Origin of the sequence: Sphingopyxis sp. (assembly GCF_035998965.1) — a bacterium.
GTDB lineage: Bacteria > Pseudomonadota > Alphaproteobacteria > Sphingomonadales > Sphingomonadaceae > Sphingopyxis.
In genome coordinates this window covers 55,477-106,659 of record NZ_DASYHE010000015.1, presented here as the reverse complement: position 1 = coordinate 106,659, position 51,183 = coordinate 55,477, and the positions used below count along the sequence as shown (strand labels likewise).

The following is a 51,183-nucleotide window of genomic DNA, read 5'->3' as shown; positions in this document are numbered from 1 at the left end:
CGCGTTCGAGCTGGAAAAGACGATGTCCGAACGCGGCAAGGATCTGTCGGTGCTGGAACCGACGCGGCTTGGTCCCGGCAATTGCGCCTATGTCCGCCAGCAGGAGCCGCTCGGGCTCGGCCACGCAATCTGGTGCGCGCGTTCGATCGTCGGCGACGAGCCTTTTGCGATCTTCCTGCCCGACGAGTTCATGCATGGGTCGCCCGGCTGCATGAAGCAGATGGTCGATGCCTACCACCAGGTCGGCGGCAATCTGATCTCGGTGCTCGAAGTGCCGCGCGACCAGGTCTCCTCCTATGGCGTTATCGCCCCCGGCGCGCGCGACGGATCCCTGACCGAAGTCACCGGGCTGGTCGAAAAGCCGTCGGTGGCCGAGGCGCCGTCGAACCTGATCATCTCGGGCCGCTATATCCTCCAGCCCGAAGTGATGCGCGTGCTGGAGGGGCAGGAAAAGGGCGCGGGCGGCGAGATCCAGCTGACCGACGCCATGGCGAGCATGATCGGCACCCAGCCGTTCCACGCCGTGACCTTTGATGGCGCGCGGTACGACTGCGGGTCGAAGGCGGGCTATATCCAGGCCAATCTGGCCGTCGCGCTGCAACGCCCCGACATCGCCGCCGAAGTCCGTGCGTTTGCGATCGATTTGTTGAGATAGGACCGGCTCGCCGCCGGGACCGCTCGCGGCGCGCTAGCGAACGAGCGTGAGGCGGTCGCCGTCGATATGAACGGCATCAAACTGTGCGAGCGCATTTTGGCCGAGCAGCGAGAGGCCGACGTCGCGCCGCGGGATGGCGGCTTTAAGATTTTTGATCGAATGGTCGCCGAACGCAACGTCCTTGATCACGATCCAGTCGACCGCCACCGGGCCGCCGGCGGTCATCACCGTGCGTGTGTCGCCGACCGCCGTATAGGAGTCGATTTTGCGGGCATCGGCGTGGCTCAGGATAACGTGGCTCGCGCCGGTGTCGACAAGAAAGCGGATCGTTTTCGACCCGACCTTGCCGCCGATGTAGAATAGTCCATTGTCGTCGCGGCGCGTTTCCGCACTTCTTTGCGCTTCGTCACTGGCTGCTGGTGCGGCACTGACCGAAAAAGCGGTTGCGGCCAACCGCTGATCCTCGGGCGCGAGGAGGGATGCTGCGACAACCGCAGTTACTACGCCTGCACAGAAGGTGAGACATTGCCGCATGGGGCCGCATTAGCGGCAACGATTTCAGCTTCCGTTTCACGGCATGATTAACGGGCCGTTAGGGATTCGAGCCGCGCCGCGCGGATACGGCTGATGCGAACCTGCGGTATCAAGCAACCAAGGCGGTGCGTTCTTCTTCGAGCTTTTTGATGCGCCGGGTCTGCATCCGCCCGAAAATGATCAGAAACGCGGCCAGGATCGTCCATTGGATTGCCTGCAGCCAATAACGGATTTTGAGCGAATACTCGTCGCGGTACAGCGTGTAGTAGGGATCGTTGATCCCAACCCCAAGCGAATTGAACAGAACGCGCGCAGTGCCCGGCAAGCCGCCCTGGACGAGTATTCCAGACCATGCGGGCCGCTGTGTGATGGTTGCGAGCTGCGTTCTATTCTTGGCTTCGAGCTGCACGAAAACGCGCGCGAGGCGGCCATCTCCGGCGGCGCGGTAGGGCGCAAATGCCATCCGATCGTCACCGATAAACCAGTCTTGTCCAAAAAAGACAATCGTCCCGATCTCTCCGCCGACCAAGCGGGCCGGGCCTTCCTTGACCGCAATCGTCCCGAGATCGCTGGCTGCAATCGTCTGCGCATTGCCCTGCGGGCTTGGCAACAGGAACAGCACAAAGACGACAAAACCAACGACCACCACAGCCGTCGCAGCGGCAAAACTGTACAATATGGTCCGCAGCCTCTTGCCGCGCTTGATCTGCAGGATCAGTGCCTCGTCGAGGCTCTGCTCTTCCTGTTCGCGGCGACGAAGGAACCGCAGGACAAGCCATGCCGGGAGGGCGGCGAGGCCAAAAAGGAACAAGAAGGTCAGCAGCGGCGCGTAGGCGCCGAAATAATGAATCTGGAGCTCGGCAAGTCTGCCGAAAAATCCACGATAGTTCATCGCTTCCCACAGGAAGTATATCCCTGCGAGACCAAGCCAAGCCTGTGCGGCCAGCTTCAAAAACGGAGACCGCTTCGACGATTTCATCGCTTGGACGTTCAACGCAGTGCGCGAGCCGTCACGGGTTGCAGCGCCCGTCGCCCGTTTCGGCGGCGCAGAACGGCGCCAATACCGAAAAACCCGAGGATCAGCGAAAGCCAGGTCGCGGGCTCTGGAATCGCACTAACCGGATCGGTTCCAGGCTGTCCGCCCGGGTCGCCACCCGTGTTGCCGCCGCCGGTGCCACCACCGGTGCTGCCGCCATTGGCGGGCGGAGGGAGGCTGGCAGAAAACACCGGCGTTGCCATTGGACCGAGCGCGGGGCCGAGCGAAGCAAAGGTTGCCGGTGTACCGGCAGCCGGTGCAAATGCATCGGTAACAGCCGCGACTGTGGCTGCGTCGGCCGGGGCACCGCCAATCGCTGCGGCGGGCGCTGCCACCGCCGGATCGACGCCGCGCGCGGCGACGGTGTTGAAATCCCGCTCGCGCAGGGCGCGGCGAATCCGGTTCCGCGGAACGCGGGTGGCGTTGCCAACGCGGACAACGCCATCGGGATCTTCAGCGTAAGAACCATCGTCGGTCTCGCCCGACGGCGGAATCGCCATGGCCGCCATGGCGCTCGGCGCGGCGCCAGGCATTTGGATAATGGCGCGGTCCTCAAGGCGGCTGAAGCCGATAAGAGCGATACCAAGCAGCAGGAGGACGCGTGTCTTCCTGTAGCTCGCTGGCGCTTTTGGCGCGGCCCCTTCGATCGTCACGGCAACCCTCTCTTTCGACTCGCGACGCTTATGCGCGGTAGTTGACGGTATATCAACCAATTAGCTGTCTCAGCGTGGCACATCTTTTTACATTGGTTCGTGTTGGTTCGGCACTGTAGCACCGCGACCAGCACTATCTTGCCCGGCTATTTTGCGGCGGTCTTTTTGGGCAGCGGCGCCAACCCGTCCTGATAGGTGATATTGGCCTTGGCCTTGGCCTCGTCGAGCCGGGTGCGCAGAACCTTGCCGATGCTCTCTGCGCGCATGGTCTGCGCTGCCATCGGGCTGGCCTGCTGCTCGGTGGTCGGCACCGGCTGACGGCCGGTGATGACGCTGACGACGACCTTGCCCTGCATCGGGATGATGAACGGCTCGCCCGCTGGCAGCGCAAGGATCTGGTTGAGTACCGGCGTCGGGATATTTCCCGAATCCATGCTGTTGGCGCCCTTCGCATAGTCGACCTTGAAGCTTTTCAGCGTTTCTTCGACATCGGCCAGCGATTTGTCGGCTTCGAGCGCTTTCAGGATTTTCGGATCGCTGGGGAAGTCGAAGCTGATCTGATCGACGAGATAGGCGGTGCGCTGGCTGAATTTGCCGGGATTGTCGGCGAGATATTTCTTCACCGAAGCGGCGTCGGGAACGCGCACCGTATCGGCGGTTTTCACCCCGTACATCTGGACCAGCAGTTCCTCCTTGAGGCGCCGCTCGCGGATCACATACATCGGATCGCGATCAAGGCCGTCCTCCTTGGCGACCTGCGCCATCAGGCGGCGATCGATGATCTGCTGCAGGATCTGACGGCGGATCGCCTCCTTGTCGCCGACCGGCGGCGCGGGAAGCTCGGCGATCTCGGCGTTGAGTTCCTGCTGGGTAATTTCTTCGCCGTTGACGACCGCGACAACCTGGCCGGTCGGTTCGCTGCTGCAGGCCTGAAGAGCGATGAACGCCGCGCCGGCCAATGCCAGTCTTGCAGTTATGGTATAATTCACTTACGCCCCCTAAGGATCGCAGATCGCAAATTGCGAAATTCTGCCCTGAAATTAAACGGGTGCCATAGCGACACTTAAGACTACTTTACAACGAGGATTCCGAATTGGAAACTGTCTACGATTGGGTCACCGTCGCCGTCTTCGTGGCATTGGCCGTGCTGTTCTTGCAGCGGTCGTCCGAAGAGGAGCCGCGTGATAAAATCTATCATTATCTGCCGCCCGCCGTGGGCTGCGCCGTTTCCAACTATCTGGGGAATGAGGGCTATATGATTCCGGCCGTGCTCGTTATCGTCGCGGTCATGGCCTATATCTATCATTTCCTGAAGCCGTTCGCGGCAGCGGATGAAAAGATCGGTTAAGTTTTTAAACTTTTTGTCTGCGCCGCTGCTTCCAGCCTAGGCTTTTCTGCACCGCCAGATCGAGCAGGTAGATTGTTGCCAGCGAGATGGCGAAGGTCGTCATCCCCGCAAAATTGTGCAGGAACCCCTGCGCCGCTGCTTCGCCGCCGTGATAGGTGATCAGGATCAGCAACAGCACCCGCATCATGTTCGAAAAGATCGCGATCGGCACCGCGGCGGCGATCAGCAGCGCCATGTAACGCCAGTTGGCGCGGTGGCTGAGATAGACATAGAATAAGGTGAGCGCGGTCAGCGTGATCAGCGAGTTGAGCCCGGCGCACGCCGCCGCGACGAGCAGCTGGTACTGGCCGATCTGGATCATCACCCCCGCACTGGCGATCGGGTAGCCGACAAAGTGGAGCAGCGACACCGCACTTTCGCTGATCCACATCTTCAACGGATTGGTGAGCGCCGCAACCAGGCTGTCGGGCAGCGGCACCGCGAACAGCAGATAAAAGAGCGGGAACCACAGGATTTGCAGCGCGCGTGCGCCGATGTAGCTGTACAAGACCGCGACGAACAGCGCGTAGAGGGCATAGACCTCCAGCTCGATCACCGCCGCGGTACGGAACAGGATGAGGGCGGCGGCCATGGCGATGATGGCGCCATAGGCGCGCCACGCGGGCGGTGCCCGCCGCACCGCCGCGGTTTCGGGCAGCATCTTGACCAGCAGCCAGAGCCCCGAGGCGAGCACCAGCGGGCCGTGCGATCCCTGTTCGGTCGACCAGCTTTCGGTGGTGATGAAGCGCCAGGTGGGAAAGGTGATCGCGGCCAGCCCCAGCAGCGCCGGCCAGCAACGCTGCAACCAGGCCCACGATACGCGCTTGACCGTTTTGGTGCCCGAAGGGTGCAAGTTCGACTTTCGCTTTTGCATCGGGCAAGAATGTCGTCCCGCCACCGCGGCGGATTTGACGCTCTCCCAAGGCTTTGCGTCTAGCAAATGTTCTGCCGAGGACGCAAGCTGCGTGAACTTAGCTGTCCCGCTGCCATCGCCGACGGTCCCGAATCCAGACAGCATGTCTTGCCGCACAGCGTTTCTCTGCCCGCGCGGGGCATTGTTTTTGCTCGACAAGCGAAAGCCGGGTGGTACCGCACTGCGCGACCGCGTCGGCATCAGCAACAATCGGATCGGGTCTGAATTCCGTGCAAGTGAAGCAGCGATTGGCATTTCTGAAATCGCTGGTGCTGGGCCAGGATGCGACATCGTCGCTGCGCAGCCGCGCGGTTCACTCGGGCGCGTGGATCGGCGTCGGGTTCGGCATCCAAAAGCTGTTGCAGCTCGGCTCGAACCTGATCCTGACTCGCCTGTTGTTTCCCGAAGCATTCGGGTTGATGGCGCTGGCCACCGTGTTCCTCGTCGGTTTGCAGATGTTTTCCGACATCGGCCTGAAACCCGCGGTCATTCGCGACCCGCGGGGCGACGACCCCGACTTTCTCAACACCGCCTGGACGATTCAGGTTGTGCGCGGCTTGCTTCTTTGCGTCATCGGCGCCGCAATCGCCTATCCGCTGGCGCTGATATATGAACAGCCGATTCTGTTCCCGCTGCTGGCGGTGCTCAGCACCACGGCGGCGATAAATGGGTTCATGTCCATCGGCATGGCAACCGCCGAACGCCGACTGGATTTCCGGACGATTACGATCGTTCAACTGGTCGGACAGCTTGTATCGATCATTCTGCTCGTCACCTTGGCCTATTTTTGGCGATCGGTCTGGGCATTGGCGGTAGCGAATGTGATCAGCAGTGCCGCGACGGTAGCGATAGCCTATGCGGTGCTGCCCCGGCATCGGCATCGGTTTATGCTGGATGGAGAATCTACGAAGTCGTTGATCCATTTTGGGCGTTGGATGCTGTTTTCGACCTTGGCGACCTATTTGGGGGGAGAGGGTCTGAAGGCTGTTCAGGGAGGCCTTCTCACACCAGCCGAGTTTGGAATTTTGGCGATCGCATACACGATTGCGGGCATCCCCAACGATTTGGCGCTCAAATTATCAGGATCGATCGGTCTTCCCGTTCTGGCCGAGACATATTTGAACGCTCCGCAGAATGCGCGCGCAATACTGCACGCGCTTCGCTTGCGCACACTTGCCGTTTCACTCTTTCTATACGCCAGCGTTATGATCTTGGCCGAGCCGCTTATCCGAATTTTATATGATTCGCGATACCATGAGGCTGGTGTCTATCTGATCGTGTTGTCGCTCGCGAACGCCATTGCGTCTGTCGGACAAGGCTATACAGCAGCAATTTTAGCAATTGGAAGGGCGCCGCAATATTTTTTTCTAATGACTGCATCAGCGTTGCTTAGAATAGTAGGAATGTTGTTAGGATTCTACGCAAATGACATCATCGGAATGCTTTATGGCATTAGTATAGCTAATATCATATTGTTAATTTTTGTTTGGATTTCTGCCTATAAGTTTGAATTTTTGGACGTAAAACTCGATTTTCAGTTTCTTTGTATAATATTTTTAATATGGATTTCATCTGTTTATTTGCTTCAAGAAATTTATTGAGGCCCATAGAAGAACCGAAATTTCTTGTCATACTGATATTATAGAAGGCGATCTTTATGAATATATGGAGCGCTTGGCTTCAAGGTAGGAAAAATGCACCCAAGCATGTTCAGAGTATTTTTGATCTGTGGGAGACCCTAAATCCATCTTCAACATTCACGGTGCTCGAAAATGAAGAAGTAGATGCCATCTTGCGCGAGATGGGGGTGATCACTTGGCGAATGACTCCGCAGGTCAAGACCGATATCGCAAGAACTTATCTGCTGGCAAAGCACGGCGGGGCTTGGGTAGACTCTACGCTGCTTCCGACCCAACCGCTCGAGCGCTGGCTAGTACCACAGCTGCGCCGCCAAGGTTTTTTTGCTTTCCGATCGACCGGACGACCCGAACTCATTTTGCAAAACTGGTTCTTATACGCGGACAAAGATAACCCCCTAGTGACGTCTTGGTTGGAATTTTATTGTGATTACTGGCACGTAAAACGCTTCGCTCCAAACTCCAAAAGAATTTTACTCAGCCGACACGCTCTCGACTTTTTTAAATTTGTTTATGCAGAGAAAGAAAGGGATTCCCTATATTTTGTCGATCCCAAAAGGGGCCGCTCGTGCCGAATGTATTCCTATGCTATCCATAATTTCACATTGGCCTATCTGTTAAAGACGGACGACAAATTGGCCGAGCAATGGTCTGGTGTCCCCACTCTGTTCCATGTCCAGCCTAGCCTGATCGGTCATTGCGCCGGTGACCCCGAAACCCCCGACGACACTTTGCTCCGCTTGTCTCTGAGCCTTCTGCCACGCTCGCCGGTACACAAACTCAACCATCACGATGCACGATTTGCCACCCTGATCGATCACGCCAAATCCGAAGGCCTGATCGAAACCGGGGATGGTTGCTTGCTCAGCTAGACGGAACTCCGCTCTTGATGAATGAATTCTCTGATATCGTACAGATCCCAGACAGCGCGGGCAGCGACGTTCGCAAGCATCTTGGCCTCTCGATGTCCGACGCCCTGCGTGTGGCGTTCATTCCGGGGCCGGGCGATGTCGCGGGCACATTTCAACATTGGCGCGCGCAGCAGCATGAACCCCGCGTTCCGATCATTGCCTATTCACTCATGTTTTATGAACTGATGGATCGCCTTGATGCCCAATCCCTTATCATATCGCTGGAGTCCGTAGCTGCCGCGCGGGAGTCGATGTCCGACCGGTTTCATTTTCAGCAAATCGTGTCGCGGCCGGCAACAGGCCGCTGGAGCTATTTTTGGAGCCAGTATCAGTTTGCGAAATCGATCAATGCGATCGTCGGAGACTATGATCCACACGTCGTGGTGACCTCGACGCATAATCCTGCTCTTTCCTGGCCAAGGTTGGCGAAAAACAGGAAGCTCGTGCTCACCGCCCACAATAGTTTCTGGCCACAAGGCAGCGAACCCACAGGACTCAAGGGGCGGTTGCGCAAAGCACTTCTAAGCTCGCACGCGCAGTCGCTTGACGCAGCCATTTGCACATCACACGAATGTGCCAGACAGGTCGCCTTGCTGACCGACGGTCGAATACAAGCTGATGTTGAGTGTCCGCAGATCGTGTCGCGTTATCCGATCGAAGAGCGAACCGACGTTCGCAACCTGTTGTTTCTGGGACGCGTGGAGCGGCCAAAGGGCGTGTTTCTTTTGCTTGATGTATTCGAGCAGATCACGCAGCGGTATCCGGAATTAAGACTTGCCATCGCTGGCGATGGCGATGCCGCTCCCGAGTTAGAGGTCAGGTTGCTCGCATCATCCCTCTCCCAGAAAGTTACATTTCTCGGCCGTGTTGATTCCAACGGAGTTCATGCCGCGATCGCAGCGTCTGATCTTGTGGTTTGCCCCACCATGACAAGCTTTAACGAAGGCCTGGCAGTGGTCGGCTTTGAGGCGGCGGCGCATGGAATTCCGACTATCCTGAGTTCCGTTGTGCCGGCCAGCCATCTGCTGGGCGACAGTTGCACGATGTATCAAGCGGATGATTCAGTTGCACTCCGACAGGCGCTCTGCGGGCTTATTGATAATCCGGACGTGTATCGTGAAAAATGCGCTGCCACAGCAGGGGTTCGAGACATGATTTACGACAGAAAATTGTCTTGGGGCTCTGGATTGTTTAGAGCTATAATGAATTCCTGAACGAAATTTTCATTTTTATCATCATCAAAGGTTTCATTTTAAATAAATTCATATTTTTATATTGGTTTCCGCGTAATATCAATTAAAGTTTCTTCCATTTTATTAATTGAAATCTCATTTGAGAAGCCCGATGATATTTTCACAGACTCATTAGAAAGATTTTTCCATTCATTATTATTCAATCTCAAGATCAAAGCAATTTGGCTTGCTATTTTTTCTGGTTCAAAACTCTCCGACAAGATCCCACCACCGCCTGCCAGAATATCAGGTGCCGCGCCTGCGGAAGTAGCGACCACCGGCGTGCCGCATGCAAGCGCTTCCAATATAGGGAGTCCGAAACCTTCCTCTCGACTGGTGAACAGCCAAACAGAGCATTGTCCATATATATATGGAATTTCATCTTGTGGTGGTAACAAGCGATATTCGACAAAGTCGGGCAAGGGCAGATTGCTTCCCGGCTTTTCGTGCCCAAATGCAATGCACCGCAAATTTGGAATATGCTCTTTCGCCTTTATCAAAGCAGCGACAGCAATGTCGCTGCCTTTTCGGAAATTGCTTGTATAAACAAAACCTAACATCGGTGGGCTGGGCATTCGACGCTCAGGCTGAGAAAATCTATTCGTGTCGACGCCATTTAATACAATGGCTGGTTTTGGGGTTCCTACGTGTTCAACAAGGATATGTTCAAGCCAACTTGAGATAGTAATTTTTTCGATGGGCAATTTCAGGCAGGCATCGACGCGCTCTTTGTCGCCATTCCAAATTTCATAATCCTGCACAAAATGGAGCTTTTTTCCTCGATCGTCAGGAAAAGAAGCAATCCATTCCGCAGTCTCCCACCAAGTCGCGATAATGATGTCGGCGGGTGGGACATCCGATACTTTGACTGGCCTGTAACGTTCTATAAATTTGACAGACACTTTGGTGTCATCAAAATGACTGGCAACCGCGACTTCGCTTGGAGGGAAATAGGTGTTGCGAAATTTGGCAATTCGCCCCGTAGGGTAGGGCGGCGGCGACACCACGAGAACTTCGTGACCCTTACGTCGCAATCCTTCCGCATGTTGGGCGATTACCCGGATTCCCCCGCCAAAATCGACCGCAGCGACAACAAAGGTAATACGCATGGTTCTCACTTTGCGGAAACAGCTGATTTGTGATGATTATCGCCCGTTTGATCCTTCGCTCGTCTAATTCTTGGCGAGCCAAGGACGAAAATGGCGCCAGCAAGAAGCCACGTAATTGGCCTAATCGAAGCGTTTGGAATGCTGTCAAAGAGATTTATCGCAAGCAGCCCGCAAAGTGACAAGGATGCGAGAGAGATCGAACTGAGAAGCTTGCGGCGCCACAAAAGCCGCGCACCCCCAAGGCACAAGAGCCCGAACATCGCAACATAGCCGGCCCATCCCCACATCCCCAAGGTGATGATCCACGCGCCGTCGGTGATGCTCAAATCTTTTCCATCTTCGGCCGAATAAAGGCGATTGCGGCCCCAGCTGCCCCAACCAAAGATCGGCTTCTCGGCCGCGCGTTGCAGCAACTGATCTTCGTTGATCAAGCGGACTCCCAGTGACCCCTGCCGGTCGGCGCTGAACGAACCGGTCAGTTCCGATATCGTTGTGGTGGGGACCAGTCCGGCGCTGCGAATGGCGGGGTACAGCAACATCATGATGCACGCGGTGGCGGCGATCATCGCAACGCGCTTGGCGCGCAGAAAGGCGACAATCGGGACGAAAACCGCCGCCAAGATCATGGCGCCGACCGATTTGCACAGCACGAGCAAGACCCCAAAATAGAGCGCGATAAGGCCCGCGCGCGTTCGTTGCCGTCCCTTTGCGGCGCGCCAGCGCGCGATCGCTGCGGTCGCCGCCATCGCGCAAAAGATCGCGACCAGCAGTCCGTGGCCCAGGAACACGACGGGGCGAAATCCGCCCGCGCGCATCTGCTGCCCAAAACTATGCGGGAAAAAACCATACACCATGCGGTGCAGCTGCGGGCTCAACCGCACCTCGATCAGCATCAGCACCGAATAGGCCAGCGCCGCAGTGACTAGGATGATGATCACCTGCCACCGCCGCTCGTCGTTGTTGATCAGGCCATAGGCCGCGACAAAGGGGATCAGGGTGATGCTATTGACCGCGGCCTGCGCCAGCGCGTCGTACATCGTCATGCCCGGAATAAAGCGCTCCGCATAGATTAGCGGCTCGGGATTGAAAAAGGCGGTGAAGAAGGGCGACAGGATGAAGGTCGCGGCCAACGCGACAATCGCCGGGTCTTTCAGTGCGCCCAGCCATTTCTCCCGGACGAACAGGAAACAGCAGAGCAGGATCGACAGGTTGGAAATCACCGTCTTGTCCAGTGACGGCACCACCGGAATTTCGAACGACGTGCCGACCGGCAGGATCAGATAGGCGCCCAGCACCGACCAGATCAGCGCGCGATGCGCGGGCAACAGGATGAACAATATCATCGTCACCACCGGCCAGAACGCCAGCATCGCATAGGCGAATATATTCGGAATCGCGGTGCCCTCCCCGTCAGCGCATCATGATTCAGGCGCGCGCGACATTGCAATCGAGCAATGCCCGCATTTTGGGGCTGTCGGCGTCGGGCGTATCGTAACTGGCCTTTGCACCCCAACTTCCCCACCGAGTGCCTTGTGGCCCGATACTGCCGAAATGCGCGAACAGGCTGCACCCAATGTCCCGGTTGAGCCGCAACAATTCGACATACAGATCATACATGCGCGGATGCGTCTGTGCCGCTGCCAGCGCGGGGCTGTACGGCAAATCGGCCTGGTCCTTGGACTGGATATGCTGGCCGGCTTCATAGGCGACATAGGCAAGCCCATGCTGCTTGGCGAAGGCGACCGTCTGCGAAAAGCTGTCGCCCGCGCGCATCGCTGCCAGCACGCCTTCCATGTCGTCAATTACCATGTCCGGGGTCAGCGCGGCGCCAACCCGCTCCCATTTTTCATAAATCGCCTTGTCCGGACCGACATAGGCGGCGGGCGACACCGCATCCAATCCGCCATTCTCCAGACACCACTGAATCGTCCGTTTCGACGCATCGAACCAGGCCGCCTGCACCGCGCCCACCCGGATCAGGCGTTTGCGCGCCTCACCCGACCATTCGCGCTCCCAGATCGCAAAATTGCGGCGGAACAGCGCCCCGATCCGTTCCGGATGACCTTCACCCTGCGTCTTTGCGCTGTCTTTCCACGCTTTTTCGCCCTTGGCTTCGACCAGCGCGCCAGCGAGCGGGGAGCGCAGCATCCACCCGGCCTGATGAAACATCCAGTTCCAGATCTCGTTCGAATACTCGACATAGACTTTCAGGCTGGGGTCGAGCTTTTCGCGGACGAGCCGCGCAAATTGCGCGATATAATCGTCGGTCGCGCGGTGCGGGATACAGAACCACGGATCGATCTTGAGCATGTTGCTCAACTGAATCATCAGCTCGATCGCCACCCCGCCGGAAAATTTGAGCTTGAACGGTGTCGGTGCTGGACCCCAAATGGCTTCGGGATCGCCGGATACCGCGACCATCGTGTAAAAGCTGGGGCGCTTGCGATCGTTCCAATGCTCCTCGGTCGAATTGTTCGTCGCGGCCCAATCCATGAACCGCAGCGCGTGGAACGGACGGCAAAAATCCAGGAACTCGGGCAAGAACGGATCGTCGGCCAGATTGCTGGCCTCATGCTCCGCGGCGACCAGCCGGATGTTGCGAACATGGTTCCCGAGCTTCGACCGCTTGATCACTACGGCTTCGTAAAGCTTGCCGTCGTGGGTCATTTGCAGCATCAGCCGGCCGGGCTTGCGCGAAATCACCTTGGTGGCAGCCAGCCCGTCGATCTCGCCTTCGCCGTCGTAGAGCAGGACATAGCGACCGGGCTTCCGGACATTGGGGACATAGGTAAAGACGGTCTGCGGCTCTGCGGCGCCCGGCGCCGCGACCGGCACCTGCAGCGGATAGCCGTCCTCGTCATATTGGAAAGCGGCCTGCATCTCCGTATCGTGCGCCCCGCTCCCGCTTAGGTTGCGGGTCAGCCATGGCCGCGCACCGAGGAACAGATTCTTGAACGGAAACCCGGGCTCCCAATCGGCGATGCCAGCCAGGTTCATGCCGATCGGCAGTTTGGGAAAGCTCTCACCACGTGGCAGCGGTTCGACAGCGCTGCTCGCGAAATTTCCGGCCCACAGTCCGGTCAGGCCGAGCGCGACGATCCCTGCTCCCGAGGCCGACCCGATGAGTATAGAGCGTCGGTTTAGTCCCATCTTTTTGACCTTCGAATGTGGCACTGGATCGGGCCAATCGGGCGATCCACCCGATTTGTCAGAACAGCACAGTCTCGCGGAATGACGGGCTGGAGGTCGCGATGAAGGCCTTGATGAACATCCTGAGCGCGCTTGCCGCTCGTTCAGGATCTTCCTCGATCGTCGAAACCCGGAACAGCACACCGTCGGGGGTCACGCCGCGCGCATTCGATAGCGCCATGGTCAGGCGCTGATCGGCCCACCCGATCGGAAACTCCTCGCCGACCCGCACCCAGTAGATGATCCGTTCATTGAGACCGCCGCGGTCGGCCAAGAGCTCGCGTCCCAATAGCTTGCGGCTGCCGGCATCGATGGTTGCCGGTTTCGTCCAAACGATCGGAAAGCCGGCTGCCGGATAACACACCTCCGGACGATGCACCTGCACATCGTTTCGTTGCACGCTGCTGTAGGCGATCAGAAACATGATCGGCGGCAGACCAGGGCCTTCGTAGATGCGTGTTTCCAGATTCTCGTAAAGTTTGTCCTGACCTTCATCCTCGGCCGGCAAGACGAGCTCGGCGCTTTTGCGCGAGGTCCAGCCGCCGACCTTGGATGGTATCAGGCGCTGAAAGCGCGCCTCAGCGATGGGGGACGCCAGAGCGCGCGGGGTGTTGAAATAGGAAACGGCTGCGCCTGCGGCGAGGCCAAGACCGACGACGACGCTGCGCCTATCAATCGCTGCTTTGACCTGCGCGTTGGCCGGCACAGAATGTTCGCTAGTTGTCATTTTCAATACCTGGTTGGCTTCCACGCTTAGGCGGCGCACGGCAACTTCGCCAACGAAAAAGATCGTTAACAAAATCAAGCTATTCTTGCAAAGGCGGTCGAACGCCTTAGTCGCACTTTGGAAAACTTACATAAAGGCTGAACGGTGCGCGTTGCCTATTTGATAAATCGCTATCCGGCCGCCAGCCATAGCTTCATACGGCGTGAAATCGAAGCCGTTGAGGCCGAAGGCACCGAAGTCTACCGCTTTTCCGTGCGACCTGCGCAGCTCGCAGAGTTGCCCGATGAACGGGATCGGGCCGAAGTTGCGAAGACCGTCGTGCTGCTCCGGCTTGGCGTATTTCGCCTGTTATTCGATGTTTTGCGGGCAATGTTCCTGTACCCGGCACGGTTCTTTGCAGCGACACAAACCGCCTTGTCGGGCGTCGAGTGGCGGCCCGGCCCAGTGGTTCGGCGGGCCGCTTACCTTGCCGAGGCCGCTGCACTGGCGCGCCGGTTGCGCGCGCAACGCGTCGATCATCTGCACGCGCATTTCGGCACCAACCCCGCCATGGTGGCGCGGATCGCCGGGAAATTATCCGGCATTCCCTACAGCTTCACGGTTCATGGCCCCGACGAATTCGATGCGCCAGCCGCGCTCGACCTGCGTGGAAAAATCGCCGATTCGGCATTCTGCGTGGCGATCAGCAGCTACGGACGCAGTCAGTTGATGCGCTGGAGCGCTTTTGCCGACTGGTCCAAGATCGAGGTGGTCCGATGCGGCGTCGATGAAAGTTTTTTGGCTGAGCGCGATCACTCCCGCCTGCCCGACGTTCCACATCTGTGCGCGGTAGCACGCCTTAGCGGACAAAAAGGGATACCCCTGCTGATCGAGGCGGCCGCCAAGCTCGTTGCTGCCGGCAAAGATTTCCGTTTGACGCTGGTCGGCGATGGCGAGCTGCGGCCCGAGATTGAGGCGATGATCCATCGGCTCGATTTGCAAGATGTGGTAACGATCACGGGATGGGCCAGTTCCGAAAAGGTCATCGACCATCTGCTCGGGTCGCGCGCGATGGTTTTGCCCAGCTTTGCCGAAGGGCTACCGGTCGTGATCATGGAAGCACTGGCGCTGGAGCGTCCCGTTGTCGTCACAGCGATCGCCGGAACACCTGAACTGGTGGACGAACAATGCGGCTGGCTGATGCCCGCCGGATCAATTGACGCGCTGGTTGATGCGCTCGGCGCGGTGATCGACGCGCCGGTCGAGCGGCTGGCCGCAATGGGGCGGGTGGGGCGCGAGCGCGTGCTCGCGCGGCATGATTCTCGCACAAATGGTCGGCAACTCAACGCGCTCTTTCACCATTATCGTCGCGGACCTGGGTGATGCTCATCCTGTTGTGTTGGATTATCGCGATCCCTCCCCTCGTTGCGCTCACGATTTTCAGCCTGGAGACGCTTCTCGGCGTGACACCGCTCAAGGCGATGCCCTCTCGCGGCGCAATGCCGACGACGCGGATATTGATCCCGGCGCATAATGAGGCAGGGACGATCGAGGTGACGCTTGATCGGCTGGCCGCGATCGTCGGCGACGATGTGCGCTTGCTGGTCGTGGCGGACAATTGCTCGGACGAAACGGCGAACATTGTGCGGCAGGCGGGGCATGCGGTCATTGAGCGCTTCGATGCCGATCATCGCGGCAAAGGATTTGCGCTGGCTTTTGGCATAGACCATCTGCGTCCCGATCCGCCCGCGTGCGTGATCATATTCGATGCCGATTGCGAGACCGATGCCGCATCGATTGCCGCATTGGCGAAGGCCAGCGTGGCCCGAAACATCGTGGTGCAGGCCAGCTATATTTTGCAGCCCGATCTCACCGCCTCTCCCAAGGTACAGATTTCGAACTTCGCGTTCTGGATGAAGAATGTTGTGCGGCAGCGCGGCGGGCATCGCCTGGGGTCGGCGGCAGTACTGGTCGGAACGGGGATGGCGTTTCCGTGGGATGTCATTGCCAATGCACCGCTCGCAACATCGGAAATCGTCGAGGATCTGGCGCTGGGTGTGCATCTGACCCGCGCGGGGCAGCCCCCGACCTACCTTGAGAACGCCCTCGTCAAAAGTGTGGCCGCGACCGAGCAGGCCACGCTGGACCAACGCACGCGCTGGGAAACGGGCTTTGTGGCGATCGCCCGATCCTTTGGGTTTCGGGCTCTGTGGGACGGGATTGCGACGGGCAATCGCAAGCTCTTTCAGCTTGGCCTGCACCTGCTCGTCCCGCCGCTCGCCTTGCTGCTGATGCTTTCGCTGACGATCACGCTCGCGGTGGGGGTTGGAGCGTGGATAACCGGTCAGTGGGGCGCGTTCATTGCCCTCGGCCTCGCGCTCGCCGTCGCGTCGGCTGCGGTGCTGATCAACTGGCTGATCGCGGGGCGGAACTGGCTCGGTTTGCAGGCCATGCTGCGTTTGCCGCTCTACCTGCTCTGGAAAATCCCGGTTTATCTTCGCATTGTGAAGCGCGAGGAGGTGGTCTGGAAACGCACCGAACGGTCAGCCATCCTGTCGGAAGACAAGGCCGACTGATGCGCATCGCGGCGGCCATCGTGAATTATCGCACCCCGACGATGGTGCTTGCCTGCCTCGATAGCCTGCGCCGCGAGCGAGAGGCGCTGCCATCGCTGCAAGCGATCGTCGTCGACAATGCGTCGGGCGACGATTCGGTCGCCATCTTGTCGGCCAAGCTCAACGAAATGCCATTTTCTGACTGGGTCCAGTTCCGTTCCTTGCCGCTCAACGGTGGGTTCGGTTGGGGGAATAATGAAGCTATCCTCACCCTGATGGCGAGCGAGACGCCCCCCGACGCCATATTGCTGATCAACCCCGACGCGATGATCGAGCCGGGTGCGCTGGTTGCACTGGTCGAGGATATGGCGCGCCGCCCCGATGCGGGGGCCATTGGGAGTCAGCTGGTCAATCCGGACGGCACCCTGTCCGGGTCTGCCTTTCGCTTTCCATCGATTGCGCGCGAGTTTATGCGCGGGCTTGGCATCGGGGGCGTTGGCCGTTTGCTCGGGATCAAGCCCGTGCTTGTTCCGATCGGCGAACGCGGGCCAGTCGATTGGGCGACCGGCGCAAGCGTGTTGATCCGCACGCAGGCCCTGCGCGATGCCGGCCTGTTCGACACCGGCTTCTTCCTCTATTTCGAAGAGGTGGAGCTTATGCATCGCTTTGCCGCGCATGGCTGGAAATCCTATCATTGCCCCGAAAGCCGCGTCATGCACGTCGCAGGTGCCGCAACGGGTGTGGTGAATGGCCAGCTGGAAGGCAAGCGCCCCCCCCCCGACTATATCTTTCAATCGCGTCACCGCTATTTCGCCCTCACCGCTGGCCGGTTCAGCGCTTGGCTGGCCGATGTCGCCTGGCTGATCGGCGATAGTTGCGCGCGGTTGATCGGATGGCTGGCTCCCACCCGGCCGTCGCCCGACACGCAGGCCGAACGAAACGCGTTGTTCCGGATCGGGCTGGGCGCCTGCGCGCGTGATACGGCGCGCGCCATCGCACGAACGAGCGACGCGCCCGGTCAGCCCCCGGCTTGGATGGACGGCTGATGGTCAGCAAATCCGTTGCTGTTGTCGTCATCGGCCGGAACGAGGGCGCGCGCTTGCAGCGCTGCCTTCGCTCGATTCCCGCAGAGGTACCCGCGGTTTATGTCGATTCGGGATCGACAGACGACAGCGTTGCCTTCGCCCGCTCGATCGGGGTCGCTGTCCTCTCATTGGATATGAGCATTGGCTTTACCGCGGCGCGCGCGCGCAATGTCGGGTGGCGTCATATCGTCGATGACCCAGCCTTGGATGCCGAATTCGTCCAGTTCGTTGACGGCGATTGCGAACTGGATGCCGATTGGATCGACAAGGCGCTGGCAGCCATGCAGGCAGAACCCGGGGTTGCCGCCGTCTTTGGTCGTCGGCGCGAACGCTTCCCAGGCCGCAGCATCTATAACCGGATGTGCGACGATGAATGGAATGTGCCGGTCGGCATTGTCGCGGCTTGCGGCGGCGATGCACTGTTTCGTGTCGCGGCGCTCAAGGCGGCGAATGGGTATAGTGACGATCTGATCGCGGGCGAAGAGCCCGACCTTTGCCTGCGACTTGCCCGGCTCGACTGGTTCGTGCGGCGGATCGATGGCGAGATGACGCTGCACGATGCCAATATCCTCCGCTTTGGCAGCTGGTGGCAACGCGCGAAACGCGGGGGTTTCGCTTATGCGGCGCATGTGCTTCGCCACGGTGAGCGATCCGACCCCCAATGGCGCCGACAGCTCAAAAGCATCCTCTTCTGGGGGTTCGTCTGGCCCGTCGCGGGCATCGGCCTGGCCTGTCTTGGCGCGCTTTGGCAGCCGCTCGCGGGCGCGCTGCTGTTGGCGGCGCTCGGCGCCAGCTATGCCGTACAGATTGTGCGCATCGCGGCGCGCAAGCATCGCGCCGGGTTCGAGCGGGGATTCAGCCTGCGATATGGCGCGTTGATCGTCATCGGCAAATTTGCGGAATTCAGCGGGGCGCTGAAATGCTGGACCAACCATGTGCTGCATCGCCAGCACCGTCTGATCGAGTATAAGCAGCCGGTATGACGAGCGGATTTTCGAACCTCTGCGCCCAGATCGCCGAAGACTATGCCGCGCATGGCCGTGAATGGACGAAGCCGGGGTTCCGCAGCGTTGCGATCCATCGTTTCGGCGTCTGGCGCATGACGGTCAAAAGCAGGCTCCTGCGCGCGCCGCTCAGCATGCTCTACCGCTGGGGTTATCGGCATTGCCGAAACGTATACGGCATCGAGCTGCCCTATACCGTCACGCTGGGGCGTCGCGTCGTCGTTGAACATCAGGGCGGCATCGTCATTCATGGCCGCAGCCGCATTGGTGACGATTGCATCATCCGCCAGAATTGCACCCTGGGCATCCGCCGATTAACCGATCTTGACGATGCGCCGACGCTGGAGGCGGGCGTATCCGTTGGGGCAGGAGCCGTGATACTGGGCGCGGTCACACTGGGACGAGGTTGCGCGGTGGGCGCCAATGCGGTTGTGTTATCGGATGTGCCGCCGGGGGCGCTGGCGATTGGCGTGCCTGCCCGGTTCGACTGAACCGACTATTCGATATCGAGCAGCGTTCCCGCGGCCACAACAAAGACGCCGTGCGCCGGCACATCTTCCCGCACCACGGCGTTGGCGCCGATCCGGGCATGATCGCCGATATGGACGGGACCAATGATCTTGGCGCCGGCCCCGATATCGACATGCCCGCCGATGGTGGGGATGCCTTTCGATGTCGCTCCGATCGTCACCTGCTGAAAGATCAGGCAATTGCAGCCGATTTTGGCGTGGGGATGGATCACGATACCATTGGGGTGCGGAATGAGCAGGCCGCCGCCGATCGCGGCGTTGATCGGGATGTCGGCGCCGGTGACGATCGACCACAGACGGTGTCGGAGCACGGCCATTTTGCGGCGCATATTGGCAAGTGGGCCTTGTGCGCTCTGGTAATCTCGAATGCTTCGCAGCAAGGCGCGGGACGGGTTCCAGGAGCGGCTCGTCGCTTGTTCGCGCGTCCAGTCCGGTACACTTGCCGAGATGTTGGGGGGGGGGGGGCTCATACGCGGCTCAATCTTTGGCTTGGATAATGTGCGCCGGTAGCCCGAGGAAACCAAAATCGGGTGTGTCGGAACGCGATGTCAGCAGCCAATGATAGACTGCCGATATCTGCCCGGCTTTCGCTTGCCAGCTATACAGGTTTGCGATCCGCTCTTTCGCGGCAGTCGACATGACTTCCAGGTTAAATTCTTTGTTTGCAATAGCTGCGACAGTCGTTTCGATTTGTCGCGTGATCGTCGTTCTTGGCCCGATTGGAATCGCGAAGCCACATTCGGGCGTCACCAATTCGCCGGGTCCGCCATAGGCAATGACGATCGGCACGACGCCGCACGCCATCGCTTCCAGCACCACGCCGCCACCAAATTCGCGGACGCTGGGGAATACCATGACATCAGCCGTCCGCAAAAGACCGGCGACGTTTTCATGCGATTGCCAGCCGTGAAGCGTCACCGCGTGTTCGATGCCCAGTTTGGCCACCAACGACTGCAACGCGGCCATGTCCGGGCCATCGCCAATGATGTCGAAATGCGCTTTGCCAGCCCGTAAAAGCTCGCAGCAAGCCTCCAATGCGATGTCTGCACCTTTGTAGGGGACAAGTCGCCCGACAAACACGAGGCGCAACTTGTCGTGGCGTTTTCCCATTTCGGCAGCCGACCCGAAACGGGCGGTATCGATGCCGTTTTCCGGGATATAGATCATCGGCCGCCGGTGGTTAGCGAGTTCGCCCGAGGTATGGCAGGAACCGGCAATGATCGCTGCAGCGTTGCGATAGGTCGAGCGTATGGTCGGAAGGAAGGAATAGGCCTTGCGTATATAAGACAACCACTCGCGCTCCTTGATCCGCTCCCGGCTATATTCGGGGTGCCACGGCAGCCCGCCGTTCAGCGGGCCGAGCAGAAACGGAACACCGGCGCGTCGGCAACGGCGCGCCAGGCTGCTCGGCGCGGTTGGGCTGAGCGGCGTGACTCGGTGGACGACGTCATATTGTCCCGCCTTGATGGCGCCGCCAAAGCGTTTCCAGACAAGATGTTCGAAATAGGGATAGGCAAGCGACTGCAGGGCGGTGATGGTCGTCCATCCCTTGCCGTCGCCACCCCGCAGGCGCTCGGCAAGTTTATAAAACGGGGCGGCGAAGGCTTCAGAATCGATCGCCGTAAAGTCGCGACCTTCGATCAGGCCACGGCTGAGAAATGCGGTCCGATTACGGATCTGTGTGACAATATGCACATCGGCAACGCTGCGAAGGGCGGTCGCGATGTTCCAGCCAACCAGAGGAACGCTGACCCAGTCCGGATTCGCTGCCTCGGCAATCACCAGAACGCGGGGCATCGGCCCGTTCATTGGCGAATGCAATGCATTAGTTTGGCGGCGGACACCGACGTCAGGAAATTGTCATACGCGTAGTTTTGTCCAGCTTCACCGACGCGCTTTCTCATTTCAGGATCATCCGCCAAGCGCGCCAGAATGTCGACCAAAGCTGCCTCGTCGCCTTGAGTAAAAAGGAAGCCCGTTCGCTCATGCTCGATCATTTCGGGCGTTCCACCGATAATGGAGCAAATAACCGGTATGCCGACTCCCATGGCTTCCATAACCGCGACCGGTGCGGCCTCGCCAAGGCCGACGCTGGGCAGAACAAAAGCATCATAGCGGGACAGTCGTTCGGCGATCTGGTCATTGGGTAACGGGCCTACCAATTTGACCTCGGACTGCAGGCCGGCGTTCTCTATCTGCTCTGCGATTTCCGAATGGTAATCGCCCTCACCGATTATATCATAGTGAATTCGCAGACCTCTTTGCTTGAGCGTCGCGACCGCAGCTATGGCGTGCCGGTGCCCTTTCATCTGGTTCAGGCGAGCAACTGTGACAATCTTCAACGCCTGCGGGACACTCCAGTCGGACCTTTTTTGGTTCGCCACGTTGCGCTCGATTCCCATTCGAATCAGCACGGGTTCCTTGAGGAGGTGAGGTAAGGTGGCCTTCACTTGCTCGCACAGTGCATCGGTGACGCAAGCGACAAACTTTGCCTGTTGGAATTTGAAGTCGTGCCCGCGCCCATAAACAGCAAGGTCTCCGTGCAGGGAGAGGCTAAATGGCGGGCCACCGGAAAGTTTGCTGAACGCCAGTACATAGCCTGCATCGGCGCAACTATGGCCGTGAACATGCCGGATATTGTTATAACGGCAGATTGATCCCAGCCGTGCCCCGACGACGGCGAGGCCAATCAACTTGAACCAGCTCTCCCCTTGGTTTCGGAGATCGCGCACATCCTTTCGCGCCAACAAAGCCAGCGCCGCGAGAACCGCGCTCAACCATGCCAACAGATCACGAAAGCGGACATCGGTCAGATAAAGCGTTCGGTCGGTAGCAAGCCTGGAGAAGTCATGCGTCGTACGATCATGTGGTCGGCGGGTCGAAAAAATCGCTACAGCGTCGCCCCCTGCTTCGATATGCAGAATCTCACGCCAGAAGAAGCCGTGTGTTTGGCCGGGGAATTCCGGGACCAGATATCCGATTGTCATGAGCGAAGTTCCAACTGGCGAGTCGAGCGGCGGGCTATTTGGGCGGGGCGGCGATGCGCAAGCGCAAAATGAAACGACATCCCGAACCCATTGCATCAGCGGAGGTTGGCGCGGCTCTTAATTCCTTCATGTCTGGCGCTGTCGATAAGCAAGTAGGAAAATACGCGGCCCTGTTACCAAATATCGTCGCCAGAGGCGTCGGGGCTCGCTGAGCAAGCGAAAGGCCCATTCAAGGCTCAGGTTTTGCATCCACCTTGGTGCCCGCGATTTGCGATCGAGCAAGAATTCGATCGATGCGCCGATACACAGACCGACCCCCGCAGACTTCCCCGCGAGCAGGCAGCGGTGCGCAATGATTTCGCTCTGGGGCGCGCCGATGGCCAGCATCACATAGTGGGCGCGCTCCTGCTCGATAAAGCGGATGATTTCCGCGCTCGCGCGATCGTCGCCCAGCACGCCCATCGGCGGCCGATGCTGGACGATCTCGATGGCCGGGAATCGCTCGCGAAGCTCGGGGACCATGGCGACGTCGCCGCCGATGATCGCGACCTTTTGTCCGTCGAGCCGCCTGTTGTGGAAAAGATACGCCGTCAAATCACTTCCGGTGACGACTTCCAGCGTGACCCCATGCCAGCGCGCAAGTCGTTGCAGGATGCGGCTGTCGCACAGGCGCAGCGCGGCAGCGTCATAGGCCTGTTGAAAGGCGAGGGATGCATTCGTCGGTGATTTCGGATGCAGCATCAGCACATGGTCGACATTTGGCGTCACGACGTAGGTGAAGGTGTCACGCCGGGCGAGGCGATCGAGATCGTCGCCGACCTCGCCATAGCTCAGAGCATCGAAGTCGATGCCGAGAAAACGGGGCCGTGTCCGCGCGATATCAGTAGGCATTTTTGTCCCAGATCAGCTTCAGCACCGTTTCGATCATGATCCGGATATCGAGCAATGGCGACCAGTTCTCGATATAATAGACGTCATATTCCACCCGCTTGCGGGCGCGCTCGGTCGTCGCGATCTCGCCGCGCAGGCCGCGCACCTGCGCCAGTCCGGTGATGCCGGGCTTGACGCGGTGCCGCGCCGTATAGCCCTTCACCGCATCGAAATAATATTTGTCGCCGACCCGCATCATCGTCGCGTGCGGTCGTGGCCCAACCAGCGACATGTCGCCTTTCAGGACGTTGAACAGCTGGGGCAGCTCGTCGATGCTCGTCCGGCGGATGAAACGCCCGACCCGGGTGACGCGCGGATCATTCTTCTGCGTGCGTTCGGCGCCGCTGCTGTCTTGCCGATCGACGTACATCGACCGGAATTTCAGCACCGAAATCTCGTTGTTGTTGAACCCGAAGCGCTTTTGCCGGAACAGGATCGGCCCCTTGCTCTCCAGCCGGATCGCGAGGCAGGTGAGCAGCAGGATCGGGGAGAGCAGGACAACCGCGACGGCAGCGAGCCCGCGGTCGAGAACTTCTTTTACGATCCCATCCACATCGCGAATGGGCTGTTGCCAGATCGCAAAGACCGGCAGGGAGCCAAGGAAATTGACGCGGTACCCGGTCTTGAGCTCCAGGGTCTCGCGGGGCAGGACGCAAAGGTCGATCGAAGCCGCGCTCAGCGTGTCGGCAATATATTCGAGGCGGTCCTGGCGGATCTGGGGCAAGGCCAGGATCACTTGGTCGAGCTGCCCCGTTCGCGCCAGTTGCAGCAAGGCGTCGAAACCGCCCAGATAGGAGAGTTCGCGTTCCTCGGGCTTTATTTGCCTGCGATCGTCGGCATAGCCGATGATTCTGAGATGGGGCAGGCGCTCGATTTCGAGCAATTTGGCCACTTTGTCGGCGCCTTTCGCGCTGTCGGCATAGATCGCCACGCGCTGGCCGACCACGCCCCTGTCCATCAGTTTTGAGATCAGTTTGCGGAACAGAATGCGGCTCAGGAAGAGGGCAATCATGCTGAAACCGATGAAATAGAGCGCAAAGCCGCGCGAGTAATCGCTCATCATCTCAAGCTGGAGGATGACTAAGGTGGTCAACCCCGAGGCAAGCAGGAAGTCGGCGAGCGAGCTGAAGCCGACATCCTCGCCTTGCCCCTTCACCACCGCATAGCCATCGCGCGAGACGCGGATGAGGAAATAATTGATGCACAGGATGATCGCCCCTGTCCGGTGCAGGCGCGCGTCGTAATAATAGCCGATCGTTAGGTCATAGGCGATCATCGCCAGCACATAGGCGCAGACGAAGCAGGCGATATCATTGACGATACCGAGCGACCGCAACACATTCGATGTGAAGCGGATGTGGCCGTTCGTTCGCCTGGGGGGTGGGCTCAGCTTCCCGTGCATATCCCCCCCGTGGTGGCGCAAATCTGTTCCGGAGTGATGCGCGCGAACAACCCCCGCCGATGCGGGGTGCCGGGTCTGTCATCGACCGCAAAGCTCGATTTCGCGCGGGCCAACCCGCTGCTTACCTTGGCGGCGCACAGGGCGTCACCAAATTCGGCACACATGCGCGAGAACACGGCCCATGCCGGGACCGAGGACGGTTTTGCCATTGCCAGATCCTGATAGAGCGAAACCACTCTCGCCGTATCCCCTTCCGCCAGCAGGAAATCTCGATATGCGTCGGCGAGCATCCGGCTCTGCGGCAGGGCGTCCATCCCGCGTTCGAATGTCTGGCGCGCCCGAATGCTGCTTCCTTTGGCTCGATAGGCGTCCGCTAACGCGACATAACCCAGATATTCTTCGGGCGAATCCGAAACGACGACATTGGCGTCTTCTATCGCGCGATCGGTTCGTCCGCTGGCAAGATGCCGGGCACTTCTGACCAACAGACCGTCCTCGTTTCGCGGATCGAGCTGCAGCAAGCGCGCCGCCAGTGCCTCGGCGCGCTTGGCATCGCCGCGCGCAAGCCATGTCCGTGCCATCAAGCCCTGCGCTTCGGCGACCCCGCTGCTATAGGGGCGCATCAGCAGACGCTGCGCGGTGTCATGCGCGCCAATGCCGAGATAGAAACGGGCGAGCGAAATCTGCGATGTGCGTGTCCCGCTTTCGCCAAGATGTTGCAGCTGCGCCGTTGAAAGGGGCCGCCGGTCATATTCCATCCACAGGTCGCCTAGCGAGCGCAGCAGGCTTGTGTCGTTCGGCTTGGCTTCGATCGCCTTTACCGCCTCGGCGCGCGCTGCGGCAACGTCGCCGCTCTTGTACAGCAGGTTGATGAAGTCGATCTGGTAGCTCGAATCATCGGTCATGCTCTTCAGGATAAGCGGAAAGAGGCGCCGCATTCCCTGGGCGTCACCTTTGACCCGATAGATTTCAAGCAGCGTCACATTGAGCGCATCGGTCTCGCCGATCACCGAAACCGCGCGGTCGATCTCTGCGTTGGCTTTCGCGATATCGCCTTGAAGGGCGTGAATACGCGCCGAGAGAATAACGCCCCCCTCGTCATTGCCGTTCGACGCGAGGATTTCGGTCGCCATGCGGCGCGCCTCGTCCAGCTGGCCATTATCGATCGCAATAAAGCCCTTCACCAGCATTGCGCGCGTTGAACCGGGCGCGAGCAGCAACATTCGGTCCGCGGCCTCCCCCGCTTCCCGAATGCGTCCGGTTTGCAAGCCGAGTTCTGCTATATTTTGGAGCACCTCGGCATTGTCCGCTTGGAGATCGAGCGCCATCGAATAGGCGTTGAAGGCACTGGCGGGACGCTGCGCGCGTAGCTCGATGCGTCCAAGAAGAACATAATAGCCCGCGACGTCGTCGCGCGCTGCAATCGCCCGGCGGATGCTTTCGCGTGCTTCGTTGAGGTTACCGGCGGCCAATCGGGCCTCCGCGACCGACGCATCATCGGCAGCCGTCTGCAAGGCGTCATCGCAGCCTGCCAGCGCAAGCAGCAGGGCGGCGCCAACCAAGACGCCCTTCAAGGGCCGGGAAGCGGAGAGGAGGTTCAAAGCGTCTGCCTGGTTAAATATCTTAATTGATATGATGTTTTCGCTTAGCCTTTAACATATAAATTGATAGAGAGACTTAGGTTAATCGGGTTGACTTTCCGTGTTGAGTCCGTCCAATCGCCTCATTTGCTGGGGGCAGCGTTTCCGTTAGAGGTGATAAGTGAAGATTGCGTCAGCATTGTTTTGTCTTGGCGCGGCGCTGTGCGCGGCCCCGGCAAGCGCTCACGGTTTCGTGTCGGCCGCGGCGCAGGCCGCTCCGGCTGCGGCGAGTGCGCCGCGCGCCGGAACCAATCTGCCCGTCTATCGCATCAATCCCGGCGACGAGCTTGAAATCAATGTCTGGCGCGAGGATCAGCTGCAGCGGACGGTCAGGGTCCTGCCGGACGGCACGATAAGCTTTCCCCTCGTCGGCTCCATTCAGGGCGCCGGCCGCACGACCAAGGAAATCGAGCAGTTCATTTCGGCCGGGTTGGCGGGCAAATATGTCGATGGCAATGTCCCCGATGTAACCGTCGCGGTGCGCAGTCCGGCCGGCCTGCAATTTTCGGTGATCGGCAAAGTGAAATCGGCGGGTACCTTTACCCCCGGCCGCTATGTGACATTGCTCGAGGCGCTGAGCCTCGCAGGCGGCGCCGACGAATTCGCCAGTCTCGATAGCATCGTCATCATTCGCAAGACCGATGGCGGCCTGGTCACGATCCCCGCGCGCCTCTCTGGCATCCTACGGAGCAAATCGATCAGCGCTGATGCGGTGCGGGCGATTCCGATGATCGAAAGCGGCGATACCGTCATCGTGCCATGAGGATCTTCATTGTGTCTGGCGAGGCGAGTCTTGGGGTCAAGATCCGCTGTCTTTTTGCAGCGAGCGCCGTGGCGTTGCTGTCTGCCTCTCCTGCTGGAGCACAGACGGGGAGCGATGTGTCCGTCACGGCATCGACGGCTTATGACAGCAACCCGTTTCTCGCCTTCGGTGACGACACCGAAGCCGCCTCCTTCCGGCTCGAACTGGCGCCCAGCATCTATCGGTCGGACGGCATCAGCAGCCTCAAAATATCGGGGCGGGTCGAGCATGTGGAATATATGCGCCGTTACGATTCGGCGCAGAACCTGTCGGCGAATGTGGCCGCCAGCCACCGCATCAACGAACGCCTGGATGCAACTGCCAACTTCTCGATTTCGAGCAGCGTATCGACCACAGACTTCGTCGGGCCGATCGGCACCGGCGACGAGCTGGGCCCAGACGATCTTCCCCTGCCGATCGACAATGACATCACGTTGCTCGGCGACCGGCAGCGCCGTAACCAGGCCGCAGCAGATGTGTCTTTGCGTTACACGCCCACCGAATTCGACGAAATTCGCTGGTCGAGCTCGGCACGCGCCAATCGCTACGGCGCGGCGCGACTGCAAGATTCCGATTATGCGTCGCAGCGCCTCGCTTATTCGCGCCGCATCAACGACGGTTTCACGATCGGCGGCGTTGTCGATGCCAGCGTCAGCAACTTCAAGGATACGCGCATTGGCGATGCCAAGACGCTGTCGCCCCAATTGTCGGTGAGTGCGATGCTGGGATCGCGGCTTCAGGCGTCGGGAAGTTTCGGGCTGTCGTTTACCCGGACGAACCTTGCCGTCGGTCGCGATACGTCGACGACTTTTGCCGGCAACGCAACGCTCTGCTACAAGGGATCGTTGAGCAATTTCTGCGTCAATGGCTCGCGCCAGGTGCTGCCCTCCGCTATCGGCGGCGTGCGAAAGCAGACGTCGGCGGGCGCCACCTATTCCTTGCGGTTGTCGGAGCGCGAAACCCTCCAGCTCGGCGGCAGCTACTCGGTGGCTTCGGCACCGCTGGCCGGAGTTGGTGGAGATTTCGAGAGCATCCGGGGTTATGCGCGTTACGAACGCCTGCTCAATGAGCGAACCCGCCTGTTTGCGAGTGCGGGTTATTCAGATACGTCGGACGATATCGGCGCACGGCGCTCGAACATTCAGGGGGCCGTGGGAATCACGTTCCAATTCGGAAATACGCGATGAGCAGCGATCGGTACGAACGGGACGAGGAAGAAGGCGGCAATCTGCTTGCACATCTTCCGACCATTATCCGCGAGCGTTACCGCTGGCTGCTCTTTCCGACGATCCTTTGTTTTATCGCGGGGGTTGTGGCGGCTTTCACCCTGCCTGCGGTATATCGCTCGACGGCCACGCTGCTCGTCGAATCGCCGCAGCTTCCCGAGGACGTAGTCGGGGAGCAAGAAGGCGACATTGTGGACCAGCGCATTGCCAAGATCCGACAGCAGGTTCTCAGTCGGCCCCGCTTGATCGAGCTGATCCAGAAACACCGCCTCTACACCGACGAACGGTCGAGCAAATCCTTGTCCGAGATCATCGAGAAGATGCGCAACTCGACAACGATCGAAACGGTGTCGGCCGAGTTGCAGCGGGCCTCGGCGGGGCGGTCCTCGACGATCGCTTTTGCCTTGAGCTTTGACTATAAGGACCCGGCCCCGGCCCAGGCCGTCGCACAGGACATGACCGAGCAGATCCTGCTCATCGATGCCACCAGAAGTTCCGAACAAGCCACCAACACGGTTCAGTTTTTGACCGATCAGGCGACCGCGCTGCAAAGCCAGATGGCGGAACTCGAATCGTCGATCGAAACGATCAAGGCGCAAAACGGCTTCGCGCTGTCGAATCCCGGCATGATGGTGATGGGCGGAACGAGCGGCAGCTATGACGCGCAGATTATTGCCTTGCAGCGCGATAATGCGCTTCTTGCGGCGCAGCGCGAAGCCCGTAAATCGGCGGCGGAGCGCGATCCGCTCGTGGCAGGTGCCGAAGCCGAACTCGCCGCCGCGCAGGCGCGTTACTCCGATGGCCATCCCGATATCGGCATCGCCAAGCGGCGGCTGGCCGAGGCGCGCCGCCTCGCTGACAGCAATCAGGCGAAGCGACCCGCCGACACCATCGATCAGCAGATCGCTTCGAATAACGCCCAGATTGCCGCCCTTCAGTCAGTGAAGGCGCAGGAAATCGGTCGCATGTCGGCCGCGCAAAGCGCCCAGGCGCGCGCCCCGCTCGTTCAGGAACAGATCGCCCAGCAGCAACAGAAGCTGGAGGGGCTGAACACACAATATGAGAGCGTCTCGACCCGGTTGCTGGCGGCGCAGGCGAGCGCCAAAGCCGAAAGCGAGCAAAAGGGCGAGCGGCTGTCGGTGATCGATCCGCCCGTCGTGCCTGAAGATCCAAGTTCGCCAAATCGGCCCTTGCTGATCGCGGGTGGGCTTGCTTTCGGGTTGGGGTTCGGGCTGTTCCTTATTCTTCTGGTCGAGCTCTATTATCGGCCGATCCGGGACATGCTCGACATTCGGTCGGTGACGGGCGAAATGCCGCTGGTATCCATTCCGACGATCGACCCCGCCGCATCGACGCCGAAGACACGGCTTCAGCGATTACTCGCTTTTCTGCCCGGTCGAGGTCGCCTATTGCAGCGCGCGAACAGCTAGAACGGATCGATGAACAGCTTGACCAATCTCCCCGACCCGCTGCGCGGGCATCCTGCCGTTCTGCCGCTACCGGGCATTGGCGAAGTTGCCGACGTTGAACAGCCAGAAATCGGTCCCAAGCTGGTTGGCTTTGAATCGAAGGACGCCCGTTCGCGCCCCTTCAATCTGCTGCGCGCCCAACTCATCAAGAAGCTGGCAGAAACCGGCGGCCGCTTGATCGGCATCACCTCGCCCGCTCCCAACGCTGGCAAGTCATTTGTCGCGTCCAATCTTGCCGCTTCGATGAGCCAGCTGTCGAACCGCCGGACGGTTTTGATCGATCTCGATCTTCGCCGCGCGACGATTGCGGATATCTTCGGCCTTGAGGGTCCTGAGGGCGTGACCGAATATCTGCTCGGTGACGAGCTGACGCTTGCCCAGATCGGGCGGCGCATCGGCACCAGCAACCTCGTGGTGTATCCGACCTTTCCGGCCCAGGTAAATTCCGCCGAACTCATGGTTGGCGACCGGCTTCTGGATCTGGTGGCGCGCGCGCGCGCGCTTGGGGACGATGCGATCGTGATTTTCGACCTGCCGCCCGTTTTTGCCAATGACGATGCGATGCTGGTGGCCGAGCAGCTCGACGGCATTTTGCTCGTCGTTGAGCAGGGCGTCACGACAAAGAAACAGCTGCAAAGCTCGATGCAGTTGCTGCATCCGACCCCGCTTCTGGGCACGATTTTCAACCGCTTTACGGGCGGCTCCGGCGATCCGTACGGCTATGGTGGCAAGTACGACGGCTATTACAGCGAATAGCAAGCACCGCACGTAGCGGACCCGCGCATTGGGGTGACATGCCTCATCGCAAATGGGTACTGCGCGCCGATTACCGGCCTCGCAAACCCTTCCGACATGATCGCGACTCCGACGTCATCGCGACTCGGTGGCCGCCTGCATCCCGTATGGTCGACACGCTTAACTGCATTCGCCGGTCCGCTTAAGACCGACGCCGAGCGCGCTTATCGCTCAGCCCCTGCGGAAGTTAAGAAAATTATCGATTAATTTGAGATGCTTAAACTTCATGGAATGGGTGAGGCCGCGGCTTACTTATGGGAAGAAGCCCGCTTAAGGTGGCTTTAACACGTCTTCAGCCATCAATGTCCCACATTGAAACAAGAATCTGAGCCAGCGACGAGGTTGTACCGTCCGCAGATTCAAAAGCTGACCTAACATACTGATATCAATCAATTAAATCTATCCGCGGCATCTGGGCCCGAAAAAACACCGGAACTGAATCCCGACGCAGATGTTAGCGCTTTAACAGCACGTTGACATTTCTTAACGAATCATCAATAGCTGCCACTCGCAAGTGGGCAACAGACCCACTGCGGGTTTCGCGCACATCGGGTCGTCTTTTGCATCGAGATTCCAGCTCAATGGGATTCCCGAGGCGAAGGGGTTCGTGTCGCGATGCCCTCCCGCTCGAATGGGACTGGGTCTGTCTGCGAGGTGACTCCACTCCACTGGACTGTCCAGCGGGGAGCGGAGCTACTGAATTAAGGGGAATAGGATGAATAAATCTCCGACAATTGCTGCTCGCGCAGCCTGATTTACTATTTCCCGGACAGCTTGGGCCAGAAAGCTCGTCAGTTCGCTCCGCCGCTCTAAAGGCCTTTGTGCCAGCTTTATTTAGTTTCAGTTTAAGATGGGGATGTTCAACATGAAAACTACACTCGCTCTTGCATTTTCGCTGGTGGCGCTCGCGCTTCCCGCTACTGCGGCAACCGCCGCGACTCCCGTTACCGTCAACACGGGCACCGGCACGCTCGGTGGATCTGACGCGAATTGGGTTGTCGGCGGGCCCGCGAGCGAATCGCTCGCTTATATTCCGTCGGTGATCAACAATGCGTGGTTCTCCGGCGGCTCGCCCGCTGGCCAGAACGGCAATGCCGACGGCGCCCGCTGGATCACGGCAGTTAACGGCAGCAACGGCAACGAAAGCGCGCCGGTTGGCATCGTGAATTATTCGACGACGTTCACGCTCAGCGAGATCGCCACGGTCGCGACACTGACGGGCAATTTCTGGTCGGATAACCGCGTATTGTCGATCATTCTGAATGGCGTCACGACCATTTATGCTAACAATACCGGTCTGGCTTCACAGTTCAATGGTTCCGGCGTGGCCCTCAATCAATTGGTCAATCTCAAGGCCGGTTCCAACACTCTGGAATTCAATGTTCAGAATGATTCCGGTGGTAGCGGCAACCCCGCTGGCCTGCGCTTTACCGGCGTCTTCTCGGCCGTTCCCGAGCCGGGCACCTGGATGCTCATGATGCTGGGCCTTGGCGCCGTCGGGTTCTCGATGCGTCGTCGTCAAAAGACCCAGGTCCGCTTTCAGTTCGCCTGAACCCGACTGCGGCCTACTTCGTAACTAGCAGAAGGGTCGGCCTATATGGTCGGCCCTTTTGTATTTCTTGGGTGCCATCCGGTAATGCACGGCGTCATGTCTCGACTCAGCAAATCATGGGGTGCGTTTGCCTTGCTGGCAGTCTGCGGCCTTGCCATGCTTGCCGCGGTCGCGGCCATCTACACATCGACTTCGCCGTCTATGACTATTTGGAACGCACCGAGCACTTCGCGCGAGTTTGCAAAGCGTTTGCCGGTCGAGCCGGAAGCCTTCAAGTTTCGCGAGGGCATCGCGCCCTTGCAAGCCGCTGAAATCAATGCCGCGGTTCCCGAATCTGACGAGCCGATCCTGCCGGCCAAACCCTTTGCTATCTTGTCCCCCGCGACCGCTGGCGCCGCCCAGCTCTCTGCGGTCGATTGCCTGACGGCAGCGATTTATTATGAGGCGGCGTCCGAGTCCGCGACAGGTCAGCGGGCGGTGGCGCAGGTGATCCTCAACCGTATGCGCCACCCCGCCTATCCCAACTCGGTCTGCGGTGTCGTTTTCCAGGGATCGCAACGGACCACCGGCTGCCAGTTCACCTTCACCTGCGACGGATCGCTGCGCCGTCGACCCTCGGCGAGCGGCTGGTTGCGTGCCCGATCGGTCGCGACCGCCGCCCTGTCGGGTTATGTCGAACCGTCGGTGGGCTATGCGACCCATTACCACACGACCTATGTCGTACCCTATTGGAGCAGCAGCCTCACCAAGCTGCGGACGGTCGGTTCGCACATTTTCTATCGCTGGAGCGGCAATAACGGCACCCCGCGCGCATTCGTCAATCGCTATGCCAATGCGGAGATCATTCCCGCCGCCGCTGCGGCCAATCTTTCCGGCTATCTGCTGGGTTCGTCAGCCCTTCCGGAAACCCTGGATCTGGCGGGCATCCCGCTTGCTAGCGACCCGCTCGTTTCCGCGGCTCCCCCGCCGTCGTCCGGGCTGAAGGCGCCCTTACGCGGTGAGCTCAGCTCGGCGCCAAGCGGCGTGATCGCGCCGAGCGGCGGCGGCATCGCCATCCCCAGCCACAAGCTCAAAGGTGACGTCGCAGCACCCCGGCTGGTTGATGATCGTCCTCGCTTGATCGACTGAGCAGGACGTAACGGCGATGACATGGTGTGTGGTGCCGGCCTGGGTTCCGGCTAGTCTGCCGCTCAGCGCAAGAATCGTCGCTCGACACAATTTCTGTCACCGGGAGCTAACAAGTGCCGACGATCCATCACCCCACGAGGCCCTTTGCCGATCAGAAGCCGGGTACCTCCGGTTTGCGCCAGAAGGTGCGGGTGTTCGAACAGCCCGGATATGCCGAAAATTTCCTGCAATCGATCTTCGACGTGGTCGCACGTCCGGACGGCGCCACATTGGTGATCGGCGGCGACGGCCGCTACCATAACCGGACGGTCATTCAACAGGCGATCCGTATCGCAGCGGCCAACGGCTATGCCCGCGCCATCATTGGCCGCGGCGGCATCCTCTCAACGCCGGCGGTCAGTCACCTGATCCGCAAATATGGGGCAAGCGGCGGCCTCATTCTGTCCGCCAGTCACAATCCGGCGGGCCGCGACGGCGATTTCGGGATTAAATATAATATCGCGAACGGCGGCCCGGCGCCTGAAGCGATCACCGATATGGTCTATGCCCGGACGTTGACGATCGATCGCTGGTTGGCCGAGGATTCGTCCGACATCGGCCTCGATCGGGTGGGCCAACATCGTGTCGGCTCGATGGACGTCGAGATCATCGATCCGGTGCAAGATTATGCCGACCTCATGGAAGAGCTGTTCGACTTTACCGCGATTCGCGGTGCGGTGGCTGGGGGCTTGACCATGGCGTTCGATGCCATGCATGCGGTGACCGGACCCTATGCGGTCGAGCTGCTCGAAAAGCGCTTGGGCTTTGCTCCGGGAACGGTGCGTAATGCCGTGCCGCTCGAAGATTTTGGCGGCGGCCACCCGGACCCGAACCTGGTGCACGCGCACGATCTGTATGCGCTGATGATGAGCGACGCGGCGCCCGACTTTGGCGCGGCGTCGGATGGCGATGGCGATCGCAATCTGATCATCGGGCGCGGCCGTTACATCACCCCTTCGGATTCGCTCGCCATGCTCGCGGCCAACGCTCATCTTGCGCCCGGCTACGCGCGCGGACTTCGGGGCATCGCTCGTTCGATGCCGACGAGCGCCGCGGCGGATCGGGTCGCCGCCGACCTTGGCATTCCCTGCTTCGAGACGCCCACGGGCTGGAAATATTTCGGCAATCTGCTCGACGCCGAGATGGCGACAATCTGTGGCGAGGAAAGCGCTGGCACCGGATCCGACCATATCCGCGAAAAGGACGGACTTTGGGCAGTGCTGCTGTGGCTGAACATCCTGGCGGTTTGGAAGACATCGGTCGATGCGCTGGCGCGCGCGCATTGGGCGCGCTTCGGGCGCCACTATTATGAACGCCACGATTATGAAAATTTGCCAGTCGCGGATGCCGAAAATCTGATGAACGCGCTAAAGGCAGGACTTTCCAGCCTGTCCGGCACCACCTTTGGCAACCTTGCGGTGACCCTGGCGGACAGCTTCACCTACAATGATCCCGTCGATGGCTCTTCGAGCACCAACCAGGGCGTGCGTATCTTCTTTGCCGACGGATCACGGGCAGTTTTTCGGCTTTCGGGAACCGGGACCGAGGGGGCAACGCTGCGCATATACCTCGAACGTTATGAACCCCCCGACGGCGTTATCGACGCCACGGCGCCCGAAATGCTTGCAGGTCTTGCATCGGTCGTTGAACTGATCGCCGGGGTTCACAGACATACCGGTCGGGCCGGACCCGACATTGTGGCCTGAAGAACGGCCGATTTGCCACTGACGCTCGGCGCGTGAGAGAGGCAGACCCCGAATTTCGGGCCGTCGCCATTGGCACCCGACAACGCCCAATATCGCCGCGGTCGGACTGTCGCCGCAGGCACCCGCTGCATTTGCGGACCAACATTTTGGCCGAAACATCCTGGTTTCCATTCGGGCGCTAAGACGGCTTTAACACCGTGTGGCCGATAACAGGACCATGGCTATTTCTGCATATTTTGAATCAGGCGCAAAGTCTTCAGCGGCAACCCGGGCAAGGCGCCGCAAACTGATGCTCGAGGTCCGCGGCGCTCATGCCTCGGGCGCCGATGTCCCCGTGACGATCCATAACATCTCGGAAACAGGATTGCTGATCGAATGCGAAGCGGCGCTCTCGATCCGCGACCGCATCGACATCGATCTTCCGCATGCGGGCGTGGTTCCGGCAACGCTGGTTTGGGTGAGCGGTCGGATGTTCGGTTGCCAGTTCGACGCGCCGATCTCGCCGGCGGCGCTGAGCGCGGCGCAGTTGAGAAGTGCTATTGCTATCGAAGAGGCATCGCCGCCGTCATCCGTCCCCGAACAAGACTCCGTTTCGGTCGGGCCGCATAGTTCCAGCTTTGCCGCGAATTTGAAGCGCCTGCGTATGGCGAAAGGCCTGAGTCAGGCCAATATGGCCGAACGTCTCGGCGTCAGCGGCCCGTCGATTTCGGGCTGGGAAAAGGGTCGTGCCCGTCCGAAGGAGGACCGTTTGGCCGACCTTGCCCATTTGCTCGGCGTCCCGGTGTCCCAGCTGCTCGTCGATCCCCAGCCCGACATGATCCACGATCTGATCGATGCGAGTCGGGAGCAGATCGCGCGCGCCACGGGCGTGGCTCCCGAGAAGGTTCGAATCATCGTCGAGTTTTGAGCGAGCGGGGATTGCTGAGGACGACGGCGAGGATCGACGAGAGCCGGCAGGAGGTGCGCGGAGCCTTCATTGTGTCAGCGCAGCCGACTTTGGCGCCAACGCCCACCAAGGTGCCCGAAGATATAGAGATTGCGCGTCGGCGGATCTGCTAGCGATCGATAGTTCTGGAAGCGCGGAATGGCCCGCGATAGCCCGATTTTTGATTTTCGAGCGCATAAATCGTTTCATAATGAGACAGATGACGCAATTGCTGGATCATTTGCTTGCCTACAGGACACTTAACAACTGGTTAAAAATTCCATTTTGTGCGATGCACCAGAACGAATCGTTGACTTGAAATTGATCGTACGGGTCGAGCAAGGCGACAGGTCCATTTTGAAGGGGTAAAGAAATATGCGCAGCATTTTCGCCGCAGTCGCCGCAGTCGCGTTGGTTCCGGCCAGCGCCAGCGCCGGGACGTTTGTCAACGGCAGCTTCGACGACGGCACCCTGACAAATTCCAGTTTCACGACCGTTGCCGGTGGCAATTCGACTGCGATCAACGGCTGGGTCGTGACGGGCAACAGCGTCGACTATATCGGTAGCTATTGGACGGCGCAGCAAGGTTCGCGTAGCATTGATCTGAATGGCAATGGCCCCGGCGGCATTCAGCAGACGTTCGATACAGTTGTCGGCCAGCTTTATAATGTGAGCTTCTGGCTGGCTGGCAACACCGCCGGACAGCCGACTGTCAAGTTGGTAGAGGTCGGCGCCACGGGGGCTGAAAGCTCGATTTTCACTTTCGACACCACCGGGCTTAGCTTGCCTAATAACATGGGGTGGAAGAACTATAACTACCAATTTACCGCTGGGCCTGGCGGATCGACCACCCTGTTTTTTGCATCGTCCAATCCGGGATCGTTTGGCGCTGCGCTGGACAATGTTTCGGTGTCAGCTGTGCCGGAACCCGCGACATGGGCCATGATGATGCTTGGCATTGGCTTGATTGGCGGTGCAATGCGCCGCCGGTCTGCCGCTCAGTCCGCAACTCGCCTGATTAAGGCCTGACCTAAATCCCGCGCGACCCTGCCGTCGGCAAAGTACGACGGCAGGTTCATTGGTAATGGCTCGGGTTGGGTCGATCCGCCCTGTCTATTTTCTTTGTAAGAATCTTGGGCCGTACCAACCTTCGCGTTCGGGCGTTCATGTCGGTTCGCCATGGTCGGGGCCTGCACATTCGAGCTGGGAATCTGAACGACCGCCAAAGTCAGGGTGCTGAAGGCCTGGCAGTTCGGGCGGGAAAAGCTGATCGCCCTGTTGGCGGAACGACATCGCGCCGTTGTCCAAGCGTGGCGAAACGGACGCGCTTCTGATCAGGCCGACGCAGGTAATGAGTGGAATTGTCCTATTGCCGCTCGGCGCAACCCGGGACTTTTGTTTTTGATACGCGCCTTGCAGCGAATGTAGGCGGCAATTGCAGAATCGTTCCAAAACGAAACAACTTCTAAAGTCTGGCAGCAGCAAGGCATGGACTCTCGCGGAGAAATCTTACAGATGTTAAGAAATCTTAACGGGGGTGTTATGAAAAGACTTTGGATTGCTTGTTCGTTCGCAGCATTGCTTTCGGCTTCGCCGGCTCAAGCAGCGACTTTGATCGGGGACACCGTGACCTGTGCGCAGGTCGGTGCGGGATCGACCTATTCCTGCTTCACCAACTCGGCCGTTGTCGGCGGGGGCCAAGAGTTTGTCGTCGGTGCGGCGCCCAATCCTGCCATCGGGCTTAATTTTAATGGCGGCGGGCTCAGGATTTCCAACATCTCGGGGGGCGCGCTCGTTCTGACGCAGACCATCGTCTCGCTTGCCGATCTGTCGAAGGCGTTCACAAGTGCGAACCTGCTCAATTCGTCGATCCTCGGTTTCAATAGCTCGGATATCTCGATTCAGAACGGCGTGTTGCGGCTCGATTTCGCCGGCACCATCTGGGCAAGAAATTCGACGGCAAACATCGCCCTCGATACCGCGTCGGCCGTACCCGAGCCCGGAACCTGGGCGATGATGCTGTTGGGTCTCGGCGCTATGGGCGCTGCGATGCGGTCGCGTCGGCGGCAGAAGGTCAGCGTGCGCTACGCCTGATTGGCCTGCGTCATTTCCGGCAAAATTGGGGGGCTCGGGTTTCAATACCCGGGCCCTTGCTGCGTTTCATCGCAACCGGGTTCCGGTTTTGCTTTGACAAGCGCGGTGGACGGTCCAGAAAGGGCCCAACCCTTGGATTGCTAAGGGTCGGGCCAAGTTCCTGGTACGCGCCGTTGCCGGCGTGACCAAATCATGACCCTGCCGTGCGGGTCGCAGCGCGGCGAGGTCGTGGTTCCCCTAGACAAAAGTCGTGAAAGACCGATGAACTGGCTGCTAAAGTGGCGCTGATCGCTTCGCGCGGCCAATCTTCCAGTGGCGTTGGAACGCCGATGCAGAATTGCGTGGGGGCATGGTCATCTTCTTGAAAGACAAGCATTGTCGGCACGATCCTGGCCATCGGCGACGGGCAGGCGGTTGGTTTGCGAGCTGTAAATCCTGTCCCAAAATGACGGGGGCTATCCATCAGGTTGATTGACGATCGTCCCGATCCGGATATGATTTTTTGGCTTCGGCGACTCCAACGACCCGGAAAATTGCCGAGGGGCTGCATCACGATATGCCGGAAAGGCCGTGTCTGGCTGGCGCGGCCTTTTTGCTGCCCGCACGCCGTCCGGCATATGTTCGCGTCAAATGGACCGCGGGCAATGCTGGATAGAGTGCGCCAAGGGGCAGGTCACAAGCTGCCTGATCAGGATCACGGATCGCTGGCGCCGCGACCTTCGTTCAGCCACCCTGCGCGCCGGTGCGCGACCTTGTCAGGCGCGAAGGCGGTAGCCGACGGCCAGTTCATTTATGATCAGTTTGGGCTGGGCGGGGTCTGCCTCCAGCTTCTGGCGCAAACCACGCACGGCGATCCGCAGATATTCCACCCGCTCAACATGCGCTGGTCCCCACACCGATTTCAACAGCTGGGCGTGGGTCAGCACCCGATCCGGGCGACGAGCCAGTTCGGCGAGCACAGCATATTCCTTGGGCGTCAGGTGCACATCCTGCGCGTCTTTCAGGACGCGCCGATGGTCGAGGTCGATCCGCACGGCGCCGACCTCGACGACGCTCGCCGGCTCACCGGTGGCCGCTGTCCGCGCATGGCGAAGCGCGGTGCGAATTCGGGCGAGCAGTTCGTCGGTGTCAAAGGGTTTGGCGACATAGTCATCGGCGCCCAGGTCCAAGGCGGTGACCTTTTCGATACTGTCGTCGCGCGCCGACACGACGATGATGGTGGCGGCCGAACGACGGCGGATCGGTTCGATCAGCTCGAGACCGTCGCGATCCGGCAAGCCTAGGTCGAGCAGCACCACATCGGGCCGCTCGATATCCAGCAAGGCGATGGCTTGGCGCGCATCTGCGGCTTCGACGACGGTGTGACCGGCCCGCTGCATCGTCGCGCGCAATAACCGGCGGATGTGGGCGTCATCCTCTACAATCAGAATTTTTGCGGTTTGCGGCATGCCGACATTCTATGTTTGCGGGGCCGACGCGTCGAGAGCGCGATTGAGCAAAAGCACATTGACCCGCGGTTCGCCGAGGAAACCCAGCGTCGGTTGCTCCACCGCTGCAGCTACGAGCGAGCGGACCTTTGCGGCGGGGAGGCGTCGGGCGGCGGCGACGCGCGCGACTTGCGAAAAGGCCGCCTCGGGACTGATGTGGGGATCCAGCCCCGAGGCAGAGGTCGTCACCAGGTCAGGCGGGACGGGAGAGCCCGGTGTCGTTTCGGAACGCGCCGCGACGTCGGCCTTGACGCGGTCGGTCAGTGCCTGCGCTGCAGGACCGAGGTTGGAGCCTGCCGAGGCGGCGGCATCATAGCCGTCGGCACCGGCGGCGGAGGGGCGGCCATGGAAATAGGTTGGGCCGGTGAATTTCTGGCCGATCAGCTCCGACCCGACGACGGTGCCGCCGTCGCGGATCAGGCTGCCGTTTGCTTGGCGCGGGAACAGCGTCTGGCCGATCCCGGTCAGCGCGAGCGGATAAGCGATGCCGAGCAGCGCGGCGAAGAGCAGGGTCAGCACCAGCGCGGGGCGGACAGCGGATTTGAGGTCGTTGAACATCGATTGGTCCTTAAGCGAGGTGGAGGCCCGACACGGCGAGGTCGATCAGCTTGATGCCGACGAAGGGCGCGACGAGGCCGCCGAGGCCGAACACCGACAGATTGCGCCCGAGCAGCTGGCCCGCGGGCAGTGGCCGATAGCGCACGCCCTTCAAGGCAAGCGGGACGAGGCAGGGGATGATCAGCGCGTTGAAGATGATCGCCGACAGCACCGCGCTTTCGGGCGTCGCCAGCCCCATCACGTTGAGCACGCCAAGCTGCGGATAGAGCACGACAAAGATCGCCGGAATGATCGCGAAATACTTCGCGACATCGTTGGCGACCGAAAAGGTCGTCAGCGCGCCGCGCGTCATCAGCAATTGTTTGCCCAGCCCGACGATCTCGATCAGCTTGGTCGGATCGCTGTCGAGATCGACCATATTGCCCGCCTCGCGCGCTGCCTGCGTCCCGGTGTTCATCGCAACGCCGACGTCGGCCTGGGCGAGGGCGGGGGCGTCGTTGGTACCGTCGCCGCACATGGCGACGAGGCGACCTTCGGCCTGTTCGCGGCGGATCAGCGCCAGCTTGTCCTCGGGCGTGGCCTGCGCGAGGAAATCGTCGACCCCGGCCTCGGCGGCGATCGCGGCGGCGGTCAGCGGATTGTCGCCGGTGATCATCACGGTGCGAATGCCCATCTTGCGCAGCTCGCCAAACCGCTCGCGCACCCCTGCCTTGACGACGTCTTTCAGGTGGATGGCACCAAGCAATTGCCCGTCTTTCACCACCGCAAGCGGCGTACCGCCCGAACGCGCGATGTCTTCGGTGATCTTGCGCAGTTCGACGACTGCGGCATTCTCACCCTGCGGATGCGCTTTGAGCACCGAATCGACCGCGCCCTTCTGGATCGTGACGCCGGCGACAACGACCCCGGACAGGCGGGTCTGCGCGGTGAACGGGATAACCTCCGACCCCGCTGGCAGCGTCTCGACCCGGATCGCATAGCGTTCGCGCGCCAGCGCGACTACCGAGCGGCCTTCGGGTGTTTCGTCGGCCAGGCTCGACAGCAAGGCCGCCTCGGCGAGCTGGTCGATCTCGACCCCGGCGAGGGCGCGAAACTCGGTCGCCTGACGGTCGCCGATGGTGATCGTGCCGGTCTTGTCGAGCAGCAGCACATCGACGTCGCCCGCCGCTTCGACCGCGCGCCCCGATTTGGCGAGCACGTTGAAACGCACCAGCCGGTCCATGCCGGCGATGCCGATCGCCGACAACAAGGCCGCGATGGTGGTGGGGATCAGGGTGATGAGCAGCGCGGCGAGCAGCACCACCGGCACCGAACCGCCCGCATAGGATGCAAAGCCCGGGATCGTCGCCACCGCGATCAGGAAGATGATGGTGAGACCCACGAGCAGGATGGTCAGCGCGATTTCGTTCGGGGTCTTGCGGCGTTCGGCGCCTTCGACCAGCGCGATCATGCGCTCGAGGAAGCCCTGGCCGGGTTCGGCGGTAACCTGCACCTTGATCCGATCCGAAATCACCCGCGTGCCGGCAGTGACCGCGCTGCGGTCGCCGCCCGCCTCGCGGATCACCGGCGCGCTTTCGCCGGTGATCGCGGCTTCGTTGACCGATGCGACGCCCTCGATCACCTCGCCGTCGGCGGGGATCAGGTCGCCGGTTTCGACAAGCACGATCTGGCCCTTCTCCAGCTGGCTGGCGGCGACGATCTCATAGGTGTCACCGACCCCGAGCATCAGCTTGGCTTTGAGCTCGGCCTTTGTCGCGCGCAGCGACGCCGCCTGCGCCCGGCCGCGGCCCTCGGCGAGCGCCTCGGCAAAGGTGCCGAAGAGGACGGTGAGCCACAGCCAGATCACCAACTGGATTTCGAAGCCGAGCGGCAATCCGGGTTCGCCAATGACGAGCAGCACGGTCAGCAGCATCGCGACGACCGCGGTGACGAACATGACCGGATTGCGCATCAGCTGGCGCGGGTCGAGCTTGCGCACCGCATCACGCATCGCGGGAACGACCAGCGCGGCGCTGAACATCGAAGTGGGAGCGTTCATGGCTGTATGTTCCTCAGAAAAGCTGGCCGCTGGTCACCGCGAGGTGATCGGCGATGGGACCAAGCGCGAGGCTGGGCAGGAAGGTGAGGCCGCCCAGGATCAGGATGACCCCGACAAGCAGCCCGACCCACAGCCCGCCGGTGGTAGGAAAGGAGCCGCTGGTGGCGGGGACATGCCGTTTGGCGGCGAGGCTGCCGGCAATGGCGAGCGCCGGGATGATCACGAAGAAACGGCCGAGCCACATCGCGACGCCGAGCATCCCGTTGTAGAAGGGCGTGCCCGCGGTCAGTCCGGCGAAGGCCGACCCATTGTTTCCGGCGCCCGACGTGAAGGCATAGAGGATTTCCGAAAAGCCGTGCGGTCCCTTGTTGAGCGGACCGGCGAGGCCCGCGGGCAGCACGCTGGCGATCGCGGTAAAGCCCAGGATGACGAGCGGCAGGATCGCGATGGCGAGCACCGCGAGCTTGACCTCGCGCGCTTCGATCTTCTTGCCGACATATTCGGGGGTGCGCCCGACCATCAGCCCGGCGACGAACACCGCAAGAATGGCGAACAGCAGGAAGCCATAGATGCCCGCGCCGACGCCGCCGACAACGATTTCGCCCAATTGCATGTTGAACAGCGGGATCATCCCGCCCAGCGCGGTGAAGCTGTCGTGCATCGCATTGACCGCGCCGCATGACGCGGCGGTGGTGACGACCGCGAACAGAGCCGACGCGGCGATGCCGAAGCGCACCTCCTTGCCCTCCATATTGCCGCCCGCGACGCCCAGTTGATGCAGCGCGGGATTGCCCGCTGCTTCCTGCCAATAGGTCACGGTAACCCCGGTGATGAACAGCACGCCCATGGCGGCAAGGATCGCCCAGCCTTGGCGCGTGTCGCCGACCGCGTTGCCGAAACACCAGGTCAGGCCGACGCCGATGGAAAAGATCGACAGCATCTGGACCAGATTGGTCAGCGCGGTCGGGTTTTCGAACGGATGCGCGCTGTTGGCGTTAAAGAAGCCGCCACCATTGGTGCCGAGCATCTTGATCGCTTCCTGGCTTGCGACAGGGCCGAGCGCGATCGTCTGCTTGACGCCTTCGAGCGTTGTGGCGTCGATCGAACCCGCCAGTGTCTGCGGCACTCCGCTCGCGATCAGGAAGATCGCATAGACGATGCAGATCGGCAGCAGGAGATAGAGGGTGACGCGCGTCATGTCGGCCCAGAAATTGCCGATCGTCTTCATCTCGCGCCGCGCAAATCCGCGAAACAGCGCGAAGGCGATCGCAATGCCGGTCGCCGCCGAGAGGAAATTCTGGATGGTGAGGACGAGCATCTGCGACAGGTTCGACAGCGTCGTCTCGCCCGCATACCATTGCCAGTTGGTGTTGGTGGTAAAGCTGATCGCGGTGTTGAACGCGCCGTCGGCGCCGACCGCCCCAAAATCTTGCGGATTGCCGGGCAGCACGCCTTGGAGCCGCAGGATCGCATAAGTGAACAGCAGCAGCACGACGTTGAAGAGCAGCATGTGCAGCGCGTAGCGCCGCCACCCCTGCTCCTGATCGGGGTCGATCCCCGCGACGCGATAGAAAAGGCGCTCGACGGGACCGAAGACGCGGTGCAGCGGCGTGGCGCGACCTTCATAGAGGGCGAACAGCCACAATCCCATCGGCTTGGCGAGCGCGATGGTGACGGCAATGAATAACAGGATCAGGCTCCAGCCGGCGACGGTCATGTCAGGTTCCGATCAGAAACGCTCGGGCCGCAGCAAGGCGACGAGCAGATAGACGAGCAGGGCGGCGGCGGTGCCACCGGCCAGGATCAACGACAGGCTCATCGCCTATGCTCCGTCGCAAAGACGCGCGTAACCGAGCGTTGCCGCAAAGAGCAGGGCGATCAGGCCGAGCCACAAAATATCGGACATGGATGTTCTCCGGCGAGAGGACTCCAGCAGGGAGCCGGTCAGGATGTGGGCGCCGCTACACCCCTTCGCCGTAAAGTTTCGCGGGCGAATTGGCCGATCCGCATAAAGTTTCCATAAAGTTCGGCGGCCGCCGCTTGGCGTTGGCGATTGCGTTCGTCTAAGTCTTGGCGATGCCGACGCCGCCCTCTTCGGAAAAACGCCCCTCGCCCGAGGCACTGCTCCGTCAGGCGCGGCGGGAGGATCGCGGTCAGCTCAAGATATTTCTTGGCGCGGCACCTGGGGTCGGCAAAACCTATGCGATGCTGCAAGAAGGCGCGGCGCTGAAGCGCGATGGCGTCGACGTCGTCGTCGCGGTGGTCGAAACGCACGGCCGCGCGGAAACCGAAGCGTTGCTGACGGGGCAGGAAATCGTGGCGCGCCGTGAGGTAGAATATCGCGGACAGACGCTCACCGAAATGGATCTTGACGCGGTGCTGCGCCGCGCCCCCGAACTCGCGCTGGTCGATGAATATGCCCATACCAATGTCGAGGGCAGTCGCCACCCCAAGCGTTGGCAGGATGTCGCCGAACTGCTCGACGCCGGGATCGATGTCTATACGACGCTCAACATCCAGCATGTCGAAAGCCTCAACGACGTTGTCGCCAGCTTCACGCGCGTCCGGGTGCGCGAAACTGTCCCCGACAGCGTGTTCGAAGGAGCCGAGATCAAGCTCGTCGACCTGCCGCCCGACGAGCTGATCGACCGGCTGAAGGACGGTAAGGTCTATGTGCCGCAGGAAGCGTCGCGCGCGCTCGGTCATTTCTTCTCCAAACCGAATCTGTCGGCGCTGCGCGAAATGGCGCTGCGCCGCGCGGCGCTCAGCGTCGATCGCCAGATGCTGCACGACTTGGATGCCAGCGGCGTCGCGGGCACTTATGCCGCGGGCGAGCGTATCCTGGTGGCGATCAGCGAGCAGCCGGGTGCCGATGCGCTGGTCCGCACCGCCAAACGGCTCGCCGACGGGCTCAACGCGCCATGGACCGCGGTCCACATCGAAACCCCCCGCAGCGAGAATTTTGACGAGGACAGCAAGCGCCGGATTGCCGCCGCGCTATCGCTCGCCGCGACCCTCGGCGCGACGATCGCGACCATCCCGTCGGAAAATGTCATCGCCGGCCTGCGCGGACAGATCGAGGCGCAGCGCGCGACGCAGCTCATCATCGGCCGCTCGCAGCGTAGCTGGTGGTTCGAAATGCGCCACGGCTCGGTGGTCGAAACGCTGATCCGTGGGTCCAAAGATCTGGCGGTCCATGTCATTCCGTCGCCTGAGACCGCGACGAACGCAGGCGGATGGAAAGGCTGGCTGCGTGGCTGGGGCAAGTCCACCGCTTATGGAGGCGCCTTGGTGCTGATCGCGGCGACGACGCTGCTTGCAAAATTTGCTGAACCGCTGATCGGGCGCGGCGCCGTCGATCTCCTTTATCTGATCCCGGTGATCGTCGCGGCAACGCTTTATGGCCTGCGACCCGGGCTGTTCGCCAGTATCGTCGCTGCGCTCGCCTTCAACTTCTTTTTCCTCGACCCGGTCCACACCTTCACCATCGCCGATCCGCAAAGCGTGTTGACGATGCTCGTGCTGACCGGGGTAGCGGCAGTGACCAGCAACCTCGCCGGACGGCTGCGGACACGCGCCCGGATCGGGGTGCGCAGCGCCGAGGAGAATGCGTCGCTCGCGGCGTTCGGACAGATGCTCGCGCGCGCATCGGACCGCGAGGCGACCGCGGCGGCGACTTGCGACGAAGTGTCGCGGCTGCTCGGGGTTCGCTGTGTCATGCTGGCGGAAACCGACGGCGTTCTGACCTCGATCGTCGCGCGCCCGCGCGAGGCGACCATCTCGCCGATCGATCAGGCCGCTGCCGAGTGGGCCTGGAGCAGCGGCGAACCCGCCGGGCGCGGCACCGGCACGCTGCTTGCCTCCGACTGGCAATTCCACCCGCTCAAGACCAGCCTCGGCGTCCTCGCCGTACTGGGTATTGCGCGCGACGATGACAGCGCACCGGTCGCCGCCGACAAGGCGACCTTGCTCGCGACGCTCATCGGGCAAGCGGCGCTGGCGCACGAGCGCTTGTATCTCGAGGACGAGATGCGCAGCCTGTCGGTGCTGGAGGAACGCGACCGGCTGCGCGCCGCGCTGCTGTCGTCAATCGGCCACGACCTGCGCACCCCGCTGACCGGCGTGACCGCGGCGCTGGAAGCGATCGGTGCTGAATATCCAGGCGCTCGCTCGCTGCCCACAGCGCGCGCCGAACTGTCGCGCCTGCGCCGCTTTCTCGACAATCTGATCGAACTGGTGCGAATCGATGCCGGCGGGATCAACCTGACCATGGCGTCGGTCGATCTGACCGACGCGGTCGCCGGGGTCGTCCACGACCTCAAGGATGTGCTCCGCGGTCATCATATCGATTTTCAGGTTCCGGCCAGCCTGCCGTTCGTCAAGACGGACGAGCGGCTGCTCCACCATATCCTGCTCAACCTGGTGGCCAATGCCGTCCAGCACGGGGGCAACGCAGGACCGATCTCGATTGCCGGTCGGCGCACCCCCGATGCCGTTTTGCTCACCATCCGGGATCGGGGCGAAGGATTGGTGCCGGGCGCGGAACAAATGATCTTTGATACTTTTGCGCGCGGCAAGGGAAGCGATCGCCACGGCGGAAGCGGTCTGGGACTGGCCATTGCGAAAGGATTTTCCGACGCACTCGGCATCCGGCTGGCCGCCGCCAATCATCCTGAAGGCGGCGCCATCTTTACGCTGCAATTTCCTCAGGCGTTAATCGCATCCCCGGTTCCCGATCCCGACTGATCGTCCCTACCGCAGCTGTCCTGCCCGGTTGGCCAGCAAATGGCGCTGGCCACCAGAACGCTCTCGCACAGTTTTGCCGCGATGATCGCGGCGGTGGGTGCGTCCAGATCGTCCAGCGCGGTTTCGATATGGAGCAGGTCGCCATGTCGCTGCGCCGACATCGTCGCCGGCACCAGCGATCGCTGCGCAAACAAGCCCAAGATGCGCGGCAGGGTTTGCGGGTCCGGAACCGCGACGATCCGGAACCGCTGCCTCATGCCGCCAGCCGTCCGGCCGCCCCGATCAGGCGTTCGGCGGTTTCATCGGCGACCGCGGCGGGCGACAGGTTGCGGCGCGCGGCGTCCTCCAGCAGCGCGGTGACGCGCGGGCCGATCTGGGCGACACGGCTCGCGACACTGGCGGCGCTTTCGCCGAGATATTCGGCCGAGACGCTGATGATCCCGCCCGCGTTGGCGACATAGTCTGGGACATAGGTGATGCCCCGCTTGCGCAGCATGTCCGCGATTTCGGGCGTCGCGAGCTGGTTGTTGGCGCCGCCGCACACCAGCTTCGCCTCCATCGCCGCGACGGTCGGTTCGTCGAGCACGCCGCCGAGCGCACAGGGGACAAAGATGTCGGCGTCGACCGACGCAATTGCGTCGGCGCCGACGACGCGCGCCCCCAGAATCGTGGCAATCCGGTCGCGGCGCCCCGGTGCGACATCGGCGATGACCAGCCGCGCCCCGGCATCGGCGAGGCGGCGGCAGAGTTCAGCCCCGACATTGCCGGTCCCCTGCACCGCGACGGTCAGCCCTTTCAGATCCGAGCCGAGCGCGAACGCGGCGCCCGCCTCGATCGCGCCGAACACACCCTCAGCGGTCCATGGCGACGGATCGCCGCCCGCCGCCGCACCGACCGCGGCGAGTCCGGCGACATGGCGCGTCTCGCTGGCGACTTCGTGCATGTCGGCGACGCTCGTGCCGACGTCCTCGGCGGTGACATAGCGCCCGCCCAATGCCGCGACCGCGCGGCCAAAGGCACGGAACAGCGCGGCGCGGTCGAACGGCCCGTCGGGTCGGCGCAGTACCGCCTTGGCGCCGCCAAAGGGCAGGCCTGCCATCGCATTCTTATAGCTCATCCCTTCGGCGAGCCGGAAGGCGTCGGCAAAGGCCTGATCGCGGTCGGGATAATCCCACAGGCGGCAGCCGCCGGCGCCCGGCCCCAATGTCGTCGAATGAACCACGATGATGCCGTCGAGCCCGGCGCTCTTGTCCTCCAGCCGGACGGTTTCGAGGGCGGGCAAACGACCCGAAAATTGCATAACCATGAGGGCCTCCTGTTCTGTGCCTCTTATTGCAGAGGGTCAGAGGTCAATCTTGCTCGATATTTCGGCATTTTGCCGTTAAGCCGGTCAAAATTTCTTCCATTATGACTAAGCGAGGTGGAAATGACCAATCTGGACCCATTCGAGAAAAATATCATTCGCGAGCTGCAGCGCGACGCCAGCCTCACCACCGCCGAGCTTGCCGAGCGCGTCGGGCTGTCGCCGTCGCCCTGCTGGCGGCGCATCGACCGGCTCGAACGCGACGGCTATATCAAGGGGCGGGTCGCGGTGATCGATCGGCGCAAGGTCGGGCTGCACGCGCATATTTTTGCGCAGGTCAAGCTCAACGCCCACGGCCGCGCCAACCTCGACGAGTTCAGCGATGCGATCGCGGCCTTCCCGGAAGTGCTCGGCGCTTATGTGCTGATGGGCAATATGGACTTCATGCTGCGCATCGTCGCCAAAGACATTGATGCCTATGAGGCGTTTTTCTTCGACAAATTGAGCAAGCTGCCCGGGGTGCAGGAAATCAACTCGACGGTGGCGCTGTCGGAGATCAAGTCGACGAACGAATTGCCGATTATCTAGGGCGCGATACCCGCCGCGAGCGCAGCGACCGGTTTGACTCGCGCCGCCGCGTGCGCCAGATGCCCCGGCATGGCGGTTTCGGCCAAGCACGGGAGGGGATCAGCATCAGATGTACGACCTGCTGACCGGCCTGTCAGTGATCGAAGCCTCGTCCTTCGTCGCCTCGCCCACCGCCGGGCTCTATTGCGCGCAAATGGGGGCAGAAGTGATCCGCGTCGACCAGATCGGCGGCGGCCCCGATTTCCGCCGCTGGCCGGTGACTGCGGGCAATGACTCGCTCTACTGGGAAAATCTCAACCGCGCCAAAAAGTCGGTCGCGCTTGATTTAAGTCGGCCCGAGGGGCGCGAACTGTTGCAGGCGCTGGTGCGCGCGACGGGCCAGTTCATCACCAATTTTCCGGTCGGCGGCTTCTTGTCGCATGAGGTGCTCGCCGCGGAACGCGCCGACCTGATCACCGTCCGCATCATGGGCTGGGCCGACGGCTCGCCCGCGCTCGACTATACGGTCAACAACAGCGTCGGTTATCCGCTGCTCACCGGCACCGGCCCCGAGCCCGTCAACCATGTCCTGCCCGCATGGGATCTGCTCAGCGGCGCTTATGCCGCCTTTGCGCTGCTTGCCGCGATTCATCGGCGCACCGCGACGGGCGCGGGCGGCGAGGTGCGGGTTCCGCTGTCCGACGTCGCGATCGGTACCGTCGCCAATCTCGGCGGGGTCGCCGAGGTGCTGTACGGCGGCGCCAATCGCCCGCGGCTGGGCAATGCGGTCTATGGCCTGTTCGGGCGCGATTTTGTCACCGCCGACGGTCAGCGGACGATGATCGTTGTCGTGACGCCGCGGCAATGGGCCAATCTGGTCGCGGCGCTCGATCTCGGCGAAGCGATCGCTGCGGTCGAGGCAGCGCGCGGCGTGTCCTTTGCGAAGGACGACGGGCTGCGCTTCACCCACCGCGACGCGCTCTATCCGCTGTTCGAGGCGGCCATCGCCAGCCGCAGCCATGCCGATCTCGCCGCCGCGTTCGACGCGGGCGGGATCGTCCACTCGCCCTATCGCACGATGCTGGACGCGGTGCAGGATGCGGCGCTTGTCGCCGACAACCCGATCTTCCGGCAGACCGACAACCCCAGCGGCTTTGCCTATCCCGCCGCGGGCGCCTTTGCGACCTTGCCGCAGGACCCGCGCCAGCCGCCGCGCCCCGCCCCGCGCAACGGCGAACATAGCGAAGAAATTCTGGCGGACCGTCTGTCGCTGCCGTCGGGCGAGATTGCCCGACTGATCGATGCCGGTATCGTTGGGGTGGTGTAAGATGCTCCCAATTCTTTTCTGTTCCCCCGCGAAGGCGGGGGCCCATCACCGGCCCTCTCGTCACTCAGCGACTGATCGCGACGGCCGCACCGATCGGATGATGGACCCCCGCCTTCGCGGGGGAGCAGCGAGCCTAATTGATGTGACAAGCAAAGTTGGAGAATGACATGACCCTGCGCCGCGCCGCCATCGTTGCCCCAATCCGTACCGCCGTCGGCAAATTCGGCGGCGCGCTTGCCAGCCTCGATGCCGGGCAGCTCGGCGCGGTGGTGCTCAAGGCGCTGGTCGAGCGAACAAAGATCGACCCGGCGCGCGTCGACGATGTCGTGTTTTCGCAAGGTTATGGCAATGGCGAGGCGCCGAGCATCGGCCACTGGTCCTGGCTCGCCGCGGGATTGCCACTCGAAGTGCCGGGCTATCAGCTCGATCGCCGCTGCGGGTCGGGACTGCAGGCGATCGCCAACGCCGCGATGATGGTCCAGACCGGGATGTCGGACGTCGTCGTCGCGGGCGGCGTCGAATCGATGTCGAACGTCGAACATTACAGCATCGATGTCCGCAAGGGCGTGCGCGCCGGCAATCTGACGCTCCACGACCGGCTGACGCGCGGGCGCTTGATGTCGCAGCCGATCGAGCGCTTCGGGGTGATCAGCGGGATGATCGAGACCGCCGAAAATCTGGCGAAAGATTATGGCATCACGCGCGAGGCGGCCGATGCCTATGCGGTGCAGAGCCATCAGCGCGCCGCGGCGGCATGGGCCAAGGGACTGTTCGACGACGAGCTGGTCCCGGTCGCGGTGCCGCAGCGCAAGGGGGATCCGGTGATCTTTGCCCATGACGAAGGCTATCGCGCCGACGCTACGCTCGAATCGCTCGGCGCCCTGCGCGCGATCGAGGCGAAGACTATTGCGGGCGCGGTGGTGACCGCGGGCAACGCCAGCCAGCAGAATGATGCCGCGGCGGCGTGCCTGGTTGTGGCCGAGGACAAGCTTGAGGAGCTGGGGCTCGAACCGATTGCCTGGTTCCACAGCTGGGCGGCGGCCGGCTGCGACCCCAGCCGGATGGGCATCGGCCCGGTCCCGGCGGTTGAACGGTTGTTTGCGCGCACCGGCCTCGGCTGGGGTGACATCGACCTGGTCGAATTGAACGAAGCGTTCGCGCCGCAGGTGCTCGCGTGCCTGAAGGGCTGGGGCTGGGCGGCGGACGACAGCCGCCTCGACACGCTCAACGTCAACGGCTCGGGCATTTCGCTCGGCCACCCGATCGGCGCGACTGGCGGACGGATTTTGGCGAATTTGACGCGGGAGCTGGTGCGCCGCGACGGGC

Annotated in this window: 46 protein-coding genes (1 of these 46 only partly in view); 24 read left to right on the top strand and 22 right to left on the bottom strand. The window is 61.2% G+C overall.

Going from position 1 to position 51,183, the window contains the following annotated elements; translation table 11 throughout:
* A partial coding sequence (locus tag VGN68_RS02305) for a UTP--glucose-1-phosphate uridylyltransferase (RefSeq protein WP_327473528.1) occupies positions 1–655 on the top strand: 655 nt, incomplete at its 5' end.
* Positions 656–688: 33 nt separating this feature from the next.
* Here the strand turns inward: VGN68_RS02305 and VGN68_RS02300 are convergent.
* From VGN68_RS02300 to VGN68_RS02285, 4 genes are all read right to left on the bottom strand, one after another.
* Positions 689–1,108, bottom strand: a complete 420-nt coding sequence (locus tag VGN68_RS02300; protein ID WP_327473526.1) for a retropepsin-like aspartic protease family protein — start codon at positions 1,106–1,108, stop codon at positions 689–691.
* Between the two features lie 190 nt (positions 1,109–1,298).
* Positions 1,299–2,141: a hypothetical protein gene (locus VGN68_RS02295; RefSeq protein ID WP_327473524.1), complete on the bottom strand. Its 843-nt coding sequence runs from the start codon at positions 2,139–2,141 to the stop codon at positions 1,299–1,301.
* A gap of 38 nt (positions 2,142–2,179) precedes the next feature.
* Positions 2,180–2,878, bottom strand: coding sequence for a PEP-CTERM sorting domain-containing protein (locus VGN68_RS02290; RefSeq protein WP_327473522.1), 699 nt, complete (start codon positions 2,876–2,878; stop codon positions 2,180–2,182).
* A gap of 146 nt (positions 2,879–3,024) precedes the next feature.
* On the bottom strand, positions 3,025–3,867 hold the full coding sequence (locus tag VGN68_RS02285) for an EpsD family peptidyl-prolyl cis-trans isomerase (protein WP_327473520.1): 843 nt from the start codon (positions 3,865–3,867) through the stop codon (positions 3,025–3,027).
* 104 nt (positions 3,868–3,971) lie between these two features.
* On the opposite strand from VGN68_RS02285, the gene VGN68_RS02280 reads away from it, so the two are divergent.
* Positions 3,972–4,226 (top strand): XrtV sorting system accessory protein, encoded by a 255-nt coding sequence (locus VGN68_RS02280; RefSeq protein ID WP_293701171.1) that lies wholly within the window; start codon positions 3,972–3,974, stop codon positions 4,224–4,226.
* A gap of 4 nt (positions 4,227–4,230) precedes the next feature.
* Here the strand turns inward: VGN68_RS02280 and xrtV are convergent, their stop codons facing one another.
* Positions 4,231–5,118, bottom strand: a complete 888-nt coding sequence (gene xrtV, locus VGN68_RS02275; protein ID WP_327473516.1) for an exosortase V — start codon at positions 5,116–5,118, stop codon at positions 4,231–4,233.
* A gap of 308 nt (positions 5,119–5,426) precedes the next feature.
* Between xrtV and VGN68_RS02270 the strand changes: the two genes are divergently transcribed.
* The 3 genes from VGN68_RS02270 to VGN68_RS02260 are packed head-to-tail and all read left to right on the top strand — an operon-like array spanning position 5,427 to position 8,940.
* The gene (locus tag VGN68_RS02270) at positions 5,427–6,779 is read left to right on the top strand and encodes an oligosaccharide flippase family protein (protein ID WP_327473514.1); all 1,353 of its coding nucleotides are present in this window, start codon (positions 5,427–5,429) and stop codon (positions 6,777–6,779) included.
* Positions 6,780–6,835: 56 nt separating this feature from the next.
* Complete coding sequence (locus VGN68_RS02265; protein ID WP_327473512.1) at positions 6,836–7,687, top strand: capsular polysaccharide synthesis protein; 852 nt, start codon at positions 6,836–6,838, stop codon at positions 7,685–7,687.
* Positions 7,688–7,704: 17 nt separating this feature from the next.
* Positions 7,705–8,940, top strand: a complete 1,236-nt coding sequence (locus tag VGN68_RS02260) for a glycosyltransferase family 4 protein (RefSeq protein WP_327473538.1) — start codon at positions 7,705–7,707, stop codon at positions 8,938–8,940.
* Positions 8,941–8,996: 56 nt separating this feature from the next.
* On the opposite strand, the gene VGN68_RS02255 is transcribed toward VGN68_RS02260, so the two are convergent.
* Genes VGN68_RS02255 through epsI form a run of 4 tightly spaced genes read right to left on the bottom strand, consistent with a single transcriptional unit; the run spans position 8,997 to position 14,061 of the window.
* Positions 8,997–10,067, bottom strand: a complete 1,071-nt coding sequence (locus tag VGN68_RS02255) for a glycosyltransferase family 4 protein (protein ID WP_327473509.1) — start codon at positions 10,065–10,067, stop codon at positions 8,997–8,999.
* Positions 10,068–10,072: 5 nt separating this feature from the next.
* Positions 10,073–11,437 (bottom strand): hypothetical protein, encoded by a 1,365-nt coding sequence (locus VGN68_RS02250; protein WP_327473507.1) that lies wholly within the window; start codon positions 11,435–11,437, stop codon positions 10,073–10,075.
* A 55-nt stretch (positions 11,438–11,492) separates the two neighbouring features.
* The gene (locus VGN68_RS02245; protein WP_327473505.1) at positions 11,493–13,217 is read right to left on the bottom strand and encodes a hypothetical protein; all 1,725 of its coding nucleotides are present in this window, start codon (positions 13,215–13,217) and stop codon (positions 11,493–11,495) included.
* Between the two features lie 58 nt (positions 13,218–13,275).
* A complete protein-coding gene (gene epsI / locus VGN68_RS02240; protein ID WP_327473503.1) occupies positions 13,276–14,061 on the bottom strand; it encodes an exosortase-associated protein EpsI, V-type in 786 nt (261 codons plus the stop codon).
* A gap of 66 nt (positions 14,062–14,127) precedes the next feature.
* Here epsI and VGN68_RS02235 point away from each other — a divergent pair, with 66 nt between their 5' ends.
* From VGN68_RS02235 to VGN68_RS02215, 5 genes are read left to right on the top strand one after another with little or no spacing between them, the layout of a single operon-like run.
* Positions 14,128–15,345, top strand: coding sequence for a glycosyltransferase (locus tag VGN68_RS02235; RefSeq protein WP_327473500.1), 1,218 nt, complete (start codon positions 14,128–14,130; stop codon positions 15,343–15,345).
* Positions 15,345–16,538, top strand: coding sequence for a glycosyltransferase family 2 protein (locus VGN68_RS02230; protein ID WP_327473498.1), 1,194 nt, complete (start codon positions 15,345–15,347; stop codon positions 16,536–16,538). The genes VGN68_RS02235 and VGN68_RS02230 overlap by 1 nt, the downstream gene beginning before the upstream one ends.
* Positions 16,538–17,563, top strand: a complete 1,026-nt coding sequence (locus VGN68_RS02225; protein WP_327473496.1) for a glycosyltransferase family 2 protein — start codon at positions 16,538–16,540, stop codon at positions 17,561–17,563. The genes VGN68_RS02230 and VGN68_RS02225 overlap by 1 nt, the downstream gene beginning before the upstream one ends.
* A complete protein-coding gene (locus VGN68_RS02220) occupies positions 17,563–18,585 on the top strand; it encodes a glycosyltransferase family 2 protein (protein ID WP_327473494.1) in 1,023 nt (340 codons plus the stop codon). The genes VGN68_RS02225 and VGN68_RS02220 overlap by 1 nt, the downstream gene beginning before the upstream one ends.
* Complete coding sequence (locus VGN68_RS02215) at positions 18,582–19,097, top strand: serine acetyltransferase (protein WP_327473491.1); 516 nt, start codon at positions 18,582–18,584, stop codon at positions 19,095–19,097. The genes VGN68_RS02220 and VGN68_RS02215 overlap by 4 nt, the downstream gene beginning before the upstream one ends.
* Positions 19,098–19,102: 5 nt before the next feature.
* Here VGN68_RS02215 and VGN68_RS02210 read toward each other — a convergent pair whose 3' ends face one another.
* The 6 genes from VGN68_RS02210 to VGN68_RS02185 form a co-directional block, all read right to left on the bottom strand.
* Positions 19,103–19,453 (bottom strand): hypothetical protein, encoded by a 351-nt coding sequence (locus VGN68_RS02210; protein WP_327473489.1) that lies wholly within the window; start codon positions 19,451–19,453, stop codon positions 19,103–19,105.
* Between the two features lie 160 nt (positions 19,454–19,613).
* Positions 19,614–20,933, bottom strand: a complete 1,320-nt coding sequence (locus VGN68_RS02205) for a glycosyltransferase family 4 protein (RefSeq protein WP_327473487.1) — start codon at positions 20,931–20,933, stop codon at positions 19,614–19,616.
* A gap of 8 nt (positions 20,934–20,941) precedes the next feature.
* Positions 20,942–22,123: a glycosyltransferase family 4 protein gene (locus tag VGN68_RS02200; protein WP_327473485.1), complete on the bottom strand. Its 1,182-nt coding sequence runs from the start codon at positions 22,121–22,123 to the stop codon at positions 20,942–20,944.
* A 126-nt stretch (positions 22,124–22,249) separates the two neighbouring features.
* Entirely contained in the window at positions 22,250–22,864 is a 615-nt protein-coding gene (locus VGN68_RS02195; RefSeq protein ID WP_327473536.1) for a WecB/TagA/CpsF family glycosyltransferase, read from the bottom strand.
* Positions 22,865–23,003: 139 nt separating this feature from the next.
* Positions 23,004–24,455, bottom strand: coding sequence for an undecaprenyl-phosphate glucose phosphotransferase (locus VGN68_RS02190; protein WP_327473483.1), 1,452 nt, complete (start codon positions 24,453–24,455; stop codon positions 23,004–23,006).
* Positions 24,440–26,017, bottom strand: a complete 1,578-nt coding sequence (locus VGN68_RS02185) for a tetratricopeptide repeat protein (RefSeq protein WP_327473482.1) — start codon at positions 26,015–26,017, stop codon at positions 24,440–24,442. The genes VGN68_RS02190 and VGN68_RS02185 overlap by 16 nt, the downstream gene beginning before the upstream one ends.
* A gap of 199 nt (positions 26,018–26,216) precedes the next feature.
* Between VGN68_RS02185 and VGN68_RS02180 the strand changes: the two genes are divergently transcribed.
* The 10 genes from VGN68_RS02180 to VGN68_RS02135 all read left to right on the top strand — a co-directional run bounded on the left by VGN68_RS02180 (position 26,217) and on the right by VGN68_RS02135 (position 37,831).
* Complete coding sequence (locus tag VGN68_RS02180; RefSeq protein WP_327473481.1) at positions 26,217–26,858, top strand: polysaccharide biosynthesis/export family protein; 642 nt, start codon at positions 26,217–26,219, stop codon at positions 26,856–26,858.
* 116 nt (positions 26,859–26,974) lie between these two features.
* Positions 26,975–28,084, top strand: a complete 1,110-nt coding sequence (locus tag VGN68_RS02175; RefSeq protein ID WP_327473480.1) for a hypothetical protein — start codon at positions 26,975–26,977, stop codon at positions 28,082–28,084.
* On the top strand, positions 28,081–29,553 hold the full coding sequence (locus VGN68_RS02170) for a lipopolysaccharide biosynthesis protein (RefSeq protein WP_327473478.1): 1,473 nt from the start codon (positions 28,081–28,083) through the stop codon (positions 29,551–29,553). Before VGN68_RS02175 ends, VGN68_RS02170 begins: the two co-directional genes overlap by 4 nt.
* A gap of 9 nt (positions 29,554–29,562) precedes the next feature.
* Complete coding sequence (locus VGN68_RS02165; protein WP_327473476.1) at positions 29,563–30,348, top strand: CpsD/CapB family tyrosine-protein kinase; 786 nt, start codon at positions 29,563–29,565, stop codon at positions 30,346–30,348.
* Between the two features lie 904 nt (positions 30,349–31,252).
* Complete coding sequence (locus VGN68_RS02160; RefSeq protein ID WP_327473474.1) at positions 31,253–31,939, top strand: PEPxxWA-CTERM sorting domain-containing protein; 687 nt, start codon at positions 31,253–31,255, stop codon at positions 31,937–31,939.
* A 96-nt stretch (positions 31,940–32,035) separates the two neighbouring features.
* Positions 32,036–33,067 carry a cell wall hydrolase gene (locus tag VGN68_RS02155; RefSeq protein ID WP_327473472.1) on the top strand — a complete coding sequence of 344 codons (1,032 nt, stop codon included), beginning with the start codon at positions 32,036–32,038 and terminating at the stop codon, positions 33,065–33,067.
* Between the two features lie 113 nt (positions 33,068–33,180).
* The gene (locus VGN68_RS02150) at positions 33,181–34,812 is read left to right on the top strand and encodes an alpha-D-glucose phosphate-specific phosphoglucomutase (RefSeq protein ID WP_327473470.1); all 1,632 of its coding nucleotides are present in this window, start codon (positions 33,181–33,183) and stop codon (positions 34,810–34,812) included.
* A 289-nt stretch (positions 34,813–35,101) separates the two neighbouring features.
* Positions 35,102–35,719 (top strand): helix-turn-helix domain-containing protein, encoded by a 618-nt coding sequence (locus VGN68_RS02145; protein ID WP_327473468.1) that lies wholly within the window; start codon positions 35,102–35,104, stop codon positions 35,717–35,719.
* Positions 35,720–36,112: 393 nt separating this feature from the next.
* Positions 36,113–36,766, top strand: a complete 654-nt coding sequence (locus VGN68_RS02140; protein ID WP_327473466.1) for a choice-of-anchor C family PEP-CTERM protein — start codon at positions 36,113–36,115, stop codon at positions 36,764–36,766.
* A 459-nt stretch (positions 36,767–37,225) separates the two neighbouring features.
* Positions 37,226–37,831, top strand: coding sequence for a PEPxxWA-CTERM sorting domain-containing protein (locus tag VGN68_RS02135; RefSeq protein ID WP_327473464.1), 606 nt, complete (start codon positions 37,226–37,228; stop codon positions 37,829–37,831).
* Positions 37,832–38,586: 755 nt separating this feature from the next.
* Here the strand turns inward: VGN68_RS02135 and VGN68_RS02130 are convergent.
* From VGN68_RS02130 to kdpF, 5 genes are read right to left on the bottom strand one after another with little or no spacing between them, the layout of a single operon-like run.
* Complete coding sequence (locus VGN68_RS02130) at positions 38,587–39,279, bottom strand: response regulator transcription factor (RefSeq protein WP_327473462.1); 693 nt, start codon at positions 39,277–39,279, stop codon at positions 38,587–38,589.
* Between the two features lie 9 nt (positions 39,280–39,288).
* Positions 39,289–39,876 carry a potassium-transporting ATPase subunit KdpC gene (kdpC, locus tag VGN68_RS02125; protein ID WP_327473459.1) on the bottom strand — a complete coding sequence of 196 codons (588 nt, stop codon included), beginning with the start codon at positions 39,874–39,876 and terminating at the stop codon, positions 39,289–39,291.
* A gap of 10 nt (positions 39,877–39,886) precedes the next feature.
* On the bottom strand, positions 39,887–41,914 hold the full coding sequence (gene kdpB / locus VGN68_RS02120) for a potassium-transporting ATPase subunit KdpB (protein ID WP_327473457.1): 2,028 nt from the start codon (positions 41,912–41,914) through the stop codon (positions 39,887–39,889).
* Positions 41,915–41,927: 13 nt separating this feature from the next.
* The gene (gene kdpA, locus VGN68_RS02115; RefSeq protein ID WP_327473455.1) at positions 41,928–43,631 is read right to left on the bottom strand and encodes a potassium-transporting ATPase subunit KdpA; all 1,704 of its coding nucleotides are present in this window, start codon (positions 43,629–43,631) and stop codon (positions 41,928–41,930) included.
* Between the two features lie 12 nt (positions 43,632–43,643).
* Positions 43,644–43,733 carry a K(+)-transporting ATPase subunit F gene (gene kdpF / locus VGN68_RS02110; protein ID WP_327473453.1) on the bottom strand — a complete coding sequence of 30 codons (90 nt, stop codon included), beginning with the start codon at positions 43,731–43,733 and terminating at the stop codon, positions 43,644–43,646.
* Positions 43,734–43,990: 257 nt separating this feature from the next.
* On the opposite strand from kdpF, the gene VGN68_RS02105 reads away from it, so the two are divergent.
* Positions 43,991–46,660, top strand: a complete 2,670-nt coding sequence (locus VGN68_RS02105; RefSeq protein WP_327473451.1) for a sensor histidine kinase KdpD — start codon at positions 43,991–43,993, stop codon at positions 46,658–46,660.
* Here VGN68_RS02105 and VGN68_RS02100 read toward each other — a convergent pair.
* Together VGN68_RS02100 and VGN68_RS02095 are read right to left on the bottom strand one after the other, a co-directional pair.
* A complete protein-coding gene (locus tag VGN68_RS02100) occupies positions 46,621–46,917 on the bottom strand; it encodes a hypothetical protein (protein ID WP_293701137.1) in 297 nt (98 codons plus the stop codon). The two genes, VGN68_RS02105 and VGN68_RS02100, sit on opposite strands and share 40 nt — an antisense overlap.
* Entirely contained in the window at positions 46,914–47,966 is a 1,053-nt protein-coding gene (locus VGN68_RS02095; protein WP_327473449.1) for a Leu/Phe/Val dehydrogenase, read from the bottom strand. The genes VGN68_RS02100 and VGN68_RS02095 overlap by 4 nt, the downstream gene beginning before the upstream one ends.
* Positions 47,967–48,086: 120 nt before the next feature.
* Between VGN68_RS02095 and VGN68_RS02090 the strand changes: the two genes are divergently transcribed.
* From VGN68_RS02090 to VGN68_RS02080, 3 genes are all read left to right on the top strand, one after another.
* Positions 48,087–48,551 carry an Lrp/AsnC family transcriptional regulator gene (locus VGN68_RS02090; protein ID WP_327473447.1) on the top strand — a complete coding sequence of 155 codons (465 nt, stop codon included), beginning with the start codon at positions 48,087–48,089 and terminating at the stop codon, positions 48,549–48,551.
* Between the two features lie 109 nt (positions 48,552–48,660).
* Positions 48,661–49,857 (top strand): CoA transferase, encoded by a 1,197-nt coding sequence (locus VGN68_RS02085; RefSeq protein WP_327473444.1) that lies wholly within the window; start codon positions 48,661–48,663, stop codon positions 49,855–49,857.
* Between the two features lie 167 nt (positions 49,858–50,024).
* Positions 50,025–51,183, top strand: the 5' portion of a protein-coding gene (locus VGN68_RS02080; protein ID WP_327473442.1) for an acetyl-CoA C-acetyltransferase. 71 nt of this gene lie beyond the right edge of the window; 1,159 of the gene's 1,230 nt are visible here — the first part of the coding sequence; the start codon lies at positions 50,025–50,027; the stop codon falls past the right edge of the window.

Bases quoted from the DNA above. Each gene is read 5' to 3' on its own strand.
- VGN68_RS02200 (WP_327473485.1), bottom strand. From the start codon at position 22,123: ATGACAATCGGATATCTGGTCCCGGAATTCCCCGGCCAAACACACGGC.
- VGN68_RS02250 (WP_327473507.1), bottom strand. From the start codon at position 11,437: ATGCTGGCGTTCTGGCCGGTGGTGACGATGATATTGTTCATCCTGTTG.
- VGN68_RS02260 (WP_327473538.1), top strand. From the start codon at position 7,705: ATGAATGAATTCTCTGATATCGTACAGATCCCAGACAGCGCGGGCAGC.
- VGN68_RS02255 (WP_327473509.1), bottom strand. From the start codon at position 10,067: ATGCGTATTACCTTTGTTGTCGCTGCGGTCGATTTTGGCGGGGGAATC.
- VGN68_RS02095 (WP_327473449.1), bottom strand. From the start codon at position 47,966: ATGGTTATGCAATTTTCGGGTCGTTTGCCCGCCCTCGAAACCGTCCGG.
- VGN68_RS02265 (WP_327473512.1), top strand. From the start codon at position 6,836: ATGAATATATGGAGCGCTTGGCTTCAAGGTAGGAAAAATGCACCCAAG.
- VGN68_RS02215 (WP_327473491.1), top strand. From the start codon at position 18,582: ATGACGAGCGGATTTTCGAACCTCTGCGCCCAGATCGCCGAAGACTAT.
- VGN68_RS02105 (WP_327473451.1), top strand. From the start codon at position 43,991: ATGCCGACGCCGCCCTCTTCGGAAAAACGCCCCTCGCCCGAGGCACTG.
- VGN68_RS02140 (WP_327473466.1), top strand. From the start codon at position 36,113: ATGCGCAGCATTTTCGCCGCAGTCGCCGCAGTCGCGTTGGTTCCGGCC.
- kdpC (WP_327473459.1), bottom strand. From the start codon at position 39,876: ATGTTCAACGACCTCAAATCCGCTGTCCGCCCCGCGCTGGTGCTGACC.
- VGN68_RS02145 (WP_327473468.1), top strand. From the start codon at position 35,102: ATGCTCGAGGTCCGCGGCGCTCATGCCTCGGGCGCCGATGTCCCCGTG.
- VGN68_RS02225 (WP_327473496.1), top strand. From the start codon at position 16,538: ATGCGCATCGCGGCGGCCATCGTGAATTATCGCACCCCGACGATGGTG.
- VGN68_RS02085 (WP_327473444.1), top strand. From the start codon at position 48,661: ATGTACGACCTGCTGACCGGCCTGTCAGTGATCGAAGCCTCGTCCTTC.
- VGN68_RS02100 (WP_293701137.1), bottom strand. From the start codon at position 46,917: ATGAGGCAGCGGTTCCGGATCGTCGCGGTTCCGGACCCGCAAACCCTG.
- VGN68_RS02155 (WP_327473472.1), top strand. From the start codon at position 32,036: ATGTCTCGACTCAGCAAATCATGGGGTGCGTTTGCCTTGCTGGCAGTC.
- VGN68_RS02230 (WP_327473498.1), top strand. From the start codon at position 15,345: ATGCTCATCCTGTTGTGTTGGATTATCGCGATCCCTCCCCTCGTTGCG.
- kdpB (WP_327473457.1), bottom strand. From the start codon at position 41,914: ATGAACGCTCCCACTTCGATGTTCAGCGCCGCGCTGGTCGTTCCCGCG.
- VGN68_RS02190 (WP_327473483.1), bottom strand. From the start codon at position 24,455: ATGCACGGGAAGCTGAGCCCACCCCCCAGGCGAACGAACGGCCACATC.
- kdpA (WP_327473455.1), bottom strand. From the start codon at position 43,631: ATGACCGTCGCCGGCTGGAGCCTGATCCTGTTATTCATTGCCGTCACC.
- VGN68_RS02160 (WP_327473474.1), top strand. From the start codon at position 31,253: ATGAAAACTACACTCGCTCTTGCATTTTCGCTGGTGGCGCTCGCGCTT.
- VGN68_RS02135 (WP_327473464.1), top strand. From the start codon at position 37,226: ATGGACTCTCGCGGAGAAATCTTACAGATGTTAAGAAATCTTAACGGG.
- VGN68_RS02205 (WP_327473487.1), bottom strand. From the start codon at position 20,933: ATGCCCCGCGTTCTGGTGATTGCCGAGGCAGCGAATCCGGACTGGGTC.
- VGN68_RS02170 (WP_327473478.1), top strand. From the start codon at position 28,081: ATGAGCAGCGATCGGTACGAACGGGACGAGGAAGAAGGCGGCAATCTG.
- VGN68_RS02130 (WP_327473462.1), bottom strand. From the start codon at position 39,279: ATGCCGCAAACCGCAAAAATTCTGATTGTAGAGGATGACGCCCACATC.
- kdpF (WP_327473453.1), bottom strand. From the start codon at position 43,733: ATGAGCCTGTCGTTGATCCTGGCCGGTGGCACCGCCGCCGCCCTGCTC.
- VGN68_RS02090 (WP_327473447.1), top strand. From the start codon at position 48,087: ATGACCAATCTGGACCCATTCGAGAAAAATATCATTCGCGAGCTGCAG.
- VGN68_RS02210 (WP_327473489.1), bottom strand. From the start codon at position 19,453: ATGGCCGTGCTCCGACACCGTCTGTGGTCGATCGTCACCGGCGCCGAC.
- VGN68_RS02245 (WP_327473505.1), bottom strand. From the start codon at position 13,217: ATGGGACTAAACCGACGCTCTATACTCATCGGGTCGGCCTCGGGAGCA.
- VGN68_RS02195 (WP_327473536.1), bottom strand. From the start codon at position 22,864: ATGCTGCATCCGAAATCACCGACGAATGCATCCCTCGCCTTTCAACAG.
- VGN68_RS02220 (WP_327473494.1), top strand. From the start codon at position 17,563: ATGGTCAGCAAATCCGTTGCTGTTGTCGTCATCGGCCGGAACGAGGGC.
- VGN68_RS02165 (WP_327473476.1), top strand. From the start codon at position 29,563: ATGAACAGCTTGACCAATCTCCCCGACCCGCTGCGCGGGCATCCTGCC.